The sequence below is a fragment of the Serratia sp. AS12 genome, assembly GCF_000214195.1.
GTDB lineage: Bacteria > Pseudomonadota > Gammaproteobacteria > Enterobacterales > Enterobacteriaceae > Serratia > Serratia plymuthica.
The window spans coordinates 2691189-2747995 of record NC_015566.1 but is presented as its reverse complement, the minus strand read 5'-3'; the positions used below and the strand labels follow the sequence as shown (position 1 = coordinate 2747995).

Sequence of the window (56807 nt, the reverse complement as noted above, 5' to 3'; positions counted from 1 at the left end):
AGCGATTCGAATAGCCCCAGCAAGAGTCCGCCGAGCATGGCGCCGCGCAGGTTGCCGATGCCGCCCAGCACCGCGGCGGTAAAAGCCTTGATACCCGGCAGGAAGCCCATGGAGAAGCCGGCGTTGCCGTAGTTGCTGGCCATCATGATGCCCGCCACCGCCGCCACCGCCGCCAGCGCGCCGCCGAGGGCGAAGGTCAACACGATTACCCGGTTGGGATCGATACCCATCAGGCCGGCAACCTGCGGGTTTTCCGCCGTGGCCCGCATCGCGCGGCCAAAACGTGAGTGTTCGACCAGCAACAGCAGCCCGGCCATCACCAACAAGGCGACAACCAACGTGGCGATACCGGTGCCGGTGATCACCGCCGGGGCATGCCCGGCGCTGCCTTGGGTCAAGGCGATGGGGGACATGGGCAGCAGTTGCGGGAACATCAACGGATTGCGCGACCAGATCAACATCGCCAACGTTTGCAGCAGCAGCGAGACGCCAATACCGCTGATCAACGGCGCCAGACGCGGGGCATTGCGCAGGCGGCGATAGGCCAGGCGTTCGATGCTCATCGACACCAGCGCGCAGACCGCCATGGCGATCGCCGTGGCCAACAACAGCACCGTGTACGGCGACAGAGTGGGGAAATGATGCTGCAACACGCCGATAGCCGACAGGGCGCTCAGCGCGCCGACCATCAGTACATCACCGTGCGCGAAATTGATAATGCGCAGAATGCCGTACACCATGGTGTAACCCAGGGCGATCAGCGCATAAATACTGCCGAGCATCAGTCCGTTGACGGTCTGCTGTACCAGCGTATCCATAGGGGAAGTCCCGAAAAATAATGATTCAGGAGGCTCAGAGTAGAGAATTAAAAAAAATTGTAAAATACGGAAAAATAATTTCTTATACAAAAAATGTGTGTTTTTAATTTATTGATTTATTTGTATATTAATTTTAACTCACGGCCGATTTTTTACCAAAATAGTCAATATATGAAAAAAACAGAAGAGTACGAGGCACTGCTGCCGAACGATCCGCCGCTGCGCGCCGTACGGGCGTTCGAGGCTATCGCCCGCCTGGGCAGCATTACCGCGGCAGCGAAGGAACTGGCGATCTCGCCTTCGGCGGTCAGCCATCAGCTCAAAACGCTGGAGGCTTTTCTGCAAATGCCGCTCACCGAGCGGCAGGGCCGCAACCTGATCCTGCGCAGCGAAGGACGCGAGTATTACCGCTCGATCCGTTCGGCGTTTAACGTGCTGCGCCAGGCGACGGAGCACGTGCGTGAGCAATCGGCCTCTCGGCAGGTGACCATCAGCCTGATCCCGCTGTTCGGCATGGGCTGGTTTATTCCGCGTTTGCACGGTTTTTTGCGTGAGAATCCCGATATCGACATCAACGTGGTGTATGCCAACCACCGTAACTATCTCAGTGACGCCGCCGATATTTCGATTCGCTTTGGCGTGGGGCAATGGACCGGCTATCGCAGCGAAAAACTGATGTCCGGCAAAATGGTGCCGGTGTGCAGCCGCAGTTTTATCAGGCTGCACGGGCTGCTGGATACGCCGGATCAACTTTTGCCGCTGCCGTTGTTGCACGACGAAGAACGTAATACCTGGATGCAATGGTTCCAGCAGGCCGGCGTCAGGCGGCCGCTGCGCAGCACCGGGCCGATGTTTGAGGATGGCCTGCTGACGCTGGCGGCGGTGCAGTCGGGACTGGGCTGCGCCCTGATGCGCGAGCCGCTGATCGAACCCTATCTTAACAGCGGCGAACTGGTTAAGTTGTTTGACAGGCCGATTGACGATGGTCGCGATTATTACCTGTGCGTGCGGGCAGACAGCGAGCTGTCGCAAGAGGGGCTGAACCTGCAAAAATGGTTGCTGCGTGAGGCCGCAGGCCAATAAAGATACACGCGCTAACTGCCTGAATTGACTATCCTGAATAGAGTGCAATGGGCCAACAGGGGTGTACGATGACTGCAGAAAACGAGTTGGAACAAACGCCAAAAATGAGCCTGCCTCTGCTGGCCGGTGGCGCGTTGGGCGTGGTGTTCGGCGATATTGGTACCAGCCCGCTGTATACCCTGAAAACCGTGCTTTATCTGTCTGGCGATGCGCCGTCCGCACCGGTGATTCTCGGATTGTTGTCGCTGATTTTCTGGACGCTGGTGATAGTGACCTCGCTCAAATACGCCATGTTCGCCATGCGGATCGATAACCGCGGCGAGGGCGGCATAATGGCGCTGATGTCGCTGCTGGTCAGCAAGAAGAGCGCCCGGCCGATGGTGGTCTTTGCCGGCCTGTTCGGCGCGGCGCTGATTTATGGCGATGGGGCGATCACCCCGGCGATCTCGGTATTGTCGGCGTTGGAAGGGTTGAACATCGTATTGCCCGAATCCAAACCCTTCATTTTACCGGCGGCGGTAGTGATTCTGGTCAGTCTGTTCGCCATTCAGCCACTGGGCACTGCGCGTATCGGCAAGGTGTTTGGCCCGATCATGGCGCTGTGGTTTTTCTCGATCGCCGCTCTGGGCGTTTGGGGTATTATCCAACATCCGGCGGTGCTGATGGCCATCAACCCAGAGTACGGCGTGGCGTTTTTGTTCTCCAATGGATTAACCAGTTTTCTGGTACTGGGCGGGGTGTTCCTTTGCGTCACCGGCGCAGAAGCGTTGTACGCCGATATGGGTCACTTTGGCAAAAAACCGATCTGGCTCGCCTGGTTTGGCATCGTGTTCCCCAGCCTGTTGCTGAATTATGCCGGGCAGGCCGCCCTGATCCTCTCCGGTGCCGATGTGACCCAGAATATTTTCTTTCGCCTGTGCCCGCCGATAATGCAAATACCCTTGGTGATTCTGGCTACCCTTGCCACCATCATCGCCAGCCAGGCGATCATCAGCGGGGCCTTTTCCATGACTCGTCAGGCTATCCAGCTTGGCTGGTTGCCGCGCCTGCGGGTGAAGCAAACCACCGAGGAGAGCTATGGCCAAATTTACATCGGCGCCATCAACTGGTTGCTGATGACGGTGACGGTCTTTCTGACGGTGTTCTTCAAATCCTCCGATAACCTGGCCGCCGCCTACGGCATCGCCGTGTCGCTCACCATGATCATGACCAGCGGGTTGCTGTTTGTGGCGATGCGTGAGGTGTGGCGTTGGGGAATGGTCACCAGTTTGTTGGTTGCGGGGGGCTTCTTTATCGTCGATCTCAGTTTCCTGTTGGCAAACCTCAGCAAGGTGATGCAGGGCGGTTATGTGCCGTTGCTGCTGGCCAGTCTGGTTTATGGCGTGATGCTGATCTGGCATCGCGGCGTGGCGGCGGCTTCACGCACGCTCGGTGAAAAGAGCCTGCCGCTGGCGGATTTTCTGGCGCAGATCAAAGCGCAGGCCATTCCTCGGGTGCCGGGTACCGCGATATTTCTTACCCGCAATCTGAATGGCACGCCGCCGGTGATGAAGTGGCACGTCAAACGTAACGGCTCGCTGCACGCCGATGTGTTGGCGCTGAACATCATGATTGTGAACGAACCACGGGTGGCGAACACCGAGCGACTGGTGATGCGTCAGTTATCACCGGGCTTCTGGTGCGGCGTGGCCAGTTACGGCTTTATGGAGCGGCCCAATATTCCACGATTATTGCACCACGCAGAGGCGCAGAAAACCGGGTTGAATTTTGACGACGCCACCTATTACCTGGGGCATGAAACCGTGGTGCGCCGCGAAGATAGCGACAGATTACCGGCGTGGCAGCGCAGCATTTTTGCGCTGATGGTGCGTAACGGCATGCACGTGACGGATTACTACTATCTCCCCAGCGATCAGGTGGTGGAGATCAGCCGCCGGGTACCGGTGTGACGGCTTGGTTATAGGTTAAAAGCAACGGTTATTTAGCCGCAGGTATGGCGCGCGCTATAGTGCGGTGGCGTGATGTGCGCGGCTTTGCTCTGAGGATCTATGTCACTATTCGATCTTACTGCTCTGGCTGCCGGTTTGCCGCAGGCATGGGATTCCAGCATTCTGGGGCGCGTCGGTTCGGCCAATATCAAAGTACTGCGAATGGATCAGCGTGCCATTGACGATGAAGTTCACGAATACCATGAGGCGCTGCTGGTGATCGCAGGCAAACTGCGGTTGGCGGTGCAGGGCGAGGAAATTACGGTGAACGCCGGGCAACTGTATCAGGCCGCGGCCGGCGTACCGCACCGCGTGTTGGCGGGCAGCCACGGCACGCTGGTGATTATTGATTTACCTGAGAATTAATGCCGGCTGTCCAGCGCAAACAACGCCACGTTAACCGCCGCTAGCAGCCGTTCTTTTGTGACGCCGTCACGTGCTTGTATTGATAACCCGTGCAAAAAGACCGCGAAATAATCGCCGAGGCTGTCGGCGTCGGTATCCGCCGGTAACTCCCCGTTTTTCACCGCCAGCCGCAGCCGCTCAATAATGCCTTGGGTACGCAGCAGGCGGTGTTCCGCCAGCCAGGTTTTGATGCCGCTGTTTTCAGCGCTGACGCTGGCGGCGGAAGAGACCACCATGCAACCTTGCGGCAGATCGGTACGGCTGTAGAGTGCCACCGCGTCTTCCAGCAGGCGCTTTATCGCCGCCCGCACACCGGTTTCCTCGCTGAACGCGCGCTCGGCAAAGCCGCCTTCATGGTTTTCGTAGCTGGCGATGGCTTCGCGGAACAGCAATTCCTTCGAACCGAACGCCTTGTAAATGCGCGCTGAGGCGATACCCAGCTCGGCCACCAGATCCGACATCGAAGTGCCTTCGTATCCCTGACGCCAGAAGAGATCCCGTGCTTTCAGTAATGCCTGTTCGCGGTCAAATTCGCGTGGTCTGCCTGCCATCGGTCGGCTCCTGTTTGCCTGTCATTCAGTGAGATAGGATCGCTTAAATCGCCTCTGACGCCAACGAATTTCTAAAATCTGCTTGCTGCGGGATTCATTTGAGCCTATTGTTTGTCAATCGACAACCAATAGGAGTTTACGATGAAAACCTTGAAAGGTCCAAGCCTGCATCTCGCACAATTCAGCGACGATGCCGCCCCCTTTAACAGCCTGCCCGCCATTGCGCAATGGGCGGCGGACACCGGCTTTAAAGCACTGCAAATCCCCGCGTGGGATCGTCGCCTGTTCGATTTGGCTACCGCAGCGGAAAGCCAGACTTACTGCGATGAACTGATCGGCATGTTGGCAGACAAGGGGCTGGTAGTCAGCGAACTGACCACCCACATTTTTGGTCAGTTGATGGCGGTGCATCCGGCTTATGACGCGTTGTGCGACAGCTTTGCGCCGCCGGCGCTGCACGGTAACCCGCAGGCGCGCGGCGAATGGGCGCGGCAACAGTTGCTGTTGGCGGCCAAAGCCTCCGCGCGGCTGGGGCTGAGCGACATGGGCACTTTTTCCGGCTCACTGGCGTGGCCCTATTTGTTTCCGTTCCCGCAGCGCCCGGCCGGGTTGATAGAGACGGCGTTCGATGAGTTGGCGAAACGCTGGTTGCCGGTGCTCAACGCCTGCGACGAGCAGGGCGTGAACCTGTGTTATGAAATTCACCCCAGTGAAGACCTGCACGACGGCGTGACGTTTGAAATGTTTCATCAGCGCGTCGGCGGCCACCCGCGCTGCCAGATCCTGTTCGACCCGAGCCACTTTGTGCTGCAACAGCTGAACTACCTGGATTACATCGATATTTATAAAGATTTTATCTGCATGTTCCACGTCAAGGACGCCGAGTTCAACCCAACCGGCCGACAGGGCATTTATGGCGGTTACCAGTCGTGGACCGAACGTGCCGGGCGTTTCCGCTCGCTGGGCGACGGTCAGGTGGATTTCAAAGGCATTTTCTCCCGACTGACGCAGCACGGCTACGCCGGTTGGGCGACGCTGGAATGGGAATGTTGCCTTAAGCACCCGCAGGACGGCGCCCGTGAAGGGGCGACTTTTATCCGCGACCATATCATCAACGTCACCGACAAGGTGTTTGATGACTTTGCCGGCGCGCCGGTTGACCAGCAACAGATCAATACCTTGCTTGGCCTGCGCTGAGCCGCGCTATTCCATCACGGAGAATACCCATGAAAATGCAAAATAACGGGCCCATGCTGAATGGACCTGAACCCGAACACGTCTATGCACGGGTCAACGGCAACCGTATTCACTGCGTCACCCTCGGCGAAGGCCGGCCGGTGTTGCTGATCCCTGGTTGGCCGCAGACCTGGTATACCTGGCGCTATGTGATGCAAGCGCTGGCAACGGCCGGCTTTAAGGCGATTGCGGTGGACCCGCCGGGTATCGGCGATTCGGATAAACCCACCGGCGGTTACGACACCGGCAGCGTCGCCGCCGTGTTGCACCAGACCATGCTGCAGCTTGGGCACCCGAGCTATTCATTGGTCGGCCACGATATTGGCATGTGGATCGGCTATGCGCTGGCCAGCGACTATCCGCAGGCGGTGGAAAGACTGGTGCTGACCGAAGCGGTGATCCCAGGGCTGGCCCCCGCACCGCCGATTTTTGTGTCGCCGGACCAAAACATCTTCCTGTGGCATTTCATGTTCAACCAACTGGCGGATCTGCCGGAGGCCTTGACGCTGGGGCGCGAGAGGGAGTATCTCGGCTACATCTTTAACCGCTGGTCTTATCGCCGCGATCGGGTGGCCGCAGAAACTTATATTGCCGCTTATTCTGCACCGGGTAGCCTGCGGGCCGGTTTTGACTACTACCGCGCCATTCCCGAGACCGTGCGGCAAAACCAACGGCGTGCCGAGACCCGGCTCGAGATGCCGGTGATGACCATCGGCGCAGAACACGCCACAGGCGATGCGCCTTTTGTCACATTACGGGATAACGCCGTGGATCTGCGGGGCGAGACGGTCGCCGGTTGCGGCCATTTTATTACCGAAGAGTGTCACGAGGCGTTTATCGCCCTGGTGGTGCCATTCTTGTCGGAGGCGCAGACCGATGCCGCTTGATACGCAGATTGCCCGTTTTCTGGCGGATACGGCAGGTGCAGCGGCACCCGGTTCCCTGGCCGAGATGCGCGCCGCCGCCGAGGCCGGGCTGTTGCAACTGCAGGGCGAAGTGGAAGCGAGCGGCGGGGTGCGGGATTTTGCGATAACCGCCAACGACGGCCATAACATCGCCATTCGCGCTTATCTTCCGCTGAGCGCGGGGGAAGAATCCTTGCCGGCCATGTTGTACGCCCACGGCGGCGGCTGGTGCCTGGGGTCGTTGGCGCTGTATGACCGGCCTTGCCAGGCGCTGGCTAATGCTACGGGCCGATTGATCCTGTCGGTCGATTACCGGCTGGCGCCGGAGCATCCGTTCCCTCGGCCGCTGGAGGATTTTTACCAGGCATTGTGCGCAGTGGTTGAGCAGGCGGATGAGCTGGGGATTATCGCCGGCCGCATCGCGGTTGGCGGCGACAGCGCAGGCGGCAATCTGGCGGCGGCCGTGGCGTTGCTGGCCCGCGACCGCGAAGGGCCGCAAATCGAACATCAACTGTTGCTGTATCCGGCGCTGAGCGGCGCAATGAATACCGCCAGTTACGACAACTACGCGCAGGGGTATTTCTTGACCCGGGAAGTGATGGCGTTTTGCTGGGAGACGTATTTGGGTAAAGAGGGGAAACCGCGAGACCCTTACGCCGAGCCATTGCATGCAATAACCTTGGGGCGATTGCCACCGGCGACCATTCTGAGCTGCGAGTACGATCCGTTACGCGATGAGGCCGAACAGTATGCGCAACGGTTGCGTGAGGACGGGGTGGCGGTGCGCTGCGAGCGGCTTCCGGGCATGGTGCATGCCTGCATCCATATGCTGGGGTTAACCCCGGCGGCACGGGTGCTGTTCGACAAGGCCGCTTAACCTTTTGTTAGTGTGCTGAATGTTGCGCCTGGTGTAACTAATGCCCCGCATTTGGACTGCGGGGCATTGGCGTTTCCGGTTGCGGGAGTTTAACGGCCGGCGGTGGTGACGAAGCGGGTCTCCAGATAGGACTCGATCGCCTCGCTGCCGCCTTCGGTGCCGTGACCGGAGTCTTGCACCCCACCAAACGGCGTTTCAGGCAGGCCGAAACCGATATGGTTGATGCTGAGCATGCCGCTTTCCACATCGCGCCCCAGCGCGGTTACCGTAGCGATGCTGCGGCTGTAGGCATAAGCCGCCAGACCGTAAGGCAGGCGGTTGGCCTCGGCTATCGCTTCCTCATAGGTGGCAAACGGACGTAGCAGGGCGACCGGGCCAAACGGTTCTTCAGACATCGCCCGCGCGCTCAGCGGGACGTCGCGCAGCACCGTTGGTTCAAAGAAGTTGCCGCTGCCAGGCAGACGGTTGCCGCCGGTGCTGGCCTTGGCGCCCTGGTCGATGGCGTCCTTCACGAAGGCGTCGATGGCTGCGACGCTGCGCTCCAGCACCATTGGCCCCATGGTCACGCCTTCATCCAATCCGTTGCCCAGCTTGATGTCGCGCACCGCTGCGGTGAATTTCTCTACAAAGGCTTCATAGACGCCTTGCTGGATCAGGAAACGGGTTGGGGCGATACAGACTTGGCCGGCGTTGCGGAACTTGGCCAGTGCCAGCTCTTTGGCGGCGGCGTCGAGATCGGCATCGTCAAAAATCAACACCGGCGCGTGGCCGCCCAGTTCCATGGTGGCCTTTTTCATATGCTGCCCGGCCAGCGCTGCCAGATGTTTGCCCACGCGGGTGGAGCCGGTGAACGAGATCTTGCGAATGCTCGGGTGCGGGATCAGGTATTCGGAGATGTCCGCCGGGGTGCCGTACACCAGCGCGATCACGCCGGCCGGGATGCCTGCGTCGGCAAAGGCTCTGATCAGCTCTGCCGGTGAGGCCGGGGTTTCTTCCGGGCCTTTGATGATGATCGAGCAACCGGCAGCCAGCGCGGCGGACAGCTTGCGCACGATCTGGTTGATCGGGAAGTTCCACGGCGTAAAGGCGGCAACCGGGCCGACCGGCAGCTTAAGGGTTTGCTGTTGAACATCGCGGCTGCGGGCAGGGATGATTTGGCCGTAGGTGCGGCTGGCTTCGCCGGCAAACCAGTCAATGACGTCCGCCGAGTTAAGGATCTCAACCTTGGCCTGCGCCACCGGCTTGCCCTGTTCCTGCGTCATGATGGCGGCGACAGAGTCTGCGCGTTCGCGCAGCAAGGCGGCGGCTTTACGCATCAGGATGGCGCGCTGATAGGCGGAGGTGTCGCGCCAGAGTTTAAAACCGCGTTCGGTAGCGGCCAGCGCCAGATCGAGATCGGCCTGTGCGGCGTGCGCCACGTTGCCAATGACCTCATCGGTAGCGGGGTTGGTGACCGGCAGGGTGTTGCCGGCGATTGCGCTGCGCCATTGTCCGTCAATATAGAGTTGAGTATCTGGATACATTGTTGCCTCTTACTTTCAGGGAGTTAAACACCGTTTTCCCGCTCTGCGGCAGGATAATCAAACCCGCTGACGCCGATCAACAGACGTCAGTCGATGGGTAAAATACCCTACGCCGAATTGGCGCGATCGTCCAGGGAACCGCGGTGCGCACTACTCAAACGGCGTTGGTTTGACTATCATACAAGCCAGGTTCGGCCTTGATGCAAGGCGGTAGGGTGCAGGCGATGGAGGTAGAGTGCAGGGTGTTCCACAGCAGTTCCCCTTCGAAAAAGATTGCGCGCAGTTCCGGCAATTGCCGCAATTGCCGGGCGTAGAGCTTTACCACGCCCATATCGAACGCTATGTCTTCGAACCGCATACCCACGACGCTTTCGCCATCGGCACCGTCGATGTCGGTGCCGAGCGTTTTCGTTATCGTGGCGCACAGCATCTGGCGGCGCCGGGTTCGCTGGTATTGATGAACCCGGATGAACTGCACACCGGCGAGGCGGAAACGGCCGGCGGCTGGAATTACCGGATGCTCTACCTTGAACCCGGGGCGCTGGAGTTGCTGTCCGGTGAGCAGGGATTTTGGTTTACCGATGCGGTACGCCAGGATCCGCAGGCGGCGCGGCAACTTTCGGCGACGCTGGCCGCACTGTGGCAAGCCCGGGATCCGATGACGATTGATGACCTGCTGCTGCAAGTGGTGGCGATCTTCCGCCCCCACGCACGTATCGCCCGGCCGTTGAAAGATGAGCCGGCTCACCGTTTTGACATCGTCAAAACCTACCTGCGCGATAACTTTTCCGCCGCTATTACGCTGGATCAGTTGGCGGCGCTGGTGTCGCTCAGTCCGTATCATTTTTTGCGCAAATTCAAAGCTGAATACCATGTATCGCCCCAGCAGATGCTGATGGCGATCCGCCTTGCGCAAGCCAAGCTGATGCTGGGGCGCGGCATGCCGGCCGCGCAGGTAGCCGCGGCGGCGGGGCTAACCGACCAGGCGCATTTAACCCGCGCTTTCGCCAACCGTTACGGCGTCACACCCGTGCGCTATCAAAAACAGGTCATGGCTCGCTAAGTATCGCCATTAATGTATGCCCAGCTTTTCGATACTGACGGCGTTGCTCAGGAGAGTATTAAGGCGCATCTGCCAGCGTTAGCATTGCGGCGAAAACAGTTGCAACCACTGCCGGGGTAAATGACTCGAGAGCTTTTGTGCCAACACTCGCTGCGGTTTCACGCGCCACGTTCATCAATACACGGCCGGGCGCGCGAAGCACGACCTGACGAAGCCCATTGGTGCTGTCGCGTGCTACGAGGCCAATTTTTTCGAGAACGATCAATTGACGGACTACGGCTGATTGCGGTTTACCAACCTGCTCCCCGAGTACTGAAATATTCACCCGCTCGTTGTCCGATCGCGCGATAACATTCAGTAACGTAAAGTCACTAAAGCTGATGCCATGATATGTGCCCAATTCATCGTCAAGCTTAAGTTGCAGACTGGCGTGAGCACGATATAACGCCAAACAAAAATCGAGATTTGTGTTCATCAAGGTTTCTTCCTGGGTTCGTCGTAGCTAAGTTGGTCGGGGCAGCGGATTTCCTGGCGCCACAGGCTAACCAACATTTCCAATTCCCGCGCGGCATCGAAAGCGGGATCTTCACTGGCTTTAACCCTGTCGAGTACCTCAAAGAGAAAGTTACTCTCACCATGCTCGACCCAATCCTGCGCAAGTCTCATGTTCCGATGTTGCGCATATCGCAGTTCAAAACGATGCCGGTTGAGTGTTCCTTGAACGTTAGCACTGCCTGCAACTAATACTCGCCCCGTAATCTTGTTACGGATCGCATACACCCCCGCTCGGGTTTTCGTGTCCAGGTACTGCCGTTTCAGCGCTTGTTTGTCTGTCATCATCCCTCCTCTTCGTTTCCGGTAAGTCATGGTGTTGTTGTCAGCGGTATGCGTTTTCACGAATAATACCCGGATAATATTACCTGTCAATAATACCCGGGTAAATATACTTATCGCGGTACCGCATGAAAATTTGGGGTTGATGGCGAATGGGGCAGACAGCTCCTGGAAGAGAGCCTCTCATCATCGCTGAATGGGGTTATAGTCTGAACTTACTGTTGTTATGAGTCACCGGTAGTTACAAGTTTCGCGGATGTCGTCAAAAAGGTGACTAATCAGAATGAAGCTGTCTTCATCATATTTACTATTAATTTTATCCGGGTATATTAAGGGTCCTTAACATCCCATTGAGGTTGAATGCATGTCTGAATACCTGTCGAAGGCTTCGACAGCCTTTGGTGACCAACAGTTGCTGTTCTCAGGTCCGTTGGTTGAGGTTGCACTTGCCGTTAAGAATGAGCTCGAAAAGGGATCGTTAAGAACATTTCTTGTCTTTGATGATATGACAGGTAGCGTGATCGACTTGGACCTGCGAGGGTCCGATGCTGACGTTGTAGAGAGGCTTTCCTGTCCTCCCCAGCAATTCACGGGGCGTTATGTCACCCGCCGGGACAAATCGGCAGAGACGGTGGAAGACGATTCTGTAGAATCGAAAGGACGGGGTCGGCCAAAATTAGGTGTCGTTGCTCGCGAGGTAACCTTACTGCCCAGTCAATGGGACTGGCTAACCACCCGACCCGGCAGCGCATCCGCTATACTCAGGCGTCTGGTAGACGAAGCCATGCACTCGGAGGGGGCGCGTGAACAAAAACGGGCAGCTCATGAGGCTGCTTATCAGTTCATGCAGGCGATCGCCGGAGACTTGCCTGGCTATGAGGAGGGAATTCGTGCGCTTTTCGCAGACAATCGTACCAAACTTGAACAATGTATTGCAGCATGGCCTGTAGACATTAAGACTTATACTCTACGCCTGGCTTTCGGTTCATCAGATCAGCCAACTAAGAGATCTACCAAGACCGGCTAAAATATCACCATAAAAAAAACAGGCTTAACGTAGTTTCCCAGGTTGGCCCGCTAAAACAGCAACCTGCTACAATATTGCCACGAGCAATTAGGCTACGCTGCCCCTGAAATGTATTCACGGGTTGATGGAGTCATTATGTTTGTTGGCGTGTTATTTGCCCTCTCGGCTGGGCTGATGTGGGGGCTGATTTTTGTCGGCCCGGTATTAATCCCCGAATATCCTGCAACGTTACAGTCCACCGGGCGTTACCTGGCCTTTGGCCTGATCGCCTTGCCGTTGGCATGGCTCGATCGCCGCCGGTTGCGAAAGCTGCAGCGTAAAGACTGGCTTGAAGCGCTCAAACTGACGGCTATCGGCAACCTGCTGTATTACCTGTGCCTGGCCAGCGCCATTCAACGCACCGGCGCGCCGGTTTCCACCATGATTATCGGCACGCTGCCGGTGGTGATTTCGGTCACCGCCAACCTGTTCTACAGCCGGCATGACGGGCGGCTTTCCTGGCGGAAATTAACGCCGGCGCTGGTGTTGATCGCCTGCGGGCTGGCATTCGTCAACGTCGCCGAACTGAAGGGCAATACGGCACCGCTCGATCTCTGGCGCTATATCAGCGGTCTGGGGCTGGCGCTGTTGGCGGTGGCTTGCTGGACCTGGTACCCGCTGCGCAATGCCCGCTGGCTGCGGGAAAACCCAGACCAAAGGCCAGCCACCTGGGCGACGGCGCAGGGGGTCGTCACCTTGCCGCTGGCGTTGGCGGGTTACCTGTTGGTTTGCGGCCAGTTGGCTTTCACTCAGCCGGAATTCGCGCTGCCGTTTGGGCCAAGGCCGGACGTGTTTGTCCCGTTGATGATTGCCATCGGCATGCTGTGTTCGTGGATTGGCGCGCTGTGCTGGAATGAGGCGAGCCAGCGCTTGCCGACGGTGTTGGTGGGGCCACTGATCGTCTTCGAAATTCTGGCGGGGCTGGCCTACACCTTCATGCTGCGCCAGACGTGGCCGCCGCTGCTGACGCTGTGCGGTATCGCCTGCCTGATGATCGGGGTGGTGTATGCGATGCGCATCAAGCCGCAGCCGGTAGTAGTGCGGTTGGCAGAGAAAGAGTGACGCCTGCCGCGTAGGCGGCAGGCAGTGAACCCCTTAACGTTTACTGTGGTGAATGATCTCTTCGGCCACGTTGCGCGGCGCTTCGGCGTACTGGCTGAACTCCATGGTGTAAGTCGCGCGGCCTTGGGACATCGAGCGAAGGGTGGTTGAGTAACCAAACATCTCGGACAGCGGCACCTTGGCGCGGATCTCCTTGCCGCCGCCGCCGGGGATATCCTCCATACCTTGCACCAGACCGCGCCGCGACGACAGGTCGCCCATCACGCTGCCGGCATAGTCTTCCGGCGTTTCCACCTCTACCGCCATGATCGGCTCCAGGATCACCGGGTCAGCCTCGCGGCAGGCGTCTCTAAAGCCAAAGATCGCCGCCATGCGGAAGGCTTGCTCAGAGGAGTCGACGTCATGGTATGAGCCGAAGGTCAGATGCACTTTGACGTCAACCATTTGATAGCCGGCCAGCACGCCGTTGTTCAGCGCCTCCAGCACGCCTTTTTTCACCGCAGGAATATATTCGCCCGGGATCACGCCGCCCTTGATTTCATCGAAGAACTCGAAGCCTTTGCCCGGTTCGTTCGGTTCCACCGTTAACACCACGTGGCCATATTGGCCTTTACCGCCGGACTGCCGCACAAATTTGCCCTCCACGTCGACCACGCGTTTGCGGATGGTTTCGCGGTAAGACACCTGCGGTTTGCCGGTGGTGGTCGCCACGCCAAATTCACGGCGCATACGATCGACGATAATTTCCAGGTGCAACTCGCCCATGCCGTAAATAATGGTCTGACCGGAGTCTTCGTCGGTGCGTACGCGGAACGACGGGTCCTCGGAGGTGAGGCGCTGTAGCGCGATACCCATTTTTTCCTGGTCGGCTTTGGTTTTCGGTTCAATCGCCTGCGCAATCACCGGTTCCGGGAACACCATTTTCTCCAGCGTGATAATGGCGTTAGGGTCGCACAGAGTGTCGCCGGTGGTGACGTCTTTCAGCCCCACGCAGGCGGCGATATCACCGGCGTGCAGTTCTTCGACCTCTTTGCGATCGTTGGCGTGCATCTGCACGATGCGGCCAATGCGCTCTTTTTTGTCTTTGATCGGGTTATAGACGCTATTGCCTTTGGCCAGCACGCCGGAATACACCCGAATGAAGGTCAGTTGGCCCACGAAGGGGTCGGTCATCAGCTTGAACGCCAGCGCCGAGAATTTTTCGTCGTCGGCGGCCCGGCGGATGATGATATTGTCGTGCTCGTCATGGCCTTCCATCGGCGGAACGTCGAGCGGTGAGGGCATCAGTTCGATCACCGCGTCCAGCATGCGCTGTACGCCCTTGTTGCGGAAGGCCGAGCCGCACAGCATCGGTTGGATTTCACCGGCTATGGTGCGCAGGCGCAGGCCGCGAACAATCTCTTCTTCGTTCAGCGGTTGCTGGTTGAGGTATTTGTCCATCAGATCTTCCGAGCCTTCGGCGGCGGCTTCGATCATTTTATCCCGCCATTCTTGCGCGGAATCGCGCAGTTCGGCCGGGATCTCTTCAAAACTGAAACTCATGCCCTGCGAGGCTTCGTCCCACAGGATGGCCTTCATGCGCACCAAATCCACCACGCCGGTGAAGTGGTCTTCGGCGCCAATCGGGATGACGATCGGCACCGGATTGGCTTTCAAACGTTCGATCATCATTTTACGCACGCGGAAGAAGTCGGCGCCGACGCGGTCCATTTTGTTGACGAACGCCAGCCGCGGCACTTTATATTTATTGGCCTGCCGCCAGACGGTTTCTGACTGCGGCTGCACGCCGCCCACCGAGTCATAGACCATGACCGCACCGTCCAGCACGCGCATTGAGCGCTCGACCTCGATGGTAAAGTCAACGTGTCCTGGGGTATCGATAATATTGATGCGGTGCTGCGGATAATTATGCTGCATGCCGTTCCAGAAGCAGGTGGTCGCCGCCGAGGTAATGGTGATGCCGCGCTCTTGTTCCTGCGCCATCCAGTCCATGGTGGCCGCACCGTCGTGCACTTCGCCCAGCTTGTGACTGACCCCGGTATAAAACAGAATCCGCTCGGTGGTGGTGGTTTTGCCGGCATCAATGTGCGCCGAGATGCCGATATTGCGGTAGCGTTCGATAGGGGTAGTACGTGCCATAATTAACCTTTCTTAGCTGCCTTAAAGAAGGGCGGCTTAAATAGCATGAAGAATTATGATAATCCTCGATGGGTTACCTTCTGGACCTTCAAGTGAATGAATCGGTCACAGAGTAATCGTAGTTGATGAAGGGGGATTTACTAAGCAATGGCTGCGATAGGTGGAGGCTGAATGATCGGGGCGGCGAACCGCCCTATAACGTTACTCGGCGAAGATATGCGCCTGCCCGATAATATTCAGGCTGACGTGGGAACCGGCGCGGATGCCTTCGCGGCTGACGGTTTTGATTTCGATAGCGGCGTCGCTGCCGCTCATGCGCAGGTTGAGGGTCGAGACAAAACCGGCGAAATCGATGCTGGTGACCACCGCCTGGCCCTGTTGCGCCGGCTCGGACAGGCTGATTTGGATCTGTTCCGGGCGCAGCATGATACGGGCAGGCCCCTGGCGGTGGCGATCGTCCACCGCAATCCGGCCCAGAACGCAATCGGCCCAGCCGTGTTCAAGTTTGGCTGAAAGCACCAAGGTTTCCCCCAGGAAGGTGGCGGTCGGTTCATCCACCGGCCGCAGATAGAGATCCTGCGGCGGGCCCACCTGCGCCAGCCGACCATTGCGCATCACCGCGACCTGATCGGCAAACGACAGCGCCTCCGACTGATCGTGGGTCACCAGAATTGACGCCACCTTGGCTTCCGCCAGCAGTTCCGCCACCGCTTTACGGGTTGCGGCGCGCAGGCCGGTATCCAGGGCGGAGAAGGGCTCGTCCAACAGCATCAGCTTGGGTTGCTGGGACAGCGCGCGCGCCAGCGCCACCCGCTGCTGTTGCCCGCCGGAAAGTTCATGCGGCCACAGCGCGCCCAACCGCCGATCCAGCGCCACCATGTCCATCAACGCATCAACATGCCGCTGCTTATCACGCTTGCTGCCCTTCAGGCCGAAACCGATATTCCCGGCCACGGTAAAGTGCGGGAACAGCGCGCCGTCCTGCGGTACAAAGCCAATGCCGCGCAGATGCGCCGGTACCCAGCCGCTGCCGTTGGCCATCGGCAGGCCTTGCAAGATAACCTGGCCGCTGTCCGGTATTTCAAAGCCGGCGATAATGCGCAGCAAGGTGGTTTTTCCCGAGCCGGAAGGGCCGACAATCGCGGTACGGCTTCCCTGTGCCACCTGCAAATCCACGTGCTCCAGTACCTTGACCGAATTATAGGACTTACCGATACCCTGCAGTTGAAGCGTGCTCATAATCCCGCCGTGCGTTTAGATTGAGAATAAAGAAGCCAGGTCAATGGCAGCGATAACGCCACCATAATCAGTGCGTAAGGTGCAGCCGCCACGTAGTCGATCTCGCTGGTCAGCGCCCAGAAGCCGGTCGCCAGCGTGCGGGTACCGTTCGGCGCCAGCAGCAGCGTCGCGGTCAGCTCATTGGCTATCGCCAGAAACACCAGCGCTGCCCCGGCCGCCGCGCCGGGTGCGGCCAGCCGCAAAGTGGTGCTCCACAGCGCCTGCGCCGGCGAGCGGCCAAGGCTGCGCGCCACGTTTTCCAACTCCACCGGTGCCTGGGCAATACCTGCACGCAGGTTGATCAATGCCCGTGGCATAAACATCAGCAAGTAGGCCAACAGCAGGGTGATTTCCGTCTGATAAATCGGCTGGAAGCTGTGAATGGTAATGGTCACCAGCGCCAGCGCCACCACGATGCCGGGCAGCGAGCTGGTGACGTAATTGCAGCCTTCCAGCAGCCGATACAGCCGTGCCGGATAACGAACCGACAACCAGGCCATCGGGATGGCGCACAGCGTGATAAGCAACGCGCCGCTGGCGGCCAGCGACAGCGTTTGCAGCAACGCGGGCAGTAACTCCGCATTGCGCCAGACCTCAATCCCGCCCAGCGTCAGCCAGCGGGCCAGGGTGATAAAGGGCACGCCCAGCGCCAGCGCGCTAAGGCTCAATGGCAGTAACAAGGCAAGCAGAGTCGTCACCGGCCCCAGGCGATAGGGGGTTTGGCTGCGGGCACTGCCGGAACCGACCCGGGCATAACGCGCACGGCCACGGCTGGCGGCCTCCAACAGCAGTAACCCCAGGCAACACAGCACCAGCACCCCGGCCAGCATATTGGCTGCCGGGCCGTTAAAGGTGGACTGGAACTGATCGAAAATGGCGGTGGTGAAGGTGTCAAAACGGATCATCGCGTACAGGCCGTACTCAGCCAGCAAATGCAGCGCGATCAGTAACGATCCGCCCCAGGTCGCCAGTTTGAGCTGCGGCAGCACCACGCGGAAAAACACCGCCAACGGCCGGGTACCGAGCGAAGTGGCGACGTCTTCAATGCCGGGGTCCAGGCGGCGCAGCACCGCTGCGGCAGGCAGATAAATAAACGGGAAGTAGGCGAGGACCGAAATGAATACTCCGGCTCCCAGCCCATGCATCGAGGGCACCAGGCTGATCCAGGCATAGCTTTGCACGAATGCCGGAACCGCCAGCGGCGCGGTCGCCAGCAGCGACCAGATGCGGCGGCCCGGCAGCGTGGTGCGCTCCGTGAGCCAGGCCAGTGTGACCCCCAGAATGGCGCAAATTGGCAGCGTAAATACCACCAGTAACAGGGTATTGAGCAACAGTTCGGCCACCCGGGGGCGGAATACCAGAGCTTTTACCGTCTGCCAGCCGGTTTCAAACGCCACGCTGACGACAAACCCCAGCGGCAACAGGGCCAACAGAGAGAGTAAAAGGGCGGCCGCCACGATAAACAGCCCCGGCCGCTGATGCCGCCGGGTGGTGGTGTAACGCGTCGTGGCGCCGGTGGCGTTGAGGCCAATATTCGACATAAGGTAAAAACTCTCTAAAACCGGCTTACAGCAGCCCGGCCTCGGTCATCAGTTCAACTACTTTTTTACCGTTCAGCTGTGAAGCGTCGATTTTCGGCGCGTCCAGCTCTTTCAGCGGCACCAGTTTAGGATTGGAAGCTGCGTTCACGCCTACCGCATATTCGAAGGCGTTATTGGTACGCAGAATGTCCTGGCCGTTCTTGCCGGTGATCCATTTCACGAAGGCCTGAGCCTGCTGTTGGTGTTTGCTGGAAGCCAGCACGCCGCCGCCGGAGGTGCTGACGAACGCGCCCGGATCCTGGTGTTTGAAGTAATAAAGTTTGACGTTTTTGCTGTTTTCGCCGGTCTTGGCACCGTCGACGAACGGATAATAGTGATAGATCACGCCGCTGTCGATTTGGCCGGCATTGACCGCTTTCATCACCGTGCTGTTGCCCTTATAGGCGGTGAAGTTGGTTTTCATCGCTTTCAGCCATTCCAGCGTGGCCTTTTCGCCTTTCAGCTCCAGCAGCGCGCTGACGATCGCCTGGAAATCTGCGCCAGACGGCGACGCGGCCCAACGGCCTTTCCATTCCGGCTTGGCCAGATCCAGCAGTGATTTAGGCAATTGCGTTTCGGTCAGTTTCGCCGGGTTGTAGACGAATACGGTTGATCGGGCGGCAATGCCGATCCAGCGGCCATGCTGTGGGCGGTACTGCGGTTCGACTTGCGCCAGCGTCGCGGCATCCAGCGGGGCAAACAGCTTGGCGTTGTCCACCAACACCATCGCCGGGGAGTTCTCCGTCAGGAAAACGTCGGCGGGGGATGCGCTGCCTTCCTGCACCAGTTGGTTGCCCAACTCGCTGTCACCGCCGTTACGCAGAGTCACCTTGATGCCGGTGTCTTTGGTAAAGCCATCCACCCAGGATTTCACCAGGTTTTCGTGCTGGGCGTTATAAATAACGATGCCGTCATCGGCAGGGGCCGCATGAGCGGAAAACGCCAGCATCATTGATGAGGCGAGCAGGGCAACGGGGCCTAGAGAAGAAAGACGCAGCTTCATACTGTTATCCTTTTTGGAGGTCGAAGAAGAAAAGCGAATATCGCCTGGCAAGCGCAAGCAGGCCCGATTGTAGCCAAGAACAGTCATAATGATAGTGAAAACGATTCGTATTAAATTATTTTTTGCATTCGCTCATAAATTAACTCGCCCTAAGGAAAAATTAAGCTTCAGCCTGAATACTCTGAACTGATTGTCTAATGTCGAAAGAATTCATTCAGTTGAAAATATCCCTTCACGCGTTCGCCTTCTCAGGATTCGCCATCTCACTCTCAAACCAGTCTGCCAGTTGCGCTACGGCGAGGCTGTGCTTGCCGTCGGGGTTGCTGACAAAATAATGCGCAGCGCCCGGAAGGGAATGCTCGAACGGCGCCATCAGCACGCCACTCTCCAGCACATGCTGCACCATCAGTTGGCTGGCGATAACCGCGCCCTGGCCGGCGATTGCCGCCTGAATGGCGTGGGCTTCGTCGGTAAAGCGCGGGCCGGCGTCGACCGTCAGCGCCGCCGGGCCAAACTCGCTGCGCCAACGCGGCCAATCGGGGGAGGGTTGCGGCACCTGGCGGCCATCGATGTGTATCAGCGTGGTTTGCAACAGATCCGCGATTGAAGCGACATTTAACTGCGGGCTGACGACCAGCACGAAGCGGTCCTGTTGCAGCAATCGCGGCGACAGCAGGTCATCCGGCCTGTTGCCGTAGCGGATCGCCACATCAATCTGTTTGCTGCGCAAATCCACAATGTGGTCATCGGCGTGCAACCGCAGGTCGATGGCGGGAAACTGCCGCATCAGCGCCGGCAAACGCGGCACCAGCCAGTGGGTGATTAGCGCCGTGGTGGCAGACAAGGTCAATACCGCCGGCCGCTGGCGTTCACCGATGTTTTCCACCGCCGTTTGCAACAGGTTGAACGCCTTCGCGCTGGCCTGTTGCAGGATCTTGCCGTCGTCGGTCAATTCCACCTTGCGCGGTGTTCTTTCAAACACGCTGACGCCCAGCAGGCTTTCCAGCAGCCGAATTTGGTGGCTGATGGCCGTCGGCGAAACGCCAATTTCTTCGGCGGCCAGTTTAAAACTCTGCAGTCTGGCGACCGCGTCAAAAGCCCGTAGTGCCCCCAGGGGCGGCAGTTTTCTTTTCATGATGAGCTATTTTCATCTTTGGCTGAGAACTATGACTTTGAATTGCCATTTGGTGGCAGGTTATTTTCTGTATGCAGGTTAACAGATGAAAATTACTCAGCCAACTAACCAGGAGACAACCATGTCTGCATCATCGGTAAAACAGCTACGTCTGGTGATCACCACCGAAGATTTTGATAACGCCCTGGCTTTCTACCGCGATCGGCTGGGGTTGACCCAGATCGATGCGGTGCCGCCCGACATCGGCAGGGTGGCGATCCTCGAGGCGGGCAAGGCCACGCTGGAGCTGGTGGAGCCCGCCACCGCCGCTTATATCGACCAGATAGAAGTGGGCGAACGCGTCTCCGGTTGGATCAGGGTAGCATTTGAGGTGACCGATATTGCTGCAACCACGGCCAGTCTGGCGCAGGGCGGTGCACAGATCTTGTCTGAGCCGCGGGTTACGCCCTTCAATTCGATCAATAACCGGCTGGAAGCGCCGGCCGGATTGCAACTGACGCTGTTTCAACCGCTGTAAACCGATACCCGTCATTTTGGCGGGTATTTGTTTGATAATGAAAGAAATTCATCACGGCTTTTGGTTATGAGTCATAGCGATTAATCATTTAATTTATTCAGCTGCTTCAATGAATATGAGCGTCAACAAAACACCAATAAGGGATAAAGACGTGAAATATTCATTTAGATTTAACGGATTGGCTAGTCTAATCTTCCTTTCATTGCAGGCTGCTTCACCGGTTCATGCCGCCGAAGTGCCGGTGGGCGTCAAACTAGCGGCCACTCAGGAACTGGTGCGGGCCAATGGCTATGAGCCTGCGACGCTGGATCCCAATCTGGCTGAAAGCAACGTGGAGTTTAATATCTTCAATGACCTGTTCGAAGGGTTGCTGCGGGTGGGTAAAAACGGCGAGGTTATTCCCGCGCTGGCCACGCAATGGGAAAACCAGGGCAATGTCTGGACCTTCCATCTGCGCCCGGAAGCCAAATGGTCGAACGGCGATCCGGTTACCGCCGAAGATTTCGTCTTTAGCTGGCGCCGTCTGACCGATCCCAAAACCGCCTCGCCGTACGGCAGCTATCTGGCCTCGGCCTATGTGCTTAACGCTGCGGAGATTAATGCCGGCAGCAAACCGCCGACGGAGTTGGGGGTGAAGGCGCTGGATGCCAATACCCTGCAGGTCACGCTGTCTGAGCCGAACTCCTATCTGCTCAAACAGTTGGTGCATTTCCCTGTGTTGCCGGTGAACCGCAAGGCGGTGGAAAAATACGGCAAAAACTGGACGCAGCCGCAGAATTTCGTCAGCAACGGCGCTTTCAGGTTAACGCAGTGGGTAGTGAACGAAAAAGTGGTGGTGGAGCGTAACGCCCAGTATTGGGATAACGCCCATACGGTGCTTAACAAAGTGACTTTCCTGCCGCTGCAAGGATTCCCCGAGGTGGCGCGCTTCAGGGCCGGGGAAATCGAGCTGGGCTATAGCACCCCGCCGGAACTTTATCAGCAGTTGAAAAAGAGCCTGGGCGAGGAACAACTGGTGACTTATCCGTTACTGTCCACCAGCTATTTTGCCTTTAACACCCGGCAGGCACCTTTTAATGACGTACGGGTGCGACAGGCGTTAAATCTGGCGCTGGACAAAGAGATTATCGCCACCAAGGTGTTGGGCTACGGCCAGCAACCGGCCTGGACCTTTACCCCTTCCGGGGCCGGCGGTTTCACGCTGAAGGCCGGGGAGGCGGCGGGGTGGTCGCAGGAGCAGCGGGTCGCCCAGGCGAAAAAGTTGCTGGCGGAGGCCGGATTCAGCGCTGAGCGCCCGTTGCAGTTCAATTTGTTGTACAGCAATGACGCCACCATCAAAAAGATTGTCATCGCCAGCAGCGCGATGTGGAAAAAGAATCTGGGGGTTAATGCGACGTTGCAAAGCCAAGAGCGCAAGGTGACGCTGGATAACATCAACAATGGGCATTACAGCGTAGCTTTTTCTCGCTGGCTGGCCGACTACAACGATCCGTCCACCTTCCTGAACGTCTTCCGTTCTACCAGCAGTGAAAACTCCGCCAAATATGCCAACGAGAATTACGATCGGTTGTTGCATCAGGCCACTGCGGCGAAGACGCCGCAGCAGGTGCAGCTCTATTTCCAACAGGCCGAGGAGAGGTTGGCGGTGGATACGCCGGTGGCGCCGGTTTATTACGAAGCCAATGCCACGCTGGTCAAACCCTATGTGAAAGGCATCGATTTTACCCGACAGGGGCCGATGTACGACAAGAACGCCTATATTATCGCTCACTGACGTTGTAATAATAGGGGTGGGATTTTTTCTGCCCCATTTTTATTATCTTTGTAGTTAAAATGGTTTTTTCTAAATGTTTCATAAACGGCTGGCCAGATTTACGACCGCCGCGAAAAAATCGCGGCTATAATGCCCCCCGTAGTTTATATGCAGTATCTCGTTTGGCGAGGCTCCTATACAAACACAGGTTACTGATCTGACGACATCGAGAGATGCCCAAGGTTAAGACAGGCTTTATCGGATTAAGGTTTAGCCCAAGGTAACTTCTGATAAATACATCAGATACGTTGTATAGTGCTAAAACCTGGACGCGGAGATAGGCTGTCTGCACTCCCTCTGTGGTTAACGCCCCTATGCGATTCGCTGTTGAAGTTTAAACAGAAATAGGGACTAACATGATGAAGTCACATCAAAATTACTCATCTCCGGCGCTGGCCAATGCTGACGTTCTGGATGAGTCCTCGGTAGCAAACTATATGAACGCCGATTTTATTACCGTTCCCGGTAATATGACGGTCAATAAAGCCAAAGAATATTTTCTTTCACAACTTAAAACGGATGAAATTCCGGCTCAGCTGTTTGTCACCGCCGACGATTATCAATTGCGTGGCACGCTGTCGGTTAAAAAACTGTTGCAGTGCGAGGAGGATGATAAAGCCGTTGGGGTAATGATTAACCACAGCTATTTCCAGGTATCGCCCGACGACGATCGTAATGACGTCGCCCATTTATTGGGCAAGGGCGGGCTGGACGTAGTGCCGGTGGTGGTGAATAAAACCTTGGTCGGGGTGTTGGGGGAAAAAGAAATCGCCCGGCTGATTGAGGATGAAAACACCGAGGATGCACAACGGCAAGGTGCCAGCCTGCCGCTGGACAAGCCCTATCTTGAAACCAGCCCTTGGGCGCTGTGGCGCAAACGCTCGGTTTGGTTGCTGATGCTGTTCGTCGCCGAAGCTTACACCGGCAACGTACTGAAGGCGTTTGAAGACCAGCTGGAAGCGGCGATCGCCCTGGCGTTCTTCATCCCGCTGCTGATTGGCACCGGCGGTAACAGCGGTACGCAGATCACGTCCACATTGGTACGCGCCATGGCGCTTGGCGAAGTCAGCCTGCGCAACCTGGGCTCGGTGATCCGCAAAGAGGTGTCCACCTCGCTGCTGATCGCCGCCACTATCGGCGTCGCCGCCTGGGTTCGCGCGTGGATCATGGGTGTGGGAATGGACGTGACGATGGTCGTCAGCCTGTCGTTGGTGGCAATAACCGTCTGGAGCGCGATTGTGTCCTCGATTATCCCTATGTTGCTGAAAAAAGTGGGGATAGATCCGGCGGTGGTGTCCGCACCCTTTATCGCCACCTTTATCGATGGTACCGGCCTGATTATCTATTTCAAAATTGCCCAGCACATTCTGCATATTTAAACCGAAAATCCGCTTCGTGTCGCTGCCGGAGCGGACATTTTATCTCACCCAATAAGGAGGCGCGTTAATAACAATGAATAATCCTTTAACCCACTTTTTAATTAAAGAGGTTTTTATCGATAATCGTTAACTGAGGAAATAATAATGGGAAACATGACAATTTTTGTAGGATTCCTGAGCATCATCAGCTCTCTGGGCCTGTTAGCCGCCTATATGAGCACCAAATGGGATGATTAATGAACGTTGAAGAACCACCGGAATGCATCCTCCCCGAAGTGTTTTATTTACGACGGGGAGGATACCGATAAAACTCTGACCGCCGCCTGCGGTTTTAACGAGTGAAACGATAATGATTATTTTTATTCTTGGCCTGCTGTATGCCATTTTAATGATCTCTGTGGGTGTTAATGAGATTTACTTTTATTCAACCGGAAAATCAGAATTCCTGTCTAGTTTAATGCTGACATTCTCGGGTAGTATGCTGCTGGTTGCTTTTGTCTGGCAATTGTCTGCAAAAAATAAAAAATAAATTCCAATGCGAATGTGAGCCGTACTATGCAAAATGAAAAACAGTCCGTTGCCAGAAACTCGATGATAGCCAGTGGGTTATTGGCGACCGGTAAATTTGCTGCGGGTATTTTTACCGGCAGTATTGGTCTTATTTCCGAAGGGATACACTCTTTCACCGATTTTGTCGCCACCAGCATTACCTGGCTGGCGGTGCGCATCAGCGACAAACCGGCCGATGAGGACCACCACTTTGGTCACGGCAAAGTCGAAAATCTGGCGGCGTTGTTTGAAGTGCTGCTGCTGTTGGGCGCGGCGGGCTGGATTGTTTACGAGGCCGGTACCAGCCTGCTGGGGCAGGCGCATGAGATTGTCGCCGCGCCGGTGGTGATTGCGGTGCTGTTGATCTCGATTGTGGTCGACTATTTCCGCGTCAAGGCGCTGAATCGCGTGGCGAAGGCCACCGACAGCGCGGCGCTGGAAGCCGACGCACTGCACTTCTTCTCCGATATGCTGTCTTCCGCCGTGGTGCTGTTGGGGATGATATTTGTGTTGCTGGGATTCAGCCGCGCAGATGCGATTGCGGCGTTGATCGTAGCCTGTTTTATCGTGGTCGCTGCCTTGAAGTTAGGCAAACGTTCGTTCGATTCGCTGATGGACACAGCACCTGCCGGTGCCAAAGAGGAGATCGGCACGTTACTGGACAGTTTTCCGGCGATACTGGCAACCGAGAATATCCGCATTCGCAACGCCGGTGCGGCCCTGTTTATCGAGGTGACCGTCGCCGTCTGCCGCACTTTGCCGCTGGAGCGCATCAACGCGCTGAAACAGTCCATCGCCGAGCGGCTGGAGCGGCAGTATGCCCACGCCGAAGCCACGGTGATTGCCAACCCGCAAACCCGCAGCGATGAAGACATGGCGACCCGCATCCGGGTGATTGCCGCCAATCACGGTGCGGTGGTGCAAAATGTGGCGTTGCAGCAGCTGCCGGAACGCATGTCGATCAGCATGGATCTGGCGGTGCCGGCCAGCGCCAGCGTGGCGCAGGCGCACGATATCGCCAGCGAGATTGAAAACCTTTTGCGCCAGGCTATCGGCGAAGACACCGAAATCGAAACTCACCTTGAACCGCAGATGCCTCATTGGATCGCCAGTGAGGACGTAGAGCCGGATGAACTGGCAACTATCCGCCAGATCTTGCGAATTGCGGTGGAAAAGGGGGAGATGGTGCAGGACGTGCATAACATTCGGGCGCGGAAAACGGCGGATGGCATTATCGTCAATTTCCATTGCCGGGTGTCGCCGGCGGCGTCCATTGTGGCGGCTCACGACGCGGTGGACCACATAGAACGCCAACTGCGGGCGCTTTACCCCACCATTTCGCGGGCAGTGGGGCACGTGGAACCGATCAAACCCGCTTTGTGAGCCTACTGCGGCGACCGTGGGTGGCCGCCATGAAGGGAGGTCAGGATGCTAGATCGAAAGGATCATCCAGGGATTTTGCCGGCGGGGTAAACCAGTGTGCTCCGCCTTCAGTAACGTAAAAATGATCCTCAAGGCGGATACCGAACTCGCCAGGTAGACATAGCATGGGTTCGATGCTGGCACACATGCCAACATCGAGCTGTTCCTGCCGTTTGCGGACTAGATACGGTGCCTCATGAATGTCCAGCCCGATACCGTGTCCGGTGCGATGCGGCAAGCCAGGCAACTGATAGTCCGGTCCGAAGCCATAAGAGGCCAGGACTTGGCGTGCCGCGTCATCCACTTTATGACAGGGCACGCCAGGCGCGATAACAGAAAACGCCGCAGCTTGTGCTTCATGCTCCGCTTGCCAGGCGAAACGTTGTCGCGCGCTGGGTTCGCCGTACACATAAGTACGGGTGATATCGGACAAATATCCCTTATATCGGCAACCGGTATCCAGTAGCACGATATCGTTGTCCCGCAGAGGCTTGGGTTCCTTCACGCCATGCGGAAACGCGCTGTCGGATCCGAAGAGTGCAATACAGAAGTAAGAGCCGGTGGTGCCCATTTTGCGGTGGGCTTTATCAACGAAATCGATGAGTTCGCTGGTGGTGATACCTGGGTACAAAATGCTGGCTGCCGCCTGCTGTACTCTCAAGGTAATGTTATTAGCCGTCTGCATCAGTGCGATTTCCGTCGGCGATTTACGGCCGCGGCAGTAACCGGTGACGGCTTGTGCGCCGATCAGTTCAATATCGCCGGCGTACTGCTGCAGGCCGAGGAACAGCGTTACCGAAGCCGTTTCGCAAATCGCCACTTTGCGCCGCCTGCCCGCACCCGTCAGCCCGCGAGATGCCAGCAAGGTGAAGAACAGTTGGTAGGGGTCTTCCTCCTCATGCCAGCTAAATATTTCGGCTTCGATGACTTGCGCATCTTTGAAGGTACCTATTTCAAACCAGGGCGCAATATAAGCGATTTCACCTTCGGCCGGGATCACTGCACCCACCATACGTTCGCTGGGCGACCAAGAGGTACCGGTAAAATAGAGTAGATTGTTGCCGGCATTGATATAGCAGGCATCAATGTCGTTTTCGCGCATCAGACGCTGTGCGTGCTGAATGCGTTGTCGATACTCGCCGCTGGCGATTGCAGGCGGGTTGTCCGTTAACGGTTGCAACTGTTCCAAGGCCTGTTGTGGCGTGCAACCGCCAATACCTGTAGCCATGTTTTTCTCCTCGCGGAATGTTCAATATCAGGGCCAATATCCCAGCGTGCTTAGTCCCATGATAAATAAAATGCGGCGACAATACTTGGCTCCAATAGACAGGAAAGATAGCGATTACGGCACAATGCTTTTCCCCAACGCCGTCAATGCCGATATTTCGATTGTCGTTGTCTTAAATGGCCATTTTTAACGGGGACTACTAGCCAACGTGAGCTTTAACGATTATCAATAGAGTCTCGTTGTCTCGACAGACGCAGGTATCTCCCCATGTCACGAAGTAAAGACCTGCAAGACTGGGTTAAACCGGCCCGGTCCCCAATGCAAATTGAGCGTATCGAAGCCTTTTTCGGTGGGCACGGCTATGAGCTCCATCGCCACGATACCTACGCCATTGGCCGCACGTTGTCCGGTGTGCAAAGTTTCAACTATCGTGGCGGCAGGCGTCATAGCTTGCCCGGCGGCACCCTGGTATTGCATCCGGATGAGCTGCATGACGGGGAGGCGGGTACGCTAGAGGGGTTTCAATACCGTATGGTTTATATCGAGCCTGCATTAATCCAAAAGATACTCGGCGGCAAGCCGTTGCCCTTTATTCCGGGCGGTCTTTCCGGTGACCCACGGCTTTTTGCTGCGGCTCAACCCTTGCTCAGGGCCATGGAGGATCCGTTTGAAACGCTTGAGGAAGAGGATGCGCTTTATGACCTGGCGCACACCCTGGCCGTTGTCGGGGGGCAACGTTATCAACGGCGGGCGTTTGACTATCAGGCGGCTGAAAGGGCAAGGGAATATATCCATTCCTGTTTCGATAAAAATATTACCCTGGATGAGCTTTCTTTGATCAGCGGCCGAGATCGCTGGAGTCTGAGCCGGGATTTTCGGGTGCTGTTTGGCACCAGCCCCTACCGCTACGTCACTATGCGCCGTCTTGAACATTGCAGACGGCGGATGTTGGCGGGCCATCATCTGGCAGATATTTCAATCGATGCGGGATTTGCGGATCAAAGCCACATGACGCGCCAATTTATCAGCAATTTTGGCGTTTCTCCTGGCCGCTGGCTGAGGTTTATCAAAGGAGGTTGAGCCAGAAGTTGCACAATCATTCAAGATTGCCGTCCGCCGGGTCAACTATGCTGGGCTCCTGTTAACCAAGGAGCCTGAAAATGTATCAACCTATTAATTTCGCTCATAAACTCTCACTGTTTACCGAACAATGGCAGCCGAAAGTGATTGCCGAGATGAATGACTATCAGTTTAAAGTGGTCAGAATTCACGGTGACTTCGTCTGGCATACGCATGCCGAAACCGATGAAACCCTTATCGTGTTGGACGGTGTTTTGCGCATTGATTTTCGTGATGGTCATGTGCTGGTCAATGCGGGTGAGATGTATGTGGTCCCACGCGGCATCGAACACAAAACCTCTGCCGAGATCGAAACCCAACTGATGCTTATCGAACCTCGCGGCGTGTTGAACACCGGTGACGAACGGGGAGAACGTACTGCGGTCAACGATGTCTGGATTTGATCAAGCCCGCCCGGCAAGCCTGTAGCTGGGATAATAGAAAGGCCGCCAGAACGGGCGGCCTGTGAAGGTCAGTCCAGCTTCAGCCGGACGGTGATTTCAGCAATTTCGTTGCGCCATTGCTGTTGCAACGCCGGTTTTTGGTGCCTGGTTTTGCGCGCCAAATCCTCCTGCAGTTTAGCCTCGAGTTCGAACAAGCAGGCCAGCAGCCGCTCTTCGTCATGGTGTAACCCCTCTCTGTCGCCGGAGGCGGTTTGCCTGGCCGCTTGTGGCTCGGCACCGGGTTCTTCCGCCAGCCGGGCATAGACCGGGTCCAGCTCCGGCCATTCTTCAAGCTGTTGATGATCAATCAGCCAGAATCGGTTACAGCTGTTTTCTATCAACATCCGGTCGTGACTGACCAGCATCACTGCGCCTGCAAATTCGCGCAGGGTTTCCGCCAGATCCTCTTTGCCTTCCATGTCCAGATGATTGGTCGGTTCGTCGAGCAGCAACAGCGAATGGTTGGCCAGCGTCAGGCCGACAAACAGCAGGCGCGAACGTTCGCCGCCGCTCAGGGTGCTGATCCGCTGCTGATGGCGCAGGTAAGGGAATCCGGCGCCAATCAGCGCCATTTTGCGCTGTTCTTCGGTCAGCGGAGCGAAGTGCGTCAACGCCTCGCTCAGCGTATCGCCATCCTGCAACTGCTGAAGGCTCTGATCGTAATACCCGATACGCACCCTGGGGTGGAATACCACCTCACCGGAAACGGCGCTTTGGTATTCCCGCCACAGATGCTGCAACAGCGAGGATTTACCGCAGCCGTTACGGCCAACGATGGCGATGCGATCGCCGCTTTTCACCTGCAGATGCGCGAGGCGAAACAGCACCGGCGCATCAGCTGCCGGACGGACATCCAGCTGCGGCAGGGCCAACAGGCGATCGGCGTCCAGGGCTTCGCCCCGCAGCCGGAGCCGCCACTGAGTAGCGGCCGTCAGCTGAGTTTGCTCCTCTTTCAGGCGGTCGACCCGCTTCTCCATCTGTTTGGCCTTGCGGGCCAGATCCTCGTTGTCGTACACCCGTCCCCAGACCGCCAGCCGCTGGGCGCTTTTTTCCACCCGCTCGATCTCCTTTTGCTCCGCCTGACGGCGATGCGTATCCGCCGCATCTTTGTCCTCCAGCGCCTGACGCGCCGCAGAGCAGGGCAAGCGGAAGAACTGCAGGGTTTTGTCGCGCAGGATCCAGGTGCAGTTGGTCACCTTATCCAGCAGGTAGCGGTCGTGGGAAACCAGCACGAAGCTGCCCGACCAGTTTTGCAGGAACCGCTCCAGCCACAACAGCGTCGGCAGATCCAGATGGTTGCTGGGTTCATCCAGCAACAGCAGGTCCGGCCGGCGGATCAGCGCGCGCGCCAGCAGCAGGCGGGTATGCTGGCCGCCGCTCAGGGTACCGGCGGTCAGTGTCCAGGAGGACGCAGCAAACCCCAGGCTGGTCAGCAGGACTTCACCCTGCCAACTTTCGCTGACGCGCTGGTTTTCCGGCAGACGCGCCAGTACCGCATCAAGCAGGGTGCAGCCGTGCAGTTCGACGGGAAGATGTTGTTCCACTCGCGCCATCAGGCATTGGTGAGAGAGGGTAACGCTGCCGGTAGTGGCGAGCAGGGCACCGCTGAGGATTTTAAGCAGGGTGCTTTTGCCGCAGCCGTTGTGGCCGATTAAACCGATGCGATCGCCTTTTTTCAGGCTGAAGGAAACCTTAGCCAGCAGCGGGCCGAACGCGTTGTCGTAACCGACGGATTGTGCAGATAATAATGTGCTCATTGCTTACTCAAGAGTTACAGGCAGGCAAATGCCTATCGTCAAACATCGCTGACGACAACCCGGTAAGCCGGAGGGAAGGGACTCAATTTTTCAGTAAGCTTCGCTCAAGCCTGGGTTATCGCAGCACGATACCGGTAATGCTTGAGCAACGGCGATCACTATAGAAGTGTGAGTAAAAAAACAATTCACACATCGGCATAGTAATCCTCCTTTTATAATGTTGGTTAATAGGTGAGCTGAGTATAGGGCTATTCTTCAGGATAGGCCACTGCCCAATCACTCAGATTATCAGTAGGCTAACGGCCAAAAGCGGCCAGATTTCCGGTCGTGCCGTTGCGGTAATGCAGTAGTAGGAATAATCGTGCTGAATGGGAATAATACTGATATTTAAGCTGAGATTAAGCAGCTATCATAATCTCAGTTTATGATTAGCCAAACGGGCCGGTAAATAGTCAATACCGGCCCGTTTGTTTCGTCTGTCTATCATGCCATTGCCGAGCACTGAATTTATGTTAAAACCCCGTCAGATCATTCTTTTCCTGTTCCTGCTGTTTGGGTTGCAGTTGACGCCGCTGACCAGCGTCGCCGCACAGGATGACCCTGTTGCCGTCAGCGCGCCGGATGCCGCCACCGCGTTGAAAAACTACCAAAAACAGTTAGATAGTATCAAACAGCAGGTCTCCAAGGCCAGCACAGATACCCAGCTCAGTAAGCTGAGGCAGACCACCGACGAGCTGGCCGCCGGTCTGGAAAAACTGGCAACCGATCTGCAACCGGCGCAGGAAAAGCTGCAGGGGCAGTTGGATGTCCTGGGCCCGCAACCCGCCGCCGGTTCGATGCCTGAAACCGCTGCCGTGGTACAACAGCGCAACGCGTTGAACAACAGCAAGAAGCAGCTGGATGATGCGGTAAAACGCGCGCAAGAGATGAGAACCGGCGTGCTCGATCTGGGGCAGCAAATCGGTGATATGCGCCGCGTGGCGTTCAAAACCCAGTTGGCGCTAAATACCGGCAGCGTGTTGGGGGCCAAGTTCTGGTCACCGATCGTGCAACCTACGGACGATGACGCACAGCGGCTGGATCAGTTCCATGTCGCCATGAAAGAGGCGTGGGATGCCAGTTGGCAGGAGGAGTGGCGCTACGGCACCCTTGGCCTGCTGCTATTGGCGGTCGTTATCTGGTCATGGGGGCGTTATTTATCCGAGCGTTTCCTGGCCTGGGTGAGCATTCGTTATCTGCCGGACGGGCGTTTGCGCCGCAGCTTTATGGCGATGGCGACCGTCAGCGTCACGGTCATCACCACCGGCATCGCGCTGAATCTGCTGTATCTCACCTTTACCCGCGTGCAGCCGCTGCCGGCCATGCTGGAGGATTTCGCCGAGGGGTTTAATCGGCTGGGGATCTTCTGCGCGCTGATCGCCGGACTGGGCCGCGCCACACTTTCGCTTAACCGCCCGTCATGGCGTTTGGCCTCGTTGGACGATGCCGTCGCCTCCGGCCTGCGTTTCTTCTCGCCGTTGTTGGCAGGGTTGGCGCTGGCGTTCGGCACCGTTGAACAGATCAATAACGTGGTGAGCGCCAGCCTGGCCTCGACCATTTTCGGCAATGGCCTGGTGGCCGGGTTGATCGGCATGGTGCTGCTGGCGATGCCACTGCGGGCCCAACGCATCCGCCGCAAGCTGGAGCAGCAGGGCGAACATGTCGAGAAGCGCTCCACCATCAGCGGGTTGCTGCACATGGGCACGCTGGTGGGCTCGCTGGTCATCCTGTTCTCTCTGCTGATTGGCTATATCGCTTTCGCCCGCTTCCTGACCTATCAGGTGATTTGGATCGCTCTGGTATTGATGGCGTTCTATTTCCTGCTGCTGTTTGCCGTCGATCTGTGCGGCGCGATTTTCTCACCGCAAACCGCCAGCGGAAAAATGCTCAAGAAGTCCTTTAACTTCAAGGACCGTCACCTGGAGCAGATGGCGATTATTCTTACCGCCGTCGCCAAATGTTCTTTGCTGTTACTGATGATTGTCGCGCTGTTTAACGGCACGTTCGGCACCACCACGCCTAACTCGCTGTTGGACAAGATTATCGCCATTCTGAGTGGCGAAGGGTTGAAGAGCCTGAACATCGTGCCCGGCAACCTGATCAACGCGGTGATATGCCTGGCCATCGGCATCTATATCATGCGGGTGACCCAGCGTTGGTTGAGCCATGAACTGCTGCCGAAAACCATTTCAGATATCGGCATCCGTGCATCCTTGGTCACGCTGTTCAGTAACGTGGGCTATGTGCTGTTGATCCTGATCACCCTGGCGGCGCTGGGCATCCAGTGGAGTAACCTGGCGTGGATTGTCAGTGCGTTGTCGGTCGGTATCGGTTTTGGTTTGCAAGAGATCGTGAAGAACTTTATTTCCGGCATGATCCTGCTGACGGAGCGGCCGGTGAAAGTCGGCGATATGATCGGCATCGGCGGCGTAGAGGGTGACGTGCGCCGGATTAATATCCGCGCCACCGAAATCCAACTCAGCGACCGTTCGACGATGATCGTGCCCAACTCACAGCTGATCTCGCAGAACGTTCGTAACGCCACCATGGGCAATGCCCAGGGCGTGGTGACCATTGCGTTGACCTTCCCGACGGATATCGATCCTGAGCAGGTGCGCAATATTCTGCTGAGCGCCTATCAAGATTATGACGCCATTCAGGAAACGCCGGCCCCTTATGTCCGCTTCAGCCAGCTCGGCCCTGAAGGCATCATCCTCAGCGTAACCGGCTACGTTGCCAGCCCGCGCATGGTCGGCGCCACCAAAAGCGAGCTGTTGTTTAATATCCTCAAACTGCTGCGCGCGCAGCGGGTCAATATGTCCAGCCCGCAGGAAGTGGTGTTTATGAAACAGCAGGCGAAGAATCTGGCCAACGAAGAAGAGCAGTCTTCTTAACCTTTGCCGGAGGGCGGCGGGCCGGAGCGTTTCTCGGGGGCCCGCCAGTCCGCCGATTAGTGCATCGCCGGCACTACCGATTGCGAACAGTCGCTGTTGGCACTGGCGGATGAGTTGTTGCAGGTCTGCGGATCATTGTGTACCGGCGGTGGCGGCACGTCCTGTGGCCCGCCTCTGCCAATACAACCGGAAAGGACAAAAATCAGCAGCGCAGGGATTATCGCTTTCATTTCACTCTCCTGAAGTCAATGTCACTGCCGTGCATTACCGCGGATACCCTTTTTGATCGTCGTGTCGAGGCTTCAGACCTTGGCGCCGGTCATTATGTAGAGCAGCATGCAAACGATCAGTAATGATATAACGATAGCCCAGATTAATCGGTTCATCTGCGGTCCCTGGTTATTCTGTGAACTCAGCGCCTACCATAGCGCTGCCGGTGGCGCAGGGATATCAATGATTGCCGTTTTTTTGTCCGCCATAGATTCACTCTATATCCTCTCGGCTGAAATCAATTTCACTTTGCCCGGCGACCGGCCCTATGCTGCAGCGGCATGTGGCAAACTCTCTCAGGAGGCATAATGGAAAAGCATGAGCTGGCGGCATCGGTGTTGGCGGCATTCGGCGGGGCGGACAATCTGATCAAACTGCGATACTGCGCCAGCCGCATCAGGGCGGAACTGCGCGATGGCAGCCGCTTGGATCGGCCGGGGATTGAGGCACTGGATGGGGTTAAGGCGTTGCTGGAGGTGGAAACGTCGCGCCACACCCCCGAGTTTCAACTGGTGGTGGGGCCAGGCAACGCCCGGCCCTTGTATCAGGCGTTGGTCGCAGTGACCGGCGAGAAATAACTACAGCAACAGAGGGCGGATCTGCTCCAGATGCTGATGCATTAACGCCTGCATCTGCACCACGTGGGGCGCATCCGCCTTTTCGCGCATCAGGTAAATGCCCACCGTGCAACGCAGGCTTTCCTGCGTTGTTTTCAGCGGCACAATGCCGTAGTCGGCGAAATAACCCGCCATGCAGGTGGGATAAGCCAGCATCACTGCGTCAGAATCGTTGATCATGTCCACCGCCGACATCATCGAGTTAGTCGAGCAAATCACCCGTTCCGCCAGATGCAGCCGGTTACGCGCCATTTTCTTCGGCTGCATGTCTTCCACCATATGTTGATAGCGGCTTTCATCCGGCGTCAGCTCCACGCAAGGGTAATCCAATAATTCGTCCGGCCCAACCTGCCGGCCTGCCAGCGGATGCCCGCTGCGGACGAACATGCTGTCGGTGGTGCTGAACAGCGGCAAAAAGCTGATGCCGGCCTTGGGGTTCAACCCCTGAATTTCATGGCCGATAAACATATCGATATCCCCGCCCAGCAGCAGATCCATCAGGCGCAGGTGGTTACCCAGATCGATATGAATATTCACCGTAGAGTGCAGGCTGCGGTAGGCATTAAAGCTGTCGCGCACAAACATATACCACCAGGCGTGGCCGGTGCCCATGCGCAGGCTCTGTTCCTGGCGTGCCTTGATGAACGCCAGCTTGATCAGCGTGTTGTCATAAATGCGCTGCATCATCTGCGCCTGTTCCAGCAGCAGATCGCCGTATTCGGTGGTGGTAACCCCGGTTGAAGTGCGCTCCAGCAGTTGCACCCCCAGGTTCTCTTCCAGTTTCTTCATGTTGTGGGTCAGCGTCGGTTGGCTCAGGCAAAGCTTGTTTGCTGCATGACTCACATTTTTGAACATCGCTACTTCGATAAACTGCCGCAGAATTTTGTCCACGATCATGTTTTCCGCTATTGGTATAGAAAGTTTCTATATCTTAGCGGCGAAAAACGATTTCCGCCAATAGCCCGCCTTCGATAGTTTGCTCCTATGCCGGTATTCCCAGCCGCCACCAGAGAGGACGCAATGAGAAGATTGATACCGAGTATGGTCGCCACCGCACTGGCGCTGATGTCCGGCCAGGTGCTGGCCGATACCTTGCGGATGGAATGCGCGCCCAGCAAAGAGGGCCGTCAGTTCTGCAATGAGATTAAGCAGCGCTTTGAGGCTCAGACCGGCCATACCCTGGAGTTTATCGATCTTCCCCGCGCCTCCGACGAAAAGCTGTCGCTGTTTCAGCAGTTGTTTGCCGCCAAGGATTCCAGCGCCATTGATTTGTTTCAGGCCGATACCGTGTGGATCGGCGTGCTGAACAAACACCTGTTGGATCTGACCGACAGCGTGAGTGACATCCGGCAGGATTTTTTCCCCGCTGCCTGGCAGAACAACGTGGTCAATGGGCGGGTCAAGGCGGTTCCGGCTTATCTGGACACCGGCGCGCTCTATTACCGCAAAGATCTGTTGGAAAAGTACGGCGAACAGCCGCCGGTCACCTGGGATGAACTGACGCGCATCGCTACCCGCATTCAGCAGGGTGAACGCCAGGCGGGCCATAAGAACTTCTGGGGGCTGGTGTTCCAGGGTAAATCCTACGAAGGGCTGACCTGCAACGCGCTGGAATGGGTGGCCTCGCAGAACGGCGGAGGGTTTATCGACGCCAACGGCAACATCACCATCAATAACCCGCAGGCGGCGCAGGCGTTGAACAGGGCTGCGGGCTGGATCGGCACGATCTCGCCGAAGGGCGTGTTGGGTTACATGGAGGAAGAGTCCCGCGCGGTATTCCAGAACGGCGACGCGCTGTTTATGCGCAACTGGCCCTACGCCTATGTACTGGCGCAGGACAGCAGCAGTGCAATCAAAGGCAAGGTCGGCGTGCTGCCGCTGCCAAAGGGCGCGGACGGCAACTCGGTCAGCGCGCTGGGCGGTTGGCAGTGGGCGATCAGTGCCTACACCAAAAACCCCACGGCGGCGATAGCGCTGCTGAAAATCGTCAGCGACGCCGAATCGCAGAAAAGGGCGCTGACGCTGATGGGCTGGGCGCCGTCGCGGACCGCGCTGTATGACGATCCCAAGGTGTTGGCGCAGGCGCCGTATCTGTCGGATTTCAAGGGCATTTTCACGCAGGCTATGCCGCGCCCGGCGACGCAGACCAAAAGACAGTATGCGCAGGTCTCGAAAGCCATCTACAACGCCACCTTCAATGTGTTGCGCGGTGATAGTGACGGCGTCACGGCGGTGGCGGATTTACAGCAGCGGCTGGAGCGGATTAAAGCCAGAGGATGGCGTTGAAGGCAGTGTAATTCCCCCCATTAACGGCCCGGAGTCTGATGCATGAAACACGATACACACAGGTTAACCCTGACGGCCACGCCCGCCTCGGCGGCAGTGCAGCCGGTCAGACGCAGCAAGCTTAATCACCGGCAGCGCCGCAGCCGCATCGCCTGGCTGTTGGTGGCGCCGGCAATGTTGCTGCTGGCGGCGGTTGCCGGCTGGCCGCTGCTGCGCACCCTGTTTTACAGCTTTACCGACGCCATGCTGGATGCGCCGGATGAATACCGCTTTGTCGGCTTTGCCAACTATCTGGATCTGACCGGGGGCGGCCACTCGTACGGCGTACTGGCGGATCCGCAGTGGTGGCAGGCGGTGGGCAATACGCTGCGTTTCAGCCTGCTGTCGGTATCGCTGGAACTGGTGTTCGGCATGCTGCTGGCGCTGCTGATGAATCAGAAATTTCGCGGCCAAGGGCTGGTGCGCACCGCCATTTTGGTGCCCTGGGCGATTCCTACCATTGTCTCCGCCAAAATGTGGGGCTGGATGTTCCACGATCAGTACGGCGTGGTGAACGATCTGCTGCTCAAATCGGGGATTATCGACGCGCCGCTGGCCTGGGTCGCGGAGCCGGGGTTGTCGATGTGGGCAGTGGTGATTGCGGACGTCTGGAAAACCACGCCGTTTATGGCGCTGATGCTGCTGGCCGCGTTGCAGCTTATCCCGGGCGATCTGTACGAAGCCGCACGGGTGGACGGGGCTAACGCCTGGCAGCGGTTCCGGCGCATCACGTTACCGCTGATCATGCCGGCGATGATCGTCGCGCTGATTTTCCGGGTGATGGATGCGCTGCGGGTATTCGACCTGATCTATGTGTTGACCTCCAACAGTGAAGCCACCATCTCGGTGTCCGGTTATGCCCGCGACCGCATGGTCAGCTATCAGGAAATGGGTTCCGGCTCGGCCGCTTCGGTGCTGGTGTTCATGATGGTGGCCGGTATCGCCGCCTGCTTCCTCACGCTGGGCCGCCTGAATGACAAGGAGAAACGTGCATGAAACTGACTCGCCAACAGCACAAGTACGGCCATAAGGCACTGATTTTCGCCGGTGCCGCGCTGGCCAGCGTCATCTGTTTGTTTCCCTTTTACTACGCGCTGATCACCTCGCTGCGTTCGGGGGGTAGCCTGTTCCAGATCGCTTATCTGCCGGGTACGCCGCAGTGGGGCAATTACCTGACGGCGTTGATGGATAACGGCATCGCCCGCAGCTTGTTGAACTCGATCGTCGTGGCAACGCTGACGGTGGGCATCTGCTTGCTGGTGTCGATAACTGCTGCCTTCGCTCTGGCGCGCATCAGCTTTCGCGGGCGCAAATATCTGCTGTTCACCATTTTGTGCGTCTCGATGTTCCCCCAGGTGGCGGTGCTGTCCGGTATGTTCGAACTGGTGCGTTTTATGGGGCTGTACGATTCGCTGGGCGCGTTGGTGCTGTCCTACACCACCTTTTCGCTGCCGTTTACCGTCTGGGTGCTGACCACCTTTATGAAGGCGATCCCGGTGGAACTGGAAGAGGCGGCGATCGTCGACGGCGCCAACACCTGGACCATCATTACCCGCATCTTCGCGCCCATCATGGGGCCGTCGTTGGTGACCACCGGGCTGCTGGCGTTTATCGGCGCCTGGAATGAATTCATGTTCGCCCTGACGTTTGTCATCTCCAGCGGCAAGCGCACCGTGCCGGTGGCGATCGGCATGCTGCAGGGCGCCTCTCAGTTCGAACTTCCCTGGGGCACCATCATGGCGGCCTCGGTCATCGTCACACTGCCGATTATCGTGCTGGTTCTGATTTTCCAGCGCCGCATCGTCAGCGGATTAACCAACGGCGCAGTAAAAGGCTGATTTTCGATTAACCCTGAAGCAGGAGAAATGCAATGGCTACAAAAATCGTTTTAGTGGGCGCAGGCAGCGCGCAATTCGGCTACGGCACCCTGGGCGATATCTTCCAGAGCAAGACGCTGTACGGCAGTGAAATTGTGCTGCATGACATCAACCCAACCTCGCTGGCCGTGACCGAGAAAACCGCCCGTGACTTCCTGGCTGCGGAAGATCTGCCGTTTATCGTCAGCGCCACCACCGATCGCAAAACCGCGCTGAGCGGAGCGGAGTTCGTGATTATCTCCATTGAAGTGGGCGACCGCTTTGCCCTGTGGGATCTCGACTGGCAGATCCCGCAGCAGTATGGCATTCAGCAGGTGTATGGTGAAAACGGTGGCCCCGGCGGGCTGTTCCACTCGCTGCGCATCATTCCACCGATCCTCGACATCTGCGCCGACGTGGCGGACATTTGCCCGAACGCCTGGGTATTCAACTACTCGAACCCGATGAGCCGCATTTGCACCACCGTGCATCGCCGTTTCCCGCAGCTCAACTTTGTCGGCATGTGCCATGAAATCGCCTCACTTGAGCGTTATCTGCCAGAAATGCTCGGCACCTCCTTCGACAATCTCACTCTGCGCGCCGCCGGGCTGAACCACTTCAGCGTGTTGCTGGAGGCCAGCTATAAAGACAGCGGCAAAGACGCTTACGCCGACGTACGCGCCAAGGCACCGGACTATTTCTCCCGTCTGCCGGGCTACAGCGATATTCTGGCTTACACCCGCAATCACGGCAAATTGGTGGAGACAGAAGGCAGCACCGAACGCGATGCGCTGGGCGGCAAAGACAGCGCCTACCCGTGGGCGGACCGCACGCTGTTCAAAGAGATCCTGGAGAAGTTTCACCATTTGCCGATCACCGGCGACAGCCACTTTGGCGAGTACATCCGTTGGGCCAGCGAAGTCAGCGATCACCGCGGTATCCTCGATTTCTACACCTTCTACCGCAACTATCTGGGGCATGTGCAGCCAAAAATCGAACTGAAGCTGAAAGAACGCGTGGTGCCGATCATGGAAGGGATCCTCACCGATTCCGGTTATGAAGAGTCTGCGGTCAACATTCCGAACCAGGGATTTATCAAGCAACTGCCGGCGTTTATTGCCGTCGAAGTCCCGGCGATTATCGACCGCAAGGGCGTGCACGGCATCAAGGTCGACATGCCTGCGGGCATCGGTGGCCTGTTGAGCAACCAGATTGCGATTCACGATCTGACCGCCGACGCAGTGATTGAAGGCTCGCGCGACCTGGTTATCCAGGCGCTGCTGGTGGACTCGGTCAACGATAAATGCCGCGCGATACCGGAACTGGTGGACGTGATGATCTCACGCCAGGGGCCGTGGCTCGATTACCTGAAATAAGCCGGATGGCGGGGCGCGTGCTTGCGCCCCGTTGAATGCAACTACCTGGGGTTCGGGAGGAATATGGCGCAATTAACGCTGGAAAAACTGCAAAAACGCTATGGCGCTAACGCAGAGGTTATCAAGTCGCTGGATCTGCAGATCAACAGCGGGGAGTTCGTGGTGATCGTCGGGCCCTCCGGCTGCGGCAAATCAACGTTGCTGCGCATGATCGCCGGGCTGGAAGAGATCAGCAGCGGCGGCATGTATATCGATGGCAACTACGTCAATGACGATACGCCGGCCGAGCGTGGTATCGGTATGGTGTTCCAGTCCTACGCGCTCTATCCGCACATGAGCGTATACAAGAACATGGCGTTTGCGCTGGAACTTGCCGGCCATTCGGCGGAGGAGATCGACCGCCGGGTGCGCGAAAGCGCCCGCATTTTGCAGCTTGAACCCTTGCTGGAGCGGCGTCCGAAGGATTTGTCCGGCGGGCAACGCCAGCGGGTGGCGATTGGCCGAGCCATCGTGCGCGAGCCGAAGCTGTTTTTGTTCGATGAACCCTTGTCCAACCTCGATGCATCGTTGCGCGTACAAATGCGCATGGAGGTGGCCTCACTGCATAAACGGTTGGGTTCGACCATTATTTACGTGACTCACGATCAGGTCGAAGCCATGACGCTGGCCGACCGCATCGTGGTGCTCAACAAAGGGCATGTCGAGCAGGTGGGAACGCCGCTGGAGCTTTACGATCAGCCGGCCAACGAATTTGTCGCCCAGTTTATCGGCTCGCCGAAGATGAACCTGATCCCGGCCATCCTGCGGCGTGCCGGTGAGCGGCAGAGCGTGGTGGAACTGGACAACGGCAAAGCGCTGGTGTTGCCCATCGCCACACCGGTGGCGGCGGAAGGCCAGAGCGTCAACGTCGGCATTCGTCCAGAGCATATTCGCGGCGGTGAACAGGCGCAGTGCGAGTTTCATGGCGAGGTGATGTTCGTCGAGCATATGGGCAACGAAACCTACCTCTATCTGGATAACGGCAACGCGGCGGAACCCTGGGTGCTGCGCAATCCCGAACGCTCGACCATTCAGGCCGGAGAAACCGTCGGCGTGCGCCTGCCGGTAGAGTGTTGTTACCTGTTTGACCGCCAGGGCCGCGCGTTCCCTCGCATTTTGGCGTCGGAACAGGCGCATTGACATAAGGAAGCATGACATGAGCGGTGCGCAAACGGCGCGGTGGTGGAAAGAGGCGGTGGTTTATCAAATCTACCCGCGCAGCTTTATGGATTCCAACGGTGACGGCATTGGCGATCTGAACGGCATTACCGCGCGGCTGGACTATTTGCAGTGGTTGGGCGTAGACGCCCTGTGGATCTGCCCGATGTACCGTTCGCCGAACGACGACAATGGCTACGATATCAGCGATTATCAGGCGATCATGACCGAGTTTGGCACCATGGCGGACTTTGATCGCCTGCTGGCGGAGGCGCATGCGCGCGGCATGCGGCTGATACTCGATCTGGTGGTGAACCACACGTCGGACGAACATCCGTGGTTTATTGAATCCTGCTCATCAAAATCCAGCGCCAGGCGCGACTGGTATATCTGGCGCGATGGCAAAAACGGCGCGGAGCCCAATAACTGGGAGAGCATTTTCAATGGTTCGGCCTGGAAGTACCATCCCGGCAGCGAACAATACTTCCTGCATCTGTTCTCCGAGCGTCAGCCGGATCTGAACTGGGAGAACCCGCAGGTGCGCGCAGCGCTGTATGACATGATGCGTTGGTGGCTGGACAAGGGCATCGATGGTTTCCGTATCGACGCCATTTGCCATATGAAAAAACAGCCGGGGCTGACCGACATGCCGAACCCGCAAGGGGTGCGTTACGTGCCGTCGTTCGAACGGCATCTCAACTACGATGGGCTGCTGGATTACGTTGATGAGATGTGTGAACAGGTGTTTAGCCGCTACGACATCATGACGGTGGGGGAAATGAACGGCGCTTCGGCGGAACAGGGAGAGGACTGGGTGGGAGAGCGGCATGGCCGCTTGAACATGATTTTCCAGTTCGAGCACGTCAAACTGTGGGAAACCGCCAATCAGCAGGCGCCGGATACCGGGCTGGATCTGATCGGCCTCAAAAGCATTTTCACCCGCTGGCAGACGCTATTGGAGGGCAAGGGCTGGAACGCGCTGTACGTCGAGAACCACGATATTCCGCGCGTGGTGTCGAAATGGGGGGACGACGGGCGCTACCAACGCGAAAGCGCCACCGCCATTGCCGCGATGTATTTTCTGATGCAGGGAACGCCGTTTATTTATCAGGGGCAGGAATTGGGCATGACCAATACCCATTTTGCCGGCCTGGATGACTTTAACGATGTCGCCACCAAAAATCGCGCCGCCGATCTGCGCCGACAGGGAATGGATGAGGATCGGATCCTGGCGACGCTGCGCCGCAGTTCGCGTGATAACTCGCGCACGCCAATGCCGTGGAACGACGGGCCTAACGGCGGCTTTAGCGCCGCAACGCCGTGGTTTGCGCTTAACGCCAACTACCGCGATATCAACGTGGCACGCCAGAGTGGGGAGCCGGACTCGGTGTTGAATTTCTACCGTGCGCTGATCCGGCTACGCAAGCAGACCCCGGCGCTGCTGTATGGCCGTTACCGTTTATTGCTGGCCGAACATCGGCATATTTACGCCTATACCCGCACCCTGGATGACCGGCAACTGCTGGTGCTGTGCAACCTGAGCGGCGAACCGCAGCAGGTTGATCCCCAATCTCTGGCGCTGGACAGTTGGCAACTGCGGTTGGGCAATTACTCGCAGAACGGAGAGCCGCAGCGGCTGCGCCCTTATGAGGCTCGGATTTATCAGGCATAGGGGCTTATTCAACCCGCTTTGCGGCCGGGGCCTGGGTGTAAACGGAGAGCCGCACCGGCCGCATTTTCATCCCACGGAACAATCCCGCTTTTTAACTAACCATAACCGGTATTGTTATTTCGCTTTGGCATAGCCTGTTGCTAGCTTTTGTTCGTTCCATCAGGGGATGAATAACAGGGTAATAACAGAAATGACAAAAAAACTTATTAAAATCACAGCGCTGGCACTGTCAGTTTTCGCTGCTCACGGCGCCCAGGCGGCGCTTTCATTGCAGGGGAAAACCATTGGCGTGGCGGTGGTCGGCACGCAGCACTTTTGGGATCGCGAAGCGTTCAAAGGCGCCAGCGACGAAGTGGAACATCTGGGTGGCAAAGTGGTGGCGGTCGATGGCGGCCGCGATAACCAGGTACATGCCGACAATCACGATATCCTGCTGGCGCGCAAGGTGGATGCGGTGATCAGCATTTTGGGCGACAGCGCCGTCGAGCCTAAATTCAAAGCGTTGCGCGCCGCCGGGATCCCGGTATTCACCGTTGACCACGTATCGCCGTATTCCATCAACAACACCACCTCGGACAACTACAGCATCGGCAGCACCATTGGCCGCTATACCGCCGAGGCGCTGGGCGGCAAAGGCAATGTGGCGGTGTTCAACGCCTTCTCCAACTCACTGCGTATCTGCGGCATTCGCTACGATCTGTGGAAGTACGTGTTGAAAGATTACCCGGACATCAAAATCATTCAACCGGAGCTGGCCGAGCAATACGCCAACTCACCGGAAGATGCACGCAAGAAAACCCTCGAACTGCTAAGCCAGCATCCGAAAGGCACGCTGGACGCAATTCACGTCGCCTGCTGGGACCAGCCGGCGATCGGTATCGTGCAGGCGCTGGAAGAGAGCGGCCGCGCCGGCGACGTTAAGGTCACGGCGATCGACGCCGGGCCGGAAACCCTGGAAATCATGGCGGAGAAGGGCAGCCCGCTGGTTGCCAACGTGGCGCAACAGCCGCGGTTAATCGGCACCACTTCAGCGGATAACGTGGCGCGTTATTTCGCCGGCGAGAAGTTGCAACCGCAAACCTTTGTGCCGGTATTGCCGGTGAAAGGGCCGGAAGAGGCAAAAGCGGTGTACAAACAGCTCGGCTACGGCGAACTGAAATAACGCCATGGGCCAGCAGGAAACGCAGGCCGCTCCCGCCGTGGGCGGCCTGGAAATGATTGGCATCGAGAAACGTTTTCCCGGTACTCGGGCGCTCAGCGGTGCCTCACTGCGGGTGCTGCCGGGCGAAGTCCACGGCCTGATTGGCGAAAATGGCGCCGGTAAATCCACTTTGATCAAGATCCTCGCCGGAGTTTATGCGCAAGACGGCGGGGAGATCAGCATCGGCGGCCGGCGGCTGGCTTCCGTCACCCCGGCGGCGATACGGGCGGCAGGGGTGCGATTTATCCATCAGGAACTGCATTTGATCCCGCACTTCACCGTGGCGGAGTCCGTGTATGTCGGCCAGGAGCGGCGTAACCGTTGGCTGGGATTGGACAAGCGCGGCATGCGTCATGACGCAGAACGGTTTTTGTCAGAGGTGCTGGACACCCGCCTGGACGGTAACCGACTGATCCGCGATCTCAGCATTGCCGAGTGCAAGCTGGTGCAAATAGCCCGGGCGTTAATCGACGGGCAGGCGCAACTGGTGGTGTTTGACGAGCCTACTGCGCCGCTGGAAGCCAGAGAGTCGCAATGGCTGTTTAACGCGATTGCCCGCCTGAAACAGCGCGGCATCGCCATTATTTATGTCTCTCATTATCTCGCGGAAATCGCCCAAATTTGTGACCGTGTCACGGTGTTTCGCAATGGCCGCGACGTTGGTACCTTGCAACAACTGGGCGCTGGGGATGTCGCACGCATGATCCCGATGATGGTCGGCCGCGAAATCACCCGTCTGTTTGCCCCGCGTCCGGAGCCGCGGGCGGCGGCGGACCCCTGGCTTAGCGCAGAACGCTTGTCGGACGGCGCACAGCTGCGCGGTGTCAGCTTGCAACTGGCGCCGGGGGAGATCGTCGGCATCGCCGGGCTGCTGGGTTCCGGCCGCGAAGCTTTGATCGACATTCTGTATGGATTGCGCCCGCTGAAGCAGGGGCAACTGCGCATAGCCGGTAAGCCGGTGCGCATTGCTTCTCCGGCACAAGCCACTGCCGCGGGGATGGCACTGGTGCCCCGTGATCGGCGGCATACCGGTCTGGTGTTGCCCATGCCGGTGGCGGACAACATCAACCTGGCGTCGCTTGGCGCACTGGCGCGTGCGGGGTGGGAACTGCGCAAAAAGGCTCGGCTGCACGCCAAAGCGCTGGCGGAGCAGTTGGATATCCGCCCGCGCAATCTGCAATTGCCGGTGCGTTTGTTAAGCGGCGGCAATCAGCAAAAAGCGATTCTGGCCCGCTGGCTGGCGACTAACCCGCAACTGTTGATCCTCGACGAACCGACCCTGGGCGTAGACATCGGCGCCAAGGCGGAGATTTACCAACTGGTTGCCGCCCAGGCGGCTGAAGGGCGTTGCGTGTTGGTGTCGTCCAGCGACGGCAGCGAACTGATTGGGCTGTGCGATCGCATTCTGGTGATGTTGCGCGGCGAGATTGTCGCGAATGTCCGTACCGCCGGGCTGACGCAGGACGCGCTGCTGGCGTTGACCAGCGGCGGTTCAACGGCGTCCCCTTTATTACAGGAGCCGGTTCTATGAGCCAACTGACTGAGGGCGATGTGGCGGCACGCTCCTCCCGCCGTCGCTTTCTGCCGCCCGGAGAGCAGATCGTCGAAAAAATTCCGCTGTTGCTGTTTGCCGCGCTGCTGCTGTTTTTCTGCTTGCAGGCACCGTACTTCACCAGTTGGCAGAATCTGAGCACTATTCTCAAACAAAGCGTGCCGTTGGCGATACTGTGTTTTGGCCTGACCTGCGTGATTACCGGCGGTGGCGATGACGTGGTTTCCGGCGGCATCGATATTTCCCTGCCGGCGATCGCCGTGCTGGCGGCGGCCATCATCAGTAACGGCCTGACCCACAGCGGTGACGGTTATCTGTGGCTGGCGGCGCTGGCGTTTGGCGCGGCGCTGCTGGCGGGGGGCGTCAACGCTTTGCTGGTGGTGGCCGTCGGGTTGCCGCCGTTGCTGGCAACGCTGGCCAGTTCGGTGGCGGTGGTGGGTATCGCCAACCTGATCACCCAACAGCGGCGCATCAGCGTCAGCGACGCGGCCATTGTCGCGCTGCGTGACGACACCTGGCTGGGGTTGCCGCTGATGGTTTGGTTAATGCTCGCTGCGCTTTCGTTGTTTGGCTGGGCATTACATCACACCCGTTGGGGCATGCAGTTGCAGGCGGCGGGGGGGAACCGCGAGGCGGCGGAGATCTCCGGTTTGCGCGTCAAACCGCTGGTGATTGGCTCTTATCTGTTGGCGGCGGCTGCGGCCGGCTTGGCGGCTTTTGCCCTGGTGGCTCGCGGCTCAGGTAGCTCGCCCGGCAGTGAAGAACCGCTGCTGCTGGAAATGGTGCTGGCGACCTTTATTGGTGCGGCTTTCTCGCGCCGACGAGTCGTGACCGTCTGGGGAGCGCTGCTGGGGGCCTTGCTGGTTAATGCCTTGTCGAACGGGCTGGCGCTGTTGCGGGTAGACATCTTTTGGGTCGGGGCGATCAAAGGCGGGCTGATCCTGCTGGTACTGGCCGCCGCTGCAGGGCAAAACCGGGGGGCGAACTCATGACAGCATTGAACAAGCTGCTGATTCGCTACGGCTTTATGCTGATTGTTATCGCCTTTTTCCTGTTCTTCTCCTGGGGCAATAGCGTGTTTTACAGCCTGGACAACCTCAGCAATCTGTTACAGGGTAACGCAATATTACTGATTGTCGCGCTGGCCATGACGCTGGTAGTGACCGCCGGTGGCGTTGACCTGTCGGTGGGCGTCGCGCTGGATTTTGGCGCGGCTTTTGCGCTGATCGCCCTGAAGCAATATCAGCTCAGTTGGCAAATGGCGGTAGTCGCCGCGCTGGCCGGCGGCGCACTGATCGGTGCACTCAATGCGTTGCTGATCGTTTACTTCCGGGTTAAGCCCTTTTTGGCGACGCTCGGCACCTTTTTCATCGGCAGCAGCATCGAGCGTATTTATACCGATGGCGGGGGATCGATCGCCTACCGCCGCATGGCGCAGCAGTATCACGATCTGGCAGTAGGCAACCTCGGCGGCGTGCCGTTACCGATAGTTATCGCGGCCGTACTGCTGCTGGGCTATTTTCTGTTTTTCGAGCGCACCATCTTCGGCAAGCGGATTCATGCCATCGGCCTGAACCCGCAGGCAGCCCGCGCGGTGGGGATCCGCAATGGTCGTTACCTGTGCTGGCTGTTGATCGCCTCAGGCATGACCTGCGCGCTGGGAGGCGTGATCCTTTCGGCCAACCTGCGCCAGTTTACCCCGCTGGCCGGGCAGGCCTATTTGCTGGACGCCATCGCGGCGGTGTTTATCGGCACCGCGTTTCATCCGCAGGGGCGCCCCAACGTGTTGGGCACGCTGGTTGGCGTGCTGTTCCTGGGCATGGTGGCGAACGGCCTGAACCTGATGGGGCTGAATTTTATGGTGAAAGATGCGCTGACCGGCGTGATCCTGGTGGTGGCGCTGGCGCTGTCCTTTATCCAGAGCCGGTTAAAACAGACGCAACAGGCGGAGGCCGGCAGTGAGTCAATATGATGCGGTCTTTGTCGGTCTAACCTTGCTCGATATCGCGGGGCGGCCGGTCAGCGCTATCCCGGCAGGCGGCGGCGTGCAGTTTATTGAGCAGATCCGGCTGAACCCGGCGGGCACCGCCAGCGGTGCGGTGATGAATGCCGCCAAGCTGGGGATATGCACTGCCACCTCGGCCTGTCTTGGTGAGGATGAAAAGGCGGAGTTTATCCTCAGTGCCTACCGTCGGCTGGGCATCGATTGCTCGCTGATCCAGCGCACGACGCTGGCGGAAACGTCCGCCACCATTTTGCCGATCAGGCCCAACGGCGAGCGCCCGGCGCTGCATTACCGTGGGGCCTCGGATTTCCTGTTCGTTGACGAATCGGATTTTGATGCGCTGTGCGATACCCGTTTTTTGCATCATGGCGGCACCGGGCTGCTGGCGGCGATGGACGACGGTCAAAGCGCCAAATTGCTGCGCCATGCCAAACGGCTCGGCGTTACCACCAGTGTCGACCTGATTGCGCCTGGCCCGCATACCCTGGCGTTGTTGCTGCCGCTGTTGGCCAGCGTCGATTACTTTATGCCGTCGCTGGAGGAGGCGGCTTACCTGTCCGGCCGGCAAACGCCGCAGGAGATCGGCGCGTTCTTCCTCGACCAGGGGGTGGGGAGCTGTATTTTCAAAACCGGTGAGCAGGGATCCTTTATCGTCACCCGCGATGCCTGCGTGCGCATTCCGGCCTATCAGGTTGAGGTCGTGGACACCACCGGCTGCGGCGACAGCTACTGCGGTGGGTTTATCGCCGGGCTAAGCCGTGGGCTGGCGGTGCCGGAAGCCTGCTTGCTGGCGACGGCGGTGGCGGGGTTGGTTGCAGGCGGGTTGGGATCGGACGCCGGGGTGATCGACTGGGAACACACCCGGCGGTTTATGCAGCAAACGCCGCGCAGCGCTTAGCGCCAGGCGTACAGCAGCGGCTCGCCTTTGAGATAGCGTTGTATGTCCTGGGCGATCATCTCGGTATGTTTGACCAGCGTCTCCCGCGTGGCACCGGCGATGTGCGGCGTAATCACCACGTTGTCGAACTCGGTGATAAACGGATGCCGACGGTCAATAGGTTCGCTGGCGTACACGTCCAGCGCCGCGCCGGCCAACCGTTTTTCCCGCAGGGCGGCAATCAGATCTTCTTCAATCACCACCGCCGCGCGCGAGGTATTGATAAACAGCGCGTGAGGTTTCATGCGGTTAAACAATTCGCGGCCAATCAGCCCGTCGGTTTGCGGCGTCGCCTTCAGGTGCAGGCTGATAAAATCGGCGTCGCTGAACAGCCGTTCCAGCGTGGTTTTCTCGATGCCCGGCTCGTTAATTTCCACGCCGGAAACGTAAGGGTCCGCCACCAACAGCCGCATGCCGAAAGCCCGGGCAATACGGCCGACGCGTTGGCCAATGCTGCCGTAACCGACGATGCCCAGCGTTTTGTTGCGCAGTTCGCTGCCTTTAAACACTTCATAAGGGCTGGATTTATCCACGTCCCACACCACATCGCTGCGCAGACCCTCTTTGGTCGCCGCCGCTTGCGGCTGCTCGCGGGTGAACTCACCGCGTTTGAGCGCTGCGTGGGCCTGGGGAATATGGCGGGCCAGGTTCAGCATTAGCGCCAGCGTCAGCTCCGCCGCAGCGTCCGAATTGCGGCCTGGGGTGTAGATCACCGGAATATTGCGCCGTGCGGCGGCCTGCAGGTCAATATTGACCGGATTGGCGCGGGTACAGGCAATCAGTTGCAACTGCGGGCAGGCGTCGATCACCCGGGCGGTAATATCGTCGTAGCTGGTGATGATAAAGCTGGCGTCATGGGCCAGATCAATCAGCGCGTCTTCGTTCAGTTTGCTTTCGCCGGCCGCCCAACCGCGGATGACCAACTCGCCCAATTGGCGGAAATCATCAAGCGAGCCGGCATATTCGGCGGTAAAGAGGGTTTTCATGGTGCGGGGGTTCCTGCGTTAAGGGCATTGAGTATTTGCTCCCGGCTTTGCCACAGCGGTTCAAGCTGAAGGCGTAACTGGCGGAACAGTGGATAGAGTGCCTGATAGATCTGTTGGTTGGCCGGATCGGGGATAAATAGCCGGCGGCTTTCGGCTTGAACAAGCGTTTCATGTGACACCGTCACGCCAATGCTTTGCGCCGCCAAAATAGCCACGCCTCGGGCGCTCAGCTCTTTCACCCGGCTGGTGATCACCCGCCGGCCGGTGCAGTCGGCGATGATCTGCAACCAGACGTCCGAAGCGGCTCCGCCGCCGGCAAGGTAAAGATCGCCCTGCGGCGGGTAATCGTGCAGCGAGTCTTTAATGGCAAATGCCAGCCCTTCAAACACCGCCCGCAGCAGGTGCAGATTGCCGGTATGCTGACCGATGCCGAAAAAACCTGCGCGGGCCGCCTGGCTGTAGAAGGGGGCGCGTTCACCGTTCAGATAGGGCTGATAGAGCACGCCGCCGCTGCCGGCGGGAATGGTGGCGATCTGCTCGCCAATACGCTCGAGATCGCCATCGCCGGCCAGCTCACGTACCGCCCAGTCCAGGTTCGGCGTGCCCGCTTGCATGGCGAACAGGTTGATATAACGTCCTTGTTGCGCATGGGCGACAAAGCGCGTTTTCGGGCTGACCTGCGCCAGGCTGTCGCAGACAATGCCGGTGCAGCAGGTGGTGCCCAAAAGGGTGTAAACGTCGTCATGATGCACGGCGCCAATGCCCAACGCTGCCGCCGACACATCCAGCGCACCGGCGCATACCGGAATGCCCGCCGCCAGCCCGGTGACAGCCGCCGCCTGCACCGTAATCTCTCCTGCGCGTTGGCCGGGGCGCAACAGCGGCGGGAAAAGCGGCCGAAGGGCCTGCAGGCCCAGCGCCGTCAAGACCTCGTCGGAGAGCGTTTCGCTGTGAAGATCGAGCAGTGAGGTGCCGGTATCCGTCAACTCAATATTTGCCGCACCGGTCAGACGATAGCGGATCCAGTCTTTGGCGAAGAAGAAATAGCGCGTGCTATTTAGCGCGGCGGGCTGATTTTCCGCCAACCATTTCAGGATCAGCGAACTGTTGCACGGCAGCAGGCGGGTGCCGGTCGCCCGAAACAACCTTTCTTCCCGTTCCGGCTGCTGCTTTAAACGTACCACCAACGGCGCGCTGCGGGTGTCGCTCCATAAAATGGCCTTGCGAACCGGTCGCCCTGCGGCATCGACCAGCCAGGCGCCTTCGCCCTGGCCCGAGAGGCCAATGGCGCGGATGCGCCCTTGTTGCAACAACGGCGAATCGGCCAGCGTTCGCAATGTCGTGACCACATTGCGCCACAGCTGTTCCATATCTTGCTCGGCATAACCGGGGAACGGCACTTCGGTCAGGTTGTCGGCGCTGGCAACCTGGCATTGATTAAACTGCTCGTCGAATAAAACCGATTTAATCTTCGAAGTACCTATGTCGATGCCGAGATAATAATCCATGAGAGCGCCAGCCTGCGGGGAACGAGGCTGCCAGCGTAGCAATGAAGGAACGGATCCCATATGCCATTTCCGGGAAAGCTAATTCATTAATAAGATTATGATTATTAATACCTTATAACGGAATGGTATTGGTGGCGCGCGAAGGCTTGGTGCTAGTTTTTTATTACTTTATGGCATCAAATGACCATAAATAAGAACGTACGGTTCTTAACCGGCGCAGAGTTTTGATCTTTCCTTGGGGGTGACCATGTTTAAAACGACGATTTCCCGTTTGGCTCTGCTGACGGCGCTCGCGCTACCGGCCTCTCTGTTGGCGGCGGAACCGCTGCGGGTGGCGGCCGATCCGGTGCCCCATGCGGAGATCCTGGCCTACGTGCAGAAAATTGACCCGCAGCTGAAACTGAAGGTGATTGAGATCAGTAACGGCGTGAATTCCAATGAGCTGCTGGCGCACGGCGACGTGGATGCCAACTACTTCCAGCACCTGCCTTATCTGCATTCGCAAGAGCAGGCGCTGGGCACAAAATTTGCCGTGGCGGCCAGTGTGCATATCGAGCCGTTGGGCATCTATTCGAGCAAGTATAAAAAGCTGAGCGAGGTGCCGGACAACGCCAAGGTGGCGGTGCCCAATAACGTCACTAACCTCAGCCGGGCGCTGTACCTGCTGCAGGCGCAAGAGCTGATTACCCTGAAAGCCGGTTTTAACGATCCGGCCAAGGATCAGGCAACGCCAAAAGACATTGCCAACAACCCCAAACACCTCAAGATACTGGAGATTGAATCGCCACAGATCCCGCGTGCATTGGATGACGTCGATTTGGCGGTGATTAACGGTAACTATGCGCTGGAGGCGGGGCTTACGCCAGCCAAGGACGCGCTGGGGCTGGAAAGCCCGAAAAATAATCCGTATGCCAATATTCTGGTTACTACGCCGCAACTGGAGAGCGATCCGCGCATCAAACAGCTGGCCAAAGATTTGCAGTCGCCGGAAGTGGCCAAATTCATTCAGCAAAAATATCAGGGCTCGGTGATCCCCGTGGCACCTGCGGACGCCGGCTGATGATTGTCGTAGAAGGGCTCGGTAAAACCTACGGCGCCGGTGAACCGCCGGCGCTGGAACAGGTGTCGCTTACCATTAACGACGGTGCGGTGTTCGGCATTATCGGCCGCAGCGGCGCAGGCAAGAGCACCCTGATCCGCTGCCTTAATTTGCTGGAGCGGCCCAGTACGGGCCGCATTTTGATGGACGGGCGCGATCTGACCCAACTGAGCGAACCTGAACTGCGGCGCCAGCGCCAACGTATCGGCATGATATTTCAGGGATTCAATCTGCTGCATGCCCGCAACGTGCGGGATAACATCACCGTGCCGCTGGAGATCGCCGGCGTGCCGCGCGCGGAACGTATTCGCCGTGCCGGTGAATTGCTCGATCTGGTCGGGCTGAACGACAAGGCGCGAGCCTTTCCTTCTCAGCTTTCAGGCGGGCAGAAACAGCGCGTCGGCATCGCACGGGCGCTGGCAGCCCGGCCGGACTATTTGCTTTCCGATGAGGCGACCAGCGCGTTGGATCCGGAAACCACCGCCTCTATTCTTGCCTTGTTGAAAGACATCAACCGCCAGTTGGGATTAACCATTGTGCTGATCACCCACGAACTGGATGTGGTCAAGGCCATTTGTGACCATGCGGCGCTGCTGGCCGCCGGTCGGGTGGTTGAATGGGGGCCGATTGGCGAATTGCTGGCGAACCCGGCATCGCCGCTGGGGCAGGCGCTGTTGCCGGGTTGCCTGACGCCGGTGGCGCCGGAAACCCAGGTGGCGGAGCTGACATTTTTCGACAGCGTACGCGCGTCGCCGGTGCTCAGCGAACTGGCGCAGCGCCATGCGGTGGACGTTACGCTGCTGGGTGGGGGCGTTGAACTGATTGCCGGCCAAAGCGTCGGCCGTTTCCGCGTGGGATTGCGATCGCCGCAAGGCGGTTTGCCGCTGGCGGAGGTGGTGGCGTTCCTCAATCAACGAGGCGTGAGGGCCGAACTGCTATGAGGAATCAATTGCCCTGGGAAGATCTTTTGGCTCTGGTGCTGAATGCCACCGGCGAAACCTTGTATATGGTGGCGCTGGCATCGCTGTTTACCTTATTGATCGGTCTGCCGCTTGGCGTGGTGCTGTTTATCACCCGCAAGCAGGGCATATTGCCCGCACCGCGCATCAATGGAGCGCTGGGCGCTATCGTCAATCTGGGGCGATCTCTGCCCTTTGTGGTGCTGTTGATTGCCTTGATCCCGTTAACCAGGCTGATTATCGGTACCACGTTAGGCAGTTCCGCGGCGGTAGTGCCGATCACCATTGGCGCTTTTCCGTTCTTTGCACGCATCGTCGAGTCGGCGCTGGATGAGGTAGAAAAAGGGCGGATCGAGGCGATTTTGTCGATGGGCGGCAATGTGCGCCACGTCATTTTTAAAGTGCTGCTGCCGGAAGCCTTGCCGACGCTGTTGGCCGGGTTGACGCTGACGGTGGTGATGTTGATTGGTTTTTCTTCCATGGCCGGCGTGATCGGCGGAGGAGGATTAGGCGATCTGGCGATCCGTTATGGTTATCAACGCTTCAACAATCAGGTGATGATCGCGACGGTGATTATTTTGGTGATCCTGGTGCAGGGCGTGCAAACCCTGGGCGATCGTCTGGTCCGCTCGCTGGCGCATCGACGTTAGGGGCTTTGTCATTTGGTGCGCGCCGACTTAGCGCAATATTGCAGTACGGACTAAGCTACATGCTGATAATCACCGGGTTATAGAGGAAAGCATGAGCGGAGCCATTAAAATCAGGGAACTTGAAACGCGAGATTTTGCTGCATGGAATCTATTGTGGCAGGGATACAATGCGTTTTATGGTCGCCAGGGCGCTACGGCATTGCCGGATGAGGTGACGCAAACCACCTGGTCGCGTTTTTTTGACGCCTATGAGCCTATGCATGCGTTGGTGGCGGAATACGACGGCAAGTTGGTGGGGCTGACACATTATCTGTTGCACCGTAGCACTATTCAGATCCAACCCAACTGTTATCTGCAAGATCTGTTTACCGATGAAGCGGCCCGGGGAAAAGGCGTCGCGAAGGCATTGATTAATGCCGTCTATGCGCGGGCCGGGAGTCTCGCTTTGCCGCGTGTCTATTGGAATACGCATGAAACCAACCTGAACGCCATACAGCTGTACGACAAGTTGGCGGACAGACCCGGTTTTGTGATGTATCGAAAGGTGCTTTGAAATTACGAAAAAATCCGCCACAACAAGGTGCCGTTGATAACGGCGCCAAAGGTCTATACATCATGGCCACAGGCTCAGACTGTGTGGCTCTCCTTCAGTAACCCGCACGTTATTCATGCCAACGCTTTCTGCTTTGATCCTGCTTTGCGGTATGCATGCAGGAGGACGGGTGTATTGCCCCATTTGGCGCTACAGTTAATCTATAAATATATTGGCGAACCTTCAATTAACAGGTGATCGGACCTGTGAAAATAGCAATAATGCCGTTCTGGCTGCTCATTATTCACGCCCATCGTCAGGCATGATTAGGCGATTGTCGCCCCTCATCCTGCTGGCAGAATTTTATCCGTATTCTTCGAACGTTCTGGAAGCAAGATGCACACCACCCAGTCACCTGACACCACAATATTACAGCCTGCGCTCACCGTCTTTGTACTGGTGTTCGCCGCTTGTATCTTCGGTATTGAGAGCCGGCCCATTGGCTTTCTGGCGGCCTTTTGGCCGAGCAATGCGGTGTTGCTGGCGGTGTTCGTTCGTTATCCGGGGCTTGTCAGCCGTTTAGGCTGGGTGATGGCGATGTTGGGGTATTTGACGGCAGATCTGATCACCGGCAGCGCGCTCGACAAAACCCTGTTGCTGAACGGCGCCAATATTGCCGGCGTAGCGGTGGGGTATCAATTGTTTAAGCGTGTGCCGCCGCAGGTCAGAACGCTGGAGCGCACATCAGCCAGCGTTTATCTGTTTGCCATTTGTCTGGCCAGCGCCGGTACCACCGGGGTGATTGGGGCCGGGGCCTCGGTGTTGTTGTTTGATCGCGAGTATTTCCCCGCACTGGCGCTGTGGATGTCTTCGGAGTTTACCAATTACATTACGCTGATGCCGTTTATCCTGGCCTTTCCTGCCGATTGGCGGGGCTATCTGCGCGGTATCGTTCAGGGCATGACGCAACGGCGTGAGTGGTATAACACCGGCAGAAAACTGGCGGTTCTGGTGCTGTTATTGCTGGCCTGCGTTGGCAGTATCCTGATTGGCGGGCCTGGCGCGGTGATTTTCCCGATGCCAATCCTGCTGTGGCTGGCGATGTCGTTTTCACTGTTCACCACCCTGGTGGTGGTGCTGATCTACGTTTTATGGTGCCATCTGGCCATTGATTTGGGTCTGATCGCCATTAACGTCGATATGAAGGCGTTGCAGAACACCGTGTCGATGCGGCTCGGGGTAGCGCTGTTGGCGCTGGGGCCGATTGCGATCGCCAGCATGAATTTCGCCCGCAATGCGCTGCTGCGGCAACTGGAACACGTGGCGAACCATGACGCGCTGACCCATGTGCTGACGCGTAATGCCTTTATGCAGCGCGGCACGCGGCTGCTCAATCAAAAAGGCGAGCAGGTCTGCATCATGATGCTGGACATCGACTACTTCAAATCCATCAACGATCGCTTTGGGCACGCAGGCGGTGACGCCGCGCTGATGTCCTTTACCCGCGCCATCACCGGCGACCTGCGCGATTCCGATCTGTTTGGTCGCATGGGTGGGGAGGAGTTCGCGATCGTTGCGCTTATCGAACGTCAGCAAGATGCGATGTATCTGGCCGAACGCCTGCGTCGGCGGGTGGAAATCGAATCGATCGCCATGCCCGCCGGCAATCATCTGCAAATCACCGTCAGCATCGGTATGGTGACCTGCATCGGCGGTACAGAGCAAAATCTCGATAATCTGTTGAAAATCGCCGACATGGCAGTCTACAAAGCCAAAAACAGCGGCCGCAATCGCGTCGCCACGCCAGAAATATCCCCACTGATTTACAGCGACCGCTGAAACCCGCCACTTGTCGTTCATGGTTGACCCCGTCCAGCGGGTCTAAAATGGAAGGGAGCGTGGGCAATATCGCCTGCGCCCTACCTGATGTCCTAACGGACAAGAGGAATCATCTCATGAACTATGTTGATGGCTTTGTTGTGGCGGTGCCTGCCGCCAATAAGGAGGCGTACCTTAAGCTGGCCGCCACGGCCGCACCCTTATTTAAAGAGTTCGGCGCGACGCGGATTGTCGAATGTTGGGGCAACGACGTGCCCGAAGGTAAACTCACCGATTTTCGCGGTGCGGTGAAAGCCGGGGCCGATGAAGTGGTGGTTTTCAGCTGGATCGAATATCCCTCAAAAGCGGTGCGCGACGCCGCCAACGAGAAAATGATGAACGATCCGCGCATGAAGGCGCTGGGCGAGCAGATGCCGTTTGACGGCAAACGCATGATTTTCGGCGGTTTCGAACCGATCCTTGACGAGTAGCGGGGAGGGTGCGATGAAGATCACACAACACCTGTGGTTTGAAAAAGACA

Annotated in this window: 53 protein-coding genes and 1 riboswitch (2 of these 54 cut by a window edge); of the genes, 37 read left to right on the top strand and 16 right to left on the bottom strand. The window is 57.8% G+C overall.

Annotated elements, in window-relative coordinates:
* Positions 1-818 carry the 5' portion of a branched-chain amino acid ABC transporter permease gene (locus SERAS12_RS12780; RefSeq protein ID WP_013813057.1) on the bottom strand. It extends 142 nt beyond the left edge of the window, so 818 of the gene's 960 nt are visible here — the first part of the coding sequence; the start codon lies at positions 816-818; its stop codon lies off the left edge, out of view.
* Between the two features lie 171 nt (positions 819-989).
* Here SERAS12_RS12780 and SERAS12_RS12775 point away from each other — a divergent pair, with 171 nt between their 5' ends.
* The 3 genes from SERAS12_RS12775 (at position 990) to SERAS12_RS12765 (ending at position 4255) form a co-directional block, all read left to right on the top strand.
* Entirely contained in the window at positions 990-1901 is a 912-nt protein-coding gene (locus SERAS12_RS12775) for a LysR substrate-binding domain-containing protein (RefSeq protein WP_371105467.1), read from the top strand.
* Positions 1902-1969: 68 nt separating this feature from the next.
* A complete protein-coding gene (locus SERAS12_RS12770; RefSeq protein ID WP_013813055.1) occupies positions 1970-3850 on the top strand; it encodes a potassium transporter Kup in 1881 nt (626 codons plus the stop codon).
* A gap of 99 nt (positions 3851-3949) precedes the next feature.
* The gene (locus SERAS12_RS12765; protein WP_013813054.1) at positions 3950-4255 is read left to right on the top strand and encodes a cupin domain-containing protein; all 306 of its coding nucleotides are present in this window, start codon (positions 3950-3952) and stop codon (positions 4253-4255) included.
* On the opposite strand, the gene SERAS12_RS12760 is transcribed toward SERAS12_RS12765, so the two are convergent.
* Positions 4252-4845, bottom strand: coding sequence for a TetR/AcrR family transcriptional regulator (locus SERAS12_RS12760; RefSeq protein WP_013813053.1), 594 nt, complete (start codon positions 4843-4845; stop codon positions 4252-4254). The two genes, SERAS12_RS12765 and SERAS12_RS12760, sit on opposite strands and share 4 nt — an antisense overlap.
* A 141-nt stretch (positions 4846-4986) precedes the next feature.
* Between SERAS12_RS12760 and SERAS12_RS12755 the strand changes: the two genes are divergently transcribed.
* Genes SERAS12_RS12755 through SERAS12_RS12745 form a run of 3 tightly spaced genes read left to right on the top strand, consistent with a single transcriptional unit; the run spans position 4987 to position 7863 of the window.
* Entirely contained in the window at positions 4987-6042 is a 1056-nt protein-coding gene (locus SERAS12_RS12755; RefSeq protein ID WP_013813052.1) for a sugar phosphate isomerase/epimerase, read from the top strand.
* Between the two features lie 29 nt (positions 6043-6071).
* Entirely contained in the window at positions 6072-6968 is an 897-nt protein-coding gene (locus SERAS12_RS12750; RefSeq protein ID WP_013813051.1) for an alpha/beta fold hydrolase, read from the top strand.
* Positions 6958-7863, top strand: coding sequence for an alpha/beta hydrolase (locus SERAS12_RS12745; protein ID WP_013813050.1), 906 nt, complete (start codon positions 6958-6960; stop codon positions 7861-7863). Before SERAS12_RS12750 ends, SERAS12_RS12745 begins: the two co-directional genes overlap by 11 nt.
* An 89-nt stretch (positions 7864-7952) precedes the next feature.
* Here the strand turns inward: SERAS12_RS12745 and SERAS12_RS12740 are convergent, their stop codons facing one another.
* Positions 7953-9386, bottom strand: a complete 1434-nt coding sequence (locus SERAS12_RS12740; protein ID WP_013813049.1) for an NAD-dependent succinate-semialdehyde dehydrogenase — start codon at positions 9384-9386, stop codon at positions 7953-7955.
* 235 nt (positions 9387-9621) lie between these two features.
* On the opposite strand from SERAS12_RS12740, the gene SERAS12_RS12735 reads away from it, so the two are divergent.
* The gene (locus SERAS12_RS12735; protein ID WP_004944894.1) at positions 9622-10449 is read left to right on the top strand and encodes an AraC family transcriptional regulator; all 828 of its coding nucleotides are present in this window, start codon (positions 9622-9624) and stop codon (positions 10447-10449) included.
* 58 nt (positions 10450-10507) lie between these two features.
* On the opposite strand, the gene SERAS12_RS12730 is transcribed toward SERAS12_RS12735, so the two are convergent.
* Positions 10508-10924, bottom strand: a complete 417-nt coding sequence (locus SERAS12_RS12730) for a MarR family winged helix-turn-helix transcriptional regulator (RefSeq protein WP_013813048.1) — start codon at positions 10922-10924, stop codon at positions 10508-10510.
* Positions 10924-11286, bottom strand: coding sequence for a GIY-YIG nuclease family protein (locus tag SERAS12_RS12725; RefSeq protein WP_013813047.1), 363 nt, complete (start codon positions 11284-11286; stop codon positions 10924-10926). Before SERAS12_RS12725 ends, SERAS12_RS12730 begins: the two co-directional genes overlap by 1 nt.
* A 361-nt stretch (positions 11287-11647) precedes the next feature.
* Between SERAS12_RS12725 and SERAS12_RS12720 the strand changes: the two genes are divergently transcribed.
* Together SERAS12_RS12720 and SERAS12_RS12715 are read left to right on the top strand one after the other, a co-directional pair.
* Positions 11648-12310, top strand: a complete 663-nt coding sequence (locus tag SERAS12_RS12720; protein WP_013813046.1) for a DUF2239 family protein — start codon at positions 11648-11650, stop codon at positions 12308-12310.
* A gap of 135 nt (positions 12311-12445) precedes the next feature.
* Positions 12446-13411 (top strand): DMT family transporter, encoded by a 966-nt coding sequence (locus SERAS12_RS12715; protein WP_013813045.1) that lies wholly within the window; start codon positions 12446-12448, stop codon positions 13409-13411.
* Between the two features lie 33 nt (positions 13412-13444).
* On the opposite strand, the gene fusA is transcribed toward SERAS12_RS12715, so the two are convergent.
* The 5 genes from fusA to SERAS12_RS12690 all read right to left on the bottom strand — a co-directional run bounded on the left by fusA (position 13445) and on the right by SERAS12_RS12690 (position 20546).
* Positions 13445-15550, bottom strand: a complete 2106-nt coding sequence (gene fusA / locus SERAS12_RS12710) for an elongation factor G (RefSeq protein WP_013813044.1) — start codon at positions 15548-15550, stop codon at positions 13445-13447.
* Positions 15551-15751: 201 nt separating this feature from the next.
* Positions 15752-16789, bottom strand: coding sequence for an ABC transporter ATP-binding protein (locus tag SERAS12_RS12705; protein ID WP_013813043.1), 1038 nt, complete (start codon positions 16787-16789; stop codon positions 15752-15754).
* Positions 16786-18369: an iron ABC transporter permease gene (locus tag SERAS12_RS12700; RefSeq protein WP_013813042.1), complete on the bottom strand. Its 1584-nt coding sequence runs from the start codon at positions 18367-18369 to the stop codon at positions 16786-16788. Before SERAS12_RS12700 ends, SERAS12_RS12705 begins: the two co-directional genes overlap by 4 nt.
* Positions 18370-18394: 25 nt before the next feature.
* A complete protein-coding gene (locus SERAS12_RS12695; protein WP_013813041.1) occupies positions 18395-19411 on the bottom strand; it encodes an iron ABC transporter substrate-binding protein in 1017 nt (338 codons plus the stop codon).
* Between the two features lie 232 nt (positions 19412-19643).
* Positions 19644-20546, bottom strand: coding sequence for a LysR substrate-binding domain-containing protein (locus tag SERAS12_RS12690; RefSeq protein WP_013813040.1), 903 nt, complete (start codon positions 20544-20546; stop codon positions 19644-19646).
* Positions 20547-20667: 121 nt separating this feature from the next.
* Between SERAS12_RS12690 and SERAS12_RS12685 the strand changes: the two genes are divergently transcribed.
* The 6 genes from SERAS12_RS12685 to SERAS12_RS12665 all read left to right on the top strand — a co-directional run bounded on the left by SERAS12_RS12685 (position 20668) and on the right by SERAS12_RS12665 (position 26187).
* Positions 20668-21063: a VOC family protein gene (locus tag SERAS12_RS12685; RefSeq protein ID WP_013813039.1), complete on the top strand. Its 396-nt coding sequence runs from the start codon at positions 20668-20670 to the stop codon at positions 21061-21063.
* Positions 21064-21172: 109 nt separating this feature from the next.
* Entirely contained in the window at positions 21173-22837 is a 1665-nt protein-coding gene (locus tag SERAS12_RS12680; RefSeq protein ID WP_013813038.1) for an ABC transporter substrate-binding protein, read from the top strand.
* A 149-nt stretch (positions 22838-22986) separates the two neighbouring features.
* A riboswitch (M-box (ykoK) riboswitch) is annotated at positions 22987-23160 on the top strand.
* A gap of 72 nt (positions 23161-23232) precedes the next feature.
* Positions 23233-24255: a magnesium transporter gene (locus SERAS12_RS12675; protein WP_013813037.1), complete on the top strand. Its 1023-nt coding sequence runs from the start codon at positions 23233-23235 to the stop codon at positions 24253-24255.
* 144 nt (positions 24256-24399) lie between these two features.
* Positions 24400-24492 carry a protein MgtS gene (gene mgtS / locus SERAS12_RS26245; RefSeq protein ID WP_013813036.1) on the top strand — a complete coding sequence of 31 codons (93 nt, stop codon included), beginning with the start codon at positions 24400-24402 and terminating at the stop codon, positions 24490-24492.
* A gap of 112 nt (positions 24493-24604) precedes the next feature.
* Positions 24605-24784: a hypothetical protein gene (locus tag SERAS12_RS12670; protein ID WP_013813035.1), complete on the top strand. Its 180-nt coding sequence runs from the start codon at positions 24605-24607 to the stop codon at positions 24782-24784.
* A 26-nt stretch (positions 24785-24810) separates the two neighbouring features.
* The gene (locus tag SERAS12_RS12665; RefSeq protein WP_013813034.1) at positions 24811-26187 is read left to right on the top strand and encodes a cation diffusion facilitator family transporter; all 1377 of its coding nucleotides are present in this window, start codon (positions 24811-24813) and stop codon (positions 26185-26187) included.
* 40 nt (positions 26188-26227) lie between these two features.
* Here SERAS12_RS12665 and SERAS12_RS12660 read toward each other — a convergent pair whose 3' ends face one another.
* A complete protein-coding gene (locus SERAS12_RS12660) occupies positions 26228-27454 on the bottom strand; it encodes a Xaa-Pro peptidase family protein (protein WP_013813033.1) in 1227 nt (408 codons plus the stop codon).
* Positions 27455-27721: 267 nt separating this feature from the next.
* On the opposite strand from SERAS12_RS12660, the gene SERAS12_RS12655 reads away from it, so the two are divergent.
* On the top strand, positions 27722-28534 hold the full coding sequence (locus SERAS12_RS12655; protein WP_013813032.1) for an AraC family transcriptional regulator: 813 nt from the start codon (positions 27722-27724) through the stop codon (positions 28532-28534).
* Between the two features lie 80 nt (positions 28535-28614).
* Positions 28615-28977 carry a cupin domain-containing protein gene (locus SERAS12_RS12650; protein WP_006319691.1) on the top strand — a complete coding sequence of 121 codons (363 nt, stop codon included), beginning with the start codon at positions 28615-28617 and terminating at the stop codon, positions 28975-28977.
* Between the two features lie 68 nt (positions 28978-29045).
* On the opposite strand, the gene SERAS12_RS12645 is transcribed toward SERAS12_RS12650, so the two are convergent.
* Complete coding sequence (locus SERAS12_RS12645) at positions 29046-30773, bottom strand: ABC-F family ATP-binding cassette domain-containing protein (RefSeq protein ID WP_013813031.1); 1728 nt, start codon at positions 30771-30773, stop codon at positions 29046-29048.
* A 509-nt stretch (positions 30774-31282) separates the two neighbouring features.
* Between SERAS12_RS12645 and SERAS12_RS12640 the strand changes: the two genes are divergently transcribed.
* Positions 31283-33706, top strand: coding sequence for a DUF3772 domain-containing protein (locus SERAS12_RS12640; RefSeq protein WP_013813030.1), 2424 nt, complete (start codon positions 31283-31285; stop codon positions 33704-33706).
* 56 nt (positions 33707-33762) lie between these two features.
* Here SERAS12_RS12640 and SERAS12_RS26450 read toward each other — a convergent pair whose 3' ends face one another.
* A complete protein-coding gene (locus SERAS12_RS26450) occupies positions 33763-33936 on the bottom strand; it encodes a hypothetical protein (RefSeq protein WP_013813029.1) in 174 nt (57 codons plus the stop codon).
* A gap of 348 nt (positions 33937-34284) precedes the next feature.
* On the opposite strand from SERAS12_RS26450, the gene SERAS12_RS12635 reads away from it, so the two are divergent.
* Entirely contained in the window at positions 34285-34554 is a 270-nt protein-coding gene (locus tag SERAS12_RS12635) for a PTS transporter subunit EIIB (RefSeq protein ID WP_013813028.1), read from the top strand.
* Here SERAS12_RS12635 and SERAS12_RS12630 read toward each other — a convergent pair whose 3' ends face one another.
* On the bottom strand, positions 34555-35490 hold the full coding sequence (locus tag SERAS12_RS12630; RefSeq protein WP_013813027.1) for a LysR substrate-binding domain-containing protein: 936 nt from the start codon (positions 35488-35490) through the stop codon (positions 34555-34557).
* 123 nt (positions 35491-35613) lie between these two features.
* Here SERAS12_RS12630 and SERAS12_RS12625 point away from each other — a divergent pair, with 123 nt between their 5' ends.
* The 11 genes from SERAS12_RS12625 (at position 35614) to SERAS12_RS12575 (ending at position 48675) form a co-directional block, all read left to right on the top strand.
* On the top strand, positions 35614-36879 hold the full coding sequence (locus SERAS12_RS12625; RefSeq protein WP_013813026.1) for an ABC transporter substrate-binding protein: 1266 nt from the start codon (positions 35614-35616) through the stop codon (positions 36877-36879).
* A 42-nt stretch (positions 36880-36921) separates the two neighbouring features.
* A complete protein-coding gene (locus SERAS12_RS12620; RefSeq protein ID WP_013813025.1) occupies positions 36922-37914 on the top strand; it encodes a carbohydrate ABC transporter permease in 993 nt (330 codons plus the stop codon).
* A complete protein-coding gene (locus tag SERAS12_RS12615; RefSeq protein WP_013813024.1) occupies positions 37911-38756 on the top strand; it encodes a carbohydrate ABC transporter permease in 846 nt (281 codons plus the stop codon). The genes SERAS12_RS12620 and SERAS12_RS12615 overlap by 4 nt, the downstream gene beginning before the upstream one ends.
* A 32-nt stretch (positions 38757-38788) precedes the next feature.
* Positions 38789-40150: an alpha-glucosidase gene (locus SERAS12_RS12610; RefSeq protein WP_013813023.1), complete on the top strand. Its 1362-nt coding sequence runs from the start codon at positions 38789-38791 to the stop codon at positions 40148-40150.
* Between the two features lie 63 nt (positions 40151-40213).
* Complete coding sequence (locus SERAS12_RS12605) at positions 40214-41329, top strand: ABC transporter ATP-binding protein (protein ID WP_013813022.1); 1116 nt, start codon at positions 40214-40216, stop codon at positions 41327-41329.
* A 16-nt stretch (positions 41330-41345) separates the two neighbouring features.
* A complete protein-coding gene (locus tag SERAS12_RS12600; protein WP_013813021.1) occupies positions 41346-43019 on the top strand; it encodes an alpha-glucosidase in 1674 nt (557 codons plus the stop codon).
* A gap of 190 nt (positions 43020-43209) precedes the next feature.
* A complete protein-coding gene (locus tag SERAS12_RS12595; RefSeq protein WP_006325526.1) occupies positions 43210-44181 on the top strand; it encodes a sugar ABC transporter substrate-binding protein in 972 nt (323 codons plus the stop codon).
* 4 nt (positions 44182-44185) lie between these two features.
* The gene (locus SERAS12_RS12590) at positions 44186-45751 is read left to right on the top strand and encodes a sugar ABC transporter ATP-binding protein (protein ID WP_013813020.1); all 1566 of its coding nucleotides are present in this window, start codon (positions 44186-44188) and stop codon (positions 45749-45751) included.
* On the top strand, positions 45748-46764 hold the full coding sequence (locus tag SERAS12_RS12585; protein ID WP_013813019.1) for an ABC transporter permease: 1017 nt from the start codon (positions 45748-45750) through the stop codon (positions 46762-46764). The genes SERAS12_RS12590 and SERAS12_RS12585 overlap by 4 nt, the downstream gene beginning before the upstream one ends.
* Positions 46761-47744 (top strand): ABC transporter permease, encoded by a 984-nt coding sequence (locus SERAS12_RS12580; protein ID WP_013813018.1) that lies wholly within the window; start codon positions 46761-46763, stop codon positions 47742-47744. The genes SERAS12_RS12585 and SERAS12_RS12580 overlap by 4 nt, the downstream gene beginning before the upstream one ends.
* Positions 47731-48675 (top strand): carbohydrate kinase family protein, encoded by a 945-nt coding sequence (locus tag SERAS12_RS12575; RefSeq protein WP_013813017.1) that lies wholly within the window; start codon positions 47731-47733, stop codon positions 48673-48675. Before SERAS12_RS12580 ends, SERAS12_RS12575 begins: the two co-directional genes overlap by 14 nt.
* On the opposite strand, the gene SERAS12_RS12570 is transcribed toward SERAS12_RS12575, so the two are convergent.
* Positions 48672-49700, bottom strand: coding sequence for a 2-hydroxyacid dehydrogenase (locus tag SERAS12_RS12570; protein ID WP_013813016.1), 1029 nt, complete (start codon positions 49698-49700; stop codon positions 48672-48674). The two genes, SERAS12_RS12575 and SERAS12_RS12570, sit on opposite strands and share 4 nt — an antisense overlap.
* Positions 49697-51208, bottom strand: coding sequence for an FGGY-family carbohydrate kinase (locus SERAS12_RS12565; protein WP_041416120.1), 1512 nt, complete (start codon positions 51206-51208; stop codon positions 49697-49699). The genes SERAS12_RS12570 and SERAS12_RS12565 overlap by 4 nt, the downstream gene beginning before the upstream one ends.
* 247 nt (positions 51209-51455) lie before the next feature.
* On the opposite strand from SERAS12_RS12565, the gene SERAS12_RS12560 reads away from it, so the two are divergent.
* From SERAS12_RS12560 to SERAS12_RS12530, 7 genes are all read left to right on the top strand, one after another.
* A complete protein-coding gene (locus SERAS12_RS12560; protein ID WP_013813014.1) occupies positions 51456-52268 on the top strand; it encodes a MetQ/NlpA family ABC transporter substrate-binding protein in 813 nt (270 codons plus the stop codon).
* Positions 52268-53248 carry a methionine ABC transporter ATP-binding protein gene (locus tag SERAS12_RS12555; protein WP_013813013.1) on the top strand — a complete coding sequence of 327 codons (981 nt, stop codon included), beginning with the start codon at positions 52268-52270 and terminating at the stop codon, positions 53246-53248. Before SERAS12_RS12560 ends, SERAS12_RS12555 begins: the two co-directional genes overlap by 1 nt.
* Positions 53245-53916 (top strand): methionine ABC transporter permease, encoded by a 672-nt coding sequence (locus tag SERAS12_RS12550; protein ID WP_013813012.1) that lies wholly within the window; start codon positions 53245-53247, stop codon positions 53914-53916. The genes SERAS12_RS12555 and SERAS12_RS12550 overlap by 4 nt, the downstream gene beginning before the upstream one ends.
* Positions 53917-54007: 91 nt before the next feature.
* On the top strand, positions 54008-54469 hold the full coding sequence (locus SERAS12_RS12545; RefSeq protein WP_013813011.1) for a GNAT family N-acetyltransferase: 462 nt from the start codon (positions 54008-54010) through the stop codon (positions 54467-54469).
* Between the two features lie 375 nt (positions 54470-54844).
* Positions 54845-56287: a GGDEF domain-containing protein gene (locus tag SERAS12_RS12540; RefSeq protein WP_013813010.1), complete on the top strand. Its 1443-nt coding sequence runs from the start codon at positions 54845-54847 to the stop codon at positions 56285-56287.
* Positions 56288-56403: 116 nt separating this feature from the next.
* Positions 56404-56757: a DUF1428 domain-containing protein gene (locus tag SERAS12_RS12535; RefSeq protein ID WP_013813009.1), complete on the top strand. Its 354-nt coding sequence runs from the start codon at positions 56404-56406 to the stop codon at positions 56755-56757.
* Positions 56758-56770: 13 nt separating this feature from the next.
* Positions 56771-56807, top strand: the 5' portion of a protein-coding gene (locus tag SERAS12_RS12530; RefSeq protein ID WP_013813008.1) for a VOC family protein. 434 nt of this gene lie beyond the right edge of the window; only the first 37 of its 471 coding nucleotides appear in the window; the start codon lies at positions 56771-56773; its stop codon lies off the right edge, out of view.

Bases quoted from the DNA above. Each gene is read 5' to 3' on its own strand.
- SERAS12_RS12540 (WP_013813010.1), top strand. From the start codon at position 54,845: ATGCACACCACCCAGTCACCTGACACCACAATATTACAGCCTGCGCTC.
- SERAS12_RS12760 (WP_013813053.1), bottom strand. From the start codon at position 4,845: ATGGCAGGCAGACCACGCGAATTTGACCGCGAACAGGCATTACTGAAA.
- SERAS12_RS12605 (WP_013813022.1), top strand. From the start codon at position 40,214: ATGGCGCAATTAACGCTGGAAAAACTGCAAAAACGCTATGGCGCTAAC.
- SERAS12_RS12610 (WP_013813023.1), top strand. From the start codon at position 38,789: ATGGCTACAAAAATCGTTTTAGTGGGCGCAGGCAGCGCGCAATTCGGC.
- SERAS12_RS12740 (WP_013813049.1), bottom strand. From the start codon at position 9,386: ATGTATCCAGATACTCAACTCTATATTGACGGACAATGGCGCAGCGCA.
- SERAS12_RS12590 (WP_013813020.1), top strand. From the start codon at position 44,186: ATGGGCCAGCAGGAAACGCAGGCCGCTCCCGCCGTGGGCGGCCTGGAA.
- SERAS12_RS26450 (WP_013813029.1), bottom strand. From the start codon at position 33,936: ATGAAAGCGATAATCCCTGCGCTGCTGATTTTTGTCCTTTCCGGTTGT.
- SERAS12_RS12690 (WP_013813040.1), bottom strand. From the start codon at position 20,546: ATGAAAAGAAAACTGCCGCCCCTGGGGGCACTACGGGCTTTTGACGCG.
- SERAS12_RS12555 (WP_013813013.1), top strand. From the start codon at position 52,268: ATGATTGTCGTAGAAGGGCTCGGTAAAACCTACGGCGCCGGTGAACCG.
- mgtS (WP_013813036.1), top strand. From the start codon at position 24,400: ATGGGAAACATGACAATTTTTGTAGGATTCCTGAGCATCATCAGCTCT.
- SERAS12_RS12570 (WP_013813016.1), bottom strand. From the start codon at position 49,700: ATGAAAACCCTCTTTACCGCCGAATATGCCGGCTCGCTTGATGATTTC.
- SERAS12_RS12550 (WP_013813012.1), top strand. From the start codon at position 53,245: ATGAGGAATCAATTGCCCTGGGAAGATCTTTTGGCTCTGGTGCTGAAT.
- SERAS12_RS12715 (WP_013813045.1), top strand. From the start codon at position 12,446: ATGTTTGTTGGCGTGTTATTTGCCCTCTCGGCTGGGCTGATGTGGGGG.
- SERAS12_RS12755 (WP_013813052.1), top strand. From the start codon at position 4,987: ATGAAAACCTTGAAAGGTCCAAGCCTGCATCTCGCACAATTCAGCGAC.
- SERAS12_RS12680 (WP_013813038.1), top strand. From the start codon at position 21,173: ATGAATATGAGCGTCAACAAAACACCAATAAGGGATAAAGACGTGAAA.
- SERAS12_RS12545 (WP_013813011.1), top strand. From the start codon at position 54,008: ATGAGCGGAGCCATTAAAATCAGGGAACTTGAAACGCGAGATTTTGCT.
- SERAS12_RS12630 (WP_013813027.1), bottom strand. From the start codon at position 35,490: ATGATCGTGGACAAAATTCTGCGGCAGTTTATCGAAGTAGCGATGTTC.
- SERAS12_RS12685 (WP_013813039.1), top strand. From the start codon at position 20,668: ATGTCTGCATCATCGGTAAAACAGCTACGTCTGGTGATCACCACCGAA.
- SERAS12_RS12665 (WP_013813034.1), top strand. From the start codon at position 24,811: ATGCAAAATGAAAAACAGTCCGTTGCCAGAAACTCGATGATAGCCAGT.
- SERAS12_RS12615 (WP_013813024.1), top strand. From the start codon at position 37,911: ATGAAACTGACTCGCCAACAGCACAAGTACGGCCATAAGGCACTGATT.
- SERAS12_RS12580 (WP_013813018.1), top strand. From the start codon at position 46,761: ATGACAGCATTGAACAAGCTGCTGATTCGCTACGGCTTTATGCTGATT.
- SERAS12_RS12565 (WP_041416120.1), bottom strand. From the start codon at position 51,208: ATGGATTATTATCTCGGCATCGACATAGGTACTTCGAAGATTAAATCG.
- SERAS12_RS12625 (WP_013813026.1), top strand. From the start codon at position 35,614: ATGAGAAGATTGATACCGAGTATGGTCGCCACCGCACTGGCGCTGATG.
- SERAS12_RS12670 (WP_013813035.1), top strand. From the start codon at position 24,605: ATGATTATTTTTATTCTTGGCCTGCTGTATGCCATTTTAATGATCTCT.
- SERAS12_RS12645 (WP_013813031.1), bottom strand. From the start codon at position 30,773: ATGAGCACATTATTATCTGCACAATCCGTCGGTTACGACAACGCGTTC.
- SERAS12_RS12725 (WP_013813047.1), bottom strand. From the start codon at position 11,286: ATGACAGACAAACAAGCGCTGAAACGGCAGTACCTGGACACGAAAACC.
- SERAS12_RS12730 (WP_013813048.1), bottom strand. From the start codon at position 10,924: ATGAACACAAATCTCGATTTTTGTTTGGCGTTATATCGTGCTCACGCC.
- SERAS12_RS12655 (WP_013813032.1), top strand. From the start codon at position 27,722: ATGTCACGAAGTAAAGACCTGCAAGACTGGGTTAAACCGGCCCGGTCC.
- SERAS12_RS12585 (WP_013813019.1), top strand. From the start codon at position 45,748: ATGAGCCAACTGACTGAGGGCGATGTGGCGGCACGCTCCTCCCGCCGT.
- SERAS12_RS12635 (WP_013813028.1), top strand. From the start codon at position 34,285: ATGGAAAAGCATGAGCTGGCGGCATCGGTGTTGGCGGCATTCGGCGGG.
- SERAS12_RS12745 (WP_013813050.1), top strand. From the start codon at position 6,958: ATGCCGCTTGATACGCAGATTGCCCGTTTTCTGGCGGATACGGCAGGT.
- SERAS12_RS12720 (WP_013813046.1), top strand. From the start codon at position 11,648: ATGTCTGAATACCTGTCGAAGGCTTCGACAGCCTTTGGTGACCAACAG.
- SERAS12_RS12695 (WP_013813041.1), bottom strand. From the start codon at position 19,411: ATGAAGCTGCGTCTTTCTTCTCTAGGCCCCGTTGCCCTGCTCGCCTCA.
- SERAS12_RS12765 (WP_013813054.1), top strand. From the start codon at position 3,950: ATGTCACTATTCGATCTTACTGCTCTGGCTGCCGGTTTGCCGCAGGCA.
- SERAS12_RS12660 (WP_013813033.1), bottom strand. From the start codon at position 27,454: ATGGCTACAGGTATTGGCGGTTGCACGCCACAACAGGCCTTGGAACAG.
- SERAS12_RS12700 (WP_013813042.1), bottom strand. From the start codon at position 18,369: ATGTCGAATATTGGCCTCAACGCCACCGGCGCCACGACGCGTTACACC.
- SERAS12_RS12535 (WP_013813009.1), top strand. From the start codon at position 56,404: ATGAACTATGTTGATGGCTTTGTTGTGGCGGTGCCTGCCGCCAATAAG.
- fusA (WP_013813044.1), bottom strand. From the start codon at position 15,550: ATGGCACGTACTACCCCTATCGAACGCTACCGCAATATCGGCATCTCG.
- SERAS12_RS12705 (WP_013813043.1), bottom strand. From the start codon at position 16,789: ATGAGCACGCTTCAACTGCAGGGTATCGGTAAGTCCTATAATTCGGTC.
- SERAS12_RS12650 (WP_006319691.1), top strand. From the start codon at position 28,615: ATGTATCAACCTATTAATTTCGCTCATAAACTCTCACTGTTTACCGAA.
- SERAS12_RS12640 (WP_013813030.1), top strand. From the start codon at position 31,283: ATGTTAAAACCCCGTCAGATCATTCTTTTCCTGTTCCTGCTGTTTGGG.
- SERAS12_RS12775 (WP_371105467.1), top strand. From the start codon at position 990: ATGAAAAAAACAGAAGAGTACGAGGCACTGCTGCCGAACGATCCGCCG.
- SERAS12_RS12595 (WP_006325526.1), top strand. From the start codon at position 43,210: ATGACAAAAAAACTTATTAAAATCACAGCGCTGGCACTGTCAGTTTTC.
- SERAS12_RS12560 (WP_013813014.1), top strand. From the start codon at position 51,456: ATGTTTAAAACGACGATTTCCCGTTTGGCTCTGCTGACGGCGCTCGCG.
- SERAS12_RS12770 (WP_013813055.1), top strand. From the start codon at position 1,970: ATGACTGCAGAAAACGAGTTGGAACAAACGCCAAAAATGAGCCTGCCT.
- SERAS12_RS12675 (WP_013813037.1), top strand. From the start codon at position 23,233: ATGATGAAGTCACATCAAAATTACTCATCTCCGGCGCTGGCCAATGCT.
- SERAS12_RS12620 (WP_013813025.1), top strand. From the start codon at position 36,922: ATGAAACACGATACACACAGGTTAACCCTGACGGCCACGCCCGCCTCG.
- SERAS12_RS12750 (WP_013813051.1), top strand. From the start codon at position 6,072: ATGAAAATGCAAAATAACGGGCCCATGCTGAATGGACCTGAACCCGAA.
- SERAS12_RS12600 (WP_013813021.1), top strand. From the start codon at position 41,346: ATGAGCGGTGCGCAAACGGCGCGGTGGTGGAAAGAGGCGGTGGTTTAT.